Raw genomic sequence first — 57671 nt, 5'->3', positions numbered from 1 at the left:
GGTAGGTGCCCTGCATTTGCTGCTGGTAACCGGCCCGCAACCGCAGCGCGTGGTGTTTGCCCAGTCCGGGCAGAAACAAACTACCCTGAAGGCCCCAGACTTCGCCCTGCAAACGCCCCCCAAACGGCGTCGTCCGCCAGACAGCCGAAACCGTTTGCCCCCAGCGCGGCCACACATCCCGTTTGCTTTGCTTCAGGGTTCGGGAATACGAAAGGCCGTAGGACATACTGTTGAGCGTTCGTCCAAAGCCGACTTCGGTGATTGGCCGAAGCGGCAAATCATACCCATTTACCTGCAAAAAACCGTAGTAAGCCGACAGCAGGGCGCTTTGTACGTATTTCGAGGTGGTAAGCTGCAACGGAATCCGAACACCGGCCGTCAACTGGTTGTAGTTCCAGGAATCGGTGCGCAGCGAATCGAGCGGAGCAAACCGGTCGACATACACCGAAGTGGATCGGCGACCGTGCTGAAAACCGACATCCAGAATTGGAAACAAGCCCTGGTAACTTAGGTTACCGTAATAATTGACGGTGCGTTCGGTCTGGTCGTAGCCGATACCCAGGTCAATTTGCGTCGTGCTCAGCAAATCCTGCGACCGGATGCCGAGTGTTCCGCCCTGCCCGTCCGAATTTACGACGGGCCCCCAGCTATAAATATTAAACGCATGGGCCAAACGACGAAACCGGCTTTTGGGATAGTCCGGCGCGGTCGGCAGCGAATCGGTCAGGGCCGTCCGAATGGTGGCACTGCCAGGTTCCTGATCGATGAGCGGCCCAAAATACCGAACCGACGCATCCCGAACCGGCCCAACGGGTGTCCAGTTCGCCGGATCGAGTGGTATTTCGGCGATTCGATGCCCACTCGACCGAAAATCATGGAAACTCAGCCGGGTTCCATCCGGCGACACAGCCGCGTGGTAAGCCCCCAGTGGCCGGGAAGTTACCTGATAGTGCTGCCCCGCTTGTGTATCAAAAGCGTATAGATTGTCGATGCCGGATTGGGGGGAATTGTAGAATACATACTGTTTCCAGGCGAAGGGGTGGCTGATGTTCTGGTTGGAAACCGGGAAAAGATCCCGGCTGACACCCACTTCAGTATCAATCAACTGAAGGGTTTTCCCTCCTTTTTTACGGACCACGGTCACAAGAGTACGATTGTCATCCTGCCAGCGGGGATGAACATAAAAATCATTTTCGGGATTGTCCAGCACGCGCAGCTCCCGACCCGTGGCGGCATTGAGCACAACCAGCCGGGTTTGGTAGGAGTCATCGTTCCGGACGGCTACTACCTTCGAGCCATCCGGTGAAAGAGCCGCCACGGCGTACCGGCTCTGGCTGGAGAGCCGGGTCAATTTCCGGGTTTTCAGAGCAAAAATCTTGATTTCGGACCAGATTTTCTGCCCAAACCGTACATCGTACCGAAATTCCGTCCAGCTAATTTTCCCGGCCGCCACCGAAAGCATTTCGGGGTTATTGTAAAGTCCGGGTACAAAAACCGTCGTTTCTTTGCCGTTTCGATCCAGCCGGACAAACTGCACAATGTCTCCCAAACCGGTTTTTACCGCAATGACCTCCTGATCGGAAACATACTGTGGATATTGGTAATTGGTAAAAACCTGCTCCGATGCACTGACCGGGTAGGTTACCACTTCCGTCAATTGCAAACCTTCCTGTTCTTTTTTCCAAATTTCCCAAATATCCTCCATCGAACGCCGGTACAATTCCTCAATCCGGTAGTTGGTGGTTCGTTTAACACTGTTGGAGAACGAAAAAGGGTAAAGCGGAAACCGATAATAGCGATTTAGAACCTGACTCCAGGCGTCCGCTCCATAGGTTCGTTTTAAATAGGTTGACAGGAAGTAGCCCAGGACGTAATGATTGGGGACATTGTCACGGTACGAACCGGCCACCGCTTTGGGGTAGCTAAAACGCCGACCAGCGAGCAGATTAGCCCGCATGCCCAGGTCAAAATTGGGAATTCGGCCCCGCCCCCCGAACGTCAGCGCCGACTCGGTGCCAACGGCATCGCCCTCCCAAAACCAGTCCGGAACACCCAGCGTCAAGGCCGAAAGAGCGGTATTGCCAAACAACGTATACGCGGCTCCCGACAAACCTTGCAAGGCTTTATCGTACTGTACGACATGACGAAATTCGTGGACGGCCAGCAAATCCAGCCATTCGAGTGTTCCGGCCAGAAACGGATCCTGAGGAGGAGCCGCAAAAAACTCCGACCGTCGGGGCATCAGGGTCACAAAGCCATTGCTAATCATCGTCTGGTTCTGCAACACCACCGACAACCGTCGGGGCTGCTTTTTCAGCGACGCGCTCACGGGTTCATAGACCTGTTCCAACCGTCGGGCCGTCTTTCGGGCGGGCTGATCGAAGCCCGTTGGATAGATAATCCGGAAGTGGGGAGTCTGCAATTGATACCAGTGTAAACCGGGCGGATTTTGATCTAAAACCGGGAGTGACTGAGCCGAAGCCCATCCGGAAGCAAGCCCGAAAAGGAGCAACCAACAACGCATAAGCAGGTAAATACAAGCAAAAAATAGGGTTTTGCTAAGGTATGAAAAAGCGCGAAACGATCCATTTTACCTTACAATATAGTCGGGCAAGTTGGCATTAAACCGGAAAACCGCTACCTTCATTCGCTCAATGCCGTTCTCTGATCTAATACCTAGTTAATTTGATATGTTGCCTAACCGACCGTTCACGATCTTAGTTGCTGAAGACGACGAGGAAGATCGCCTGTTGCTGGATGAAGCCTTTATGCAAAACGGACTGTTCGATTGCGGTCGATTTGTGGAAGATGGTGAACAGGTGATGGAATATTTACTGAATTGCCTTGGTGCAGATGCTGTGCATCCTCTGCCTTCACTCATCATCATGGACATTAACATGCCGCTCCGCAACGGCCTGGAGACTTTGCATGCAATTCGGGCCAACCGACACTTAAAAAATATTCCGGTTTTGATCTTGACGTCGTCCCGACAGGAAGTCGAAAAAGCGTACCGAATGGGGGCCAATTCCTATCTGGTAAAACCCATCCAGTTTACGGAACTGATTCGGATGATTGGCGAAGTCGCAACGTATTGGCGCGATACGGTCAATCTGCCTTATAACGAATGAAATAGGTATCCAACCCGGTTATTTCACCATGTGATACAGCACCGACGCCTTGAACCGCATTTCCCTGAACAACTTATTTCCCAGTAATCCTTTTCCAGTATAGTACCGGTGAACAATGTTTTTGCTGTTGCCCTGAAAATGAAGGGTATGCAAAATAATTTCCTGTTTCAAAATGACGTTGTAGGCGATCGGGCGACCCTGTTTCATCACAATCTTTTTACGGCCCAATCCAAACTCGTATTCATCGAGGTTAAAGTTTGTTGCCATACAGATGTTATGGTCGAAGGCCCCCCCATTGACCGATTCCGATAAATTCCGAATGCGACCGGTTTCTTCTTCGTAAAAGACGTATAAAGCCGTCATATCGGAAATACCCGCCCGATCGTTTTTGATGATCTTTTCGGCTCGAATTTGGTCCATAAATGCCATCAGCCGTGGCTCCGTGTACAGATCAATCGCCAAGTCGCAAAACCGGTTGATTCCCTCCCACGTCCAGTACGACGAATGTCCCGATGACGACCTAACCCACTGATAGTCAACACCAACATTAAAGGCCGCAATATAATTTTGCAAACCGGCTTCCCGGACATACGTCGAAAGGTTGGCATAAATCATCACATCCGAATCAGCCACAAATACTTCTGTGTACCCCTCACGTCGCATCAATTCTTTGACCAAATACCAGCGGACAAAACAGAATAACTCGTAGTCGTAACTGTTGGGGGAATTATGAATATAAACCTGCTTGAACCGGTCGGCATCTGAGCTTCTATAATCAGCGATCAGGTGATGTTTAATGAACGGAAACCGGTTATTTTCTTCATCACCCAACAGGTGAATCGGGCTGTCGGGATTGGAATAGGCCGCCTGTCGAAGCGTAAACTCCAGGTAATAACTATAACGCTGATGAACGAAAACAATCGGAATCCCAGAACGTCTGCTCGCTTTATTCGTTGAGTTTTCGGTAACTTGAGTACTCTTAAAAATGGATTCAGGCTCAGTGTGTGACATCTCGATCATGACAATCGGTTGAGTAGTATTAACCAGGAACTTGGTGCGGTCAACGAAATTGACCCTAAAAGTATTAAAAACGTTTAAAGGTATTTCAAAATTAATTGAATTATGCGCATTACTTGTTCCGAATAAGGTGGATAAATGTATTTTAAAGTATCAATCTGCCGTCTGACAATTCCCCGGGCATTGGAAAATTCCTGAAAACCATAGCAGCCATTGGCTTTACCAATTCCGCTCTGGTTGACACCCCCAACCGGCAGTTCGGTATGCGCAAAATGTGCCATCATGTCATTGATGACCGTGTTCCCGGCCGTCGTCCGATCCAGCCAGAATTGAATGGCGGATTCTTTCCGGCTATGGATCCACTTTCCCCACGCCACCCGGCGGGCCGCAGTTTCCAGGTCGGCGGTTTCATCGATCAAAAAGTGCCTTGGTCAACCCGTCCTGGTTGCCTGATAAATGAGTGCGGATTCTTTTCAGTTTATCAATCCGCTCCATAGCCGTTGTCCCCGCGATAAGCCGGGCCTGACGGCGTTGCCTTTCAAACAATTCCCGAAATTCTACGGCTCCGGAGGAGTTAGGGGTCGGCAAATTCATTGCATGATTTCATTTTCATGAAAAAACAAGTAATAATACAGAAATACTAATATTTTTGTCAAAACAGGACTCTATGAGTATTGTCAGTAACAACATCAAATACCTGCGCCGACTGAACGGGCTTACCCAGGAACAGTTTGCCCGCCGGATCGGCATCAAACGATCGCTACTCGGTGCTTACGAAGAAGCCCGCGCCAACCCGAATCTGGACAATTTGATGTCCATTGCCCGAGCCTTCAATACGACGGTGGATAATCTGCTGAAGAGCGATTTGCGAAAAATCCGGGAAACGCCCGAACTTTCGCTGCCGCTCGACCGCCCTCACAATGCGTCTGCGTTTCCGGCTTCTCCCCTGCCGAAAGATATTTCGGACGCCGAACCCATTCCGAATGCGCCCAAGGCGCTGTCGAGCGTCCTCGAAAAATACTACCAACAACCGATCACACAGTCACCGGCGGTCTTTCAAAAACCGGTCGATCCGCAACCGCAGATCAAGTGGGTTGCGCAACGAATTGTGCCCCGGCCTGTTTCCCGTCGAGAAGGCTTTTCTCCGTTTTCACTACCCGCCAGTCCGCCGACGCCCGCGCCCCTTTCGTTCAACAATACGTATGAAAACACCCGCGCGTCGGCCCACCCGGTAGTGGAACGCCGTCCGCCCAATCCGCCGGAATCACTCAACAGCGTTCAATGGGTGCGAAAACGGCAGTTTACCGATTACCTCCAACGGTACCAGGACACGGACTTTTTGAACCGGCTGACGGTTTTTCAGCTACCACTGCTCCCCCCCGACCACTACCGGGCTTTCGACGCGGGCGAGGAGTTTGTTTATCCGGGCGCTTTACTGATCGGGAAGTTTATTCGAAACTGGTACGACATTGCCGATAACAAATTGTACGTACTACTGATTCAGAACCAGGGAATTGTTTGCCGGCGTATTTTTAATCAGGTTAAACTGAAGGGAACCTTGCTTTTGTCCGCCGATCACGCGTCGATCAGCCACCGGGAAGTTCCGATCCGGGAGGTGCTGGAGGTCTGGGAAATTGCTGCCTTCATCAGTCAGCAGATGCCCGAAGTGCCGCCCTCGCTCGATGGCATCCGGACGTTGGTTGAAGATTTACGGTACGAACTGGATCGTATTCAGAACAAATAATAATTATCTTAACAGCCGTAAATTTTTGCGAACCACCCACACTATTTTGGTAACATTGTGTTACCTACAGAACCTTGAATACTTTAACCAATAACCCGCCGACGGTCATGAAACGACCGGTTCGCCCGGTCCTTTTCTGGTTTTCGGGCATCGTATGCAGTTTTGTTATTCTGTTTTTCAGCTATTATGTAACCGTCTATTCCGTCAACTTCCCCTTTCAGGACGACAACAGTCTTCTTCTTGCCCTTTTTGAGTTGAAGAAAAACCTGGGCTGGCGGCATGATCTGCACACCTTTTTCCGGGCCGAAAACGATCACCGGATTTTTTTGCCCCGCCTGGTCGGCTACCTGGATTATACCTTGAACGGTTATTTGAATTTCAAAACGTATATCCTGATTGGCGTTGTCAACCTGGTTCTGATTACAGGGTTTGTGTACCGCCTTTTTCGGCAGACCAACCTCCCGTTTTATTATTTTCTACCCATTCCGCTGTTTATTTTTCAACCGCAATACCACGAAGTCACTATCTGGGCTTTAACGGGGTTGCAGCATCTTTCCCTGCTGTTGATGCTGTGTTTCTGCTTAACCTTGCTTCAAAAACCGTCCTCTGCATTCCGGTTTGGCGTGGCGCTGTTGCTGGCCGGACTGGCGACGTTTACCCACGGCAATGGTATTCTGGTTTTTGCAACCGGCGGCTTTCTGCTGCTGGTCGATCGGCACTACAAATCATTGGGAATCTGGATTGCCGCCATGCTGATCGCACTGGCCTGCTATCTATATGGATACAGGCCGGGCAGTGGTGTTGAACGTACCCTCAACTTCCTGACAATTCCCGGCACGTTTCTGGCCAAAATTGGGGCAATTTTTTCCGCCTGGCCAGCGGTTGCTATTCCGGGTTCCGTACTGTGGGGTTCGCTGATTGCGGTGCTGGTAATTCCGGTGATGGTCGGGCGAGTTTGGCTCTCTTTTCAACCTCGCAAAGCCCAGCCAGCCGTTTCAAACCAGCTCCTGGCTTATTTCTGCTTTATATTCCTGACAATCAGTCTCATTACGATATTTCGCTCCAGCGACCAGATTGAAATGGAAAATCGATTCAAGATCTACGCGGCTTTCAGTGCGGTCTTTTTTTACCTGTTCCTGCTCAACCAGTTTCCCGGTTTCCGAAAGGCGGTAATTCTGTTCAATACGGTTTTTGCAAGCCTGTTTGCCATTCAGTCCTATTATCAGTATACCCCGGAAGTAGCCAGTAAATACAGTCGTCTGATGGCTGATACCTACAACTGGCCAGCCCATCAGACGGAATTGTGTAACACCAGTTCCATCGAAAGCAGCCTGAATTTTCTGGTTCCGGCCTACCAGCAAGGCTATTGGAAAGTCGAAAATGCCTTTGGCGGATTCAACCAACAGCTACAGGCGGCTCTCCTGTCCAGCAACTTCAGACCGTATCCTTTTCTGGTGCAACACTTTTTACAACCAGGCGAAGGAACACCCCAGTTATTCATCGAAATCAATGATTTCCCGCTCTATCGGCAACATCTGCGCGATAATCTCGTGATGGTGTTACACGACGAAAGCCAGCAGTTGACCTATCTGGCCGGTACGTTACCCAAAGTAGCAGGCTGGCGTCGGCTGCTCACAAGCGGCACCTATTTTGGCAAAGGTTTTTCAACAACGATCCCGCTGAAAGCCGTTCGATCAGGCCGATACCGACTGGGCTGTCTGCTTCAGAGTGAAGATAATTCTCCGGAACTGGTAATGACCAGCCAGACGGTTTCGATCCAGCAATAGGGTTAGTGCGGCAGAACCAGTCGGGTCAGTACCTGATGCAACTTTCGGACCGCGCCCTCGTCGCCCAACACGGCCGTCGAGAGATCGAACCACTCCGGCGTGCCCAGGTTCAGGTACCGCCCCGGTTTGCGGGGCGGATTGACCAGCGCTCCTTCGGGATTGTAATCGACGCCGTAGATCGTTTCCATGATCGACCTTACTTCTTTCCAGGGAAGCGTAACCGAATGGGTTTGCTGATTTTGACGGGTGTCCAACCGAACCTCCCGCCGACCGAATGAGGCTCGCAGGCTGGCTTCGGTACGATTTCCGGACGCAATGTCGAGGTATGTGGCTTCAAACGGTTTCTCTTTCCCCGACACTTCGTAAACCGCCTGGATCAATTCCTGACTCAAAAACTGCCACTCGGCGCGGTGCAACGGACTGCCCGCCTGTTTGCCTGCCCCTTTTTTGTCGATCTCTACCTGAAAATAATCCTGATTTTCGGGCAATTCTTCTTCCTTAAACGGTTTGAGCTGGGTTTTCTGAATCAGATTTTCAATCGGTTGCTGCCAAGCTGCCGGCAAATATCCTGACCACTCGTAATCATCGTCGCCCGTGAAGCCTTCGCCCACAATTTCATCTTCTTCGAGTTCTTCCCGGTCGGTATAGGTCATCGTCAGGTCGACGGGCAGCCCTTTTTCGCTCCGGGTCCGCAATGTAATCGTAAAAAAGTGGGCATAGGGCGGTGGTACGACCAAAGCCGTTTGGTAACGAATTTCCACTAGATTAAATATAGACTCAGCCATTCGGTGCATCGAAAAGAAATGACAAAGAAACGGAAAAAGCGCAATTAGGTACCATTACCACCAAATTCCCGAGCAAAACTCCGGCATTATTTACCGTATTGCAGCCTACCGGCCGGTGGGCCACCAAACTCTTCGCAACTTTTTTCCAGCGTCGAAAAAGATTCGCCTTACCGGTTTTCAGGATAGTCAGATTATCGGATATGACCCTCCACAACGCGCTTCTTATCGATCTTGCCGGTTGGTGTTTTGGGAAAGGAAGACATGAAAAATATACTTCTGGGAACCGCATAGGGGCCAATCTCGGCCCGAACCCGATTTTTGATTGCCTGAGCGACCGTTTCGGGCCAGTCGTTTTCGGCTTCAATAAACAAGGCCACCTGCTGGCCCAACCGCTCGTCGGGCAGGCCATAGACGAAAAACCGCTGCGGCCCAGCCAGCAGCTTTGCAATGACTTCCTCGACCCGCTCGGGCTGAATTTTGACGCCCCCCGAATTGATGATGAAATCGGCCCGGCCCAGCAGCCGGAAATGCTGCGAATCAAGAAGCTCGACCACATCATTGGTCTGGACGGTTTCAAAATCGGTCGCAGCCGCCTTGATGTTCAGGCAATGCCGCTCATCAACCCCCAATTCAACGCCGTCCAGCGCCCGGAATACTTCCGAATGTTCCGGACCATTCAGCCGACGGATGGCAATGTGTGAAACCGTCTCGGTCATTCCGTAGGTGCTGAAAACCGGCGATTCAATAATTTGCAGCCGATTTGCTAAACCTCGATCCACAGCAGCCCCGCCCACGAGGATGGCTTTCATCCTGTTCAACACCGGTAGCGACTGCTTCGGCGTGTCGAGCAGGGTCTGCAACTGCAACGGCACAAAAGCCGCAAACTCAAACGCCGGAATATCCGGATTAAGGGTTTGAAACGGATTGGATGCCGGTTCGACCACGGTCAGCGTCAATCCAAGTTCGAGCCCCCGTACCAGCATCATCACCCCGGCAATGTAGCCGACATTCAGGCAAACCAGTGCCCGGTCGCCCGGCTGCAAGCCAAACGTTTGCCCGGTTAATCGGGCACTGGCCGCCATTTGCCGTCGGCTCAGTCGGATCAGTTTGGGAGTTCCGGTCGAACCGGAAGTTTGGAGAGTGAACGTAGCCTGGCCCGAGAGCCAGTCCCGGCAAAATTCAACGGCTTTCGCTTCGTATTCGGTTTGGGGGTCGGGTAAATATCCGGGGCTGATTCGCATACGGTTTCAGAATGAATCGCAAAAATACGCTACTTTTGCCCCGTTTTCGTTGTGCCCAGCAAGTTGTCAGTTCGTGACATTTTATGGGTAACGGAGTTTAAGTTTATGGTATTCAGTATTCGGCATTCGGTTTACGGTTTTTCGTCCCTACCGTACTAACAGCTTGTTCCAGTAACCAAAACCTTAGACCGAATGCCGTAAACCGTACATTCAACCACTTGAACCTATGGCGAATGAATCGTTTGACAATCCGATTTCGTCGGATAAAGTGACCGACAAACCGGGGCTGCTTGAGTATGCACACTCGGTGGGCGGAGCGATCGTCAAGCCGGAAGACAAAGGCAAAATCAAAGGCCGGGCCGTGACGGCCATGCGCGAACAAACCGACCTGCAACTGTCTCAATTGTACCGCCAGATGCAACTCCTGGCTGAGCAGGCCAAAGCCATCCGAAACCGGGTGGAAGTTTCGGAGCGGATTTACGGCGCCCAGATGGGTTTTGAACCTATTGTCGGGCATACTTATTATTTCTATGAAAAGAAAGACGGAACCGATGTACTGTCGCTCGTTGCCCCCAACGAATGGGGCCGTACCAACCCGTTCCAGCGCTGTGTCGCTACGGTCAAAATGATGGCCGACCACACCTGGGACGTAACATACCATGACAGTGACTATTCGGAGGAAGAATAACTTTGGATGCTGGATGTTTCTGGATGCTGGATAGTCAAAGGTCTTGGCATCATTTACCGACCCCGTATCAAACATCCAGTATCCAGAAACATCCAGTATCAACCATCCAGAAACCAACTATTACATCAATGCAAAGCAACTATTCCTGGGAAACCATCAAAGAATACCGCGAGATTCTATTTCAATACTATGAGGGCGTTGCCAAAATCAGCATCAATCGGCCCGAGAAACACAATGCTTTTACGCCATTGACAGTCAAGGAGATGAGCGAAGCAATGGAACTGGCCCGGCAGGATGAGCGCGTCGGTGTTGTTATTCTGACGGGTGAAGGCGGCAAGGCGTTTTGCAGCGGGGGCGATCAGTCGGTGCGCGGTCATGGCGGATATGTGGGCGAAGACAGCGTGCCGCGCCTGAATGTGCTGGATTTGCAGATGCAGATTCGCCGAATTCCCAAACCGGTGGTCGCGATGGTGGCCGGTTGGGCCATCGGGGGCGGTCACGTGCTGCACGTCGTCTGTGACTTGACCATCGCGGCTGAAAACGCCCGGTTCGGCCAAACTGGTCCGAAAGTCGGAAGCTTCGACGGCGGTTTTGGGGCTTCCTACCTGGCCCGGATTGTCGGACAGAAAAAGGCCCGCGAAATCTGGTACCTCTGCGACCAGTACGACGCCCAGGAAGCCCTGCAAATGGGACTGGTCAACAAAGTGGTGCCGCTGGACCAACTGGAAGACACCACCCTGGACTGGTGTCGCAAGATGCTGGAGAAAAGCCCGATTGCCCTCCGGATGCTGAAAGCGGCTTTCAATGCCGAACTCGACGGTCAGGCGGGTATTCAGCAGTTGGCGGGCGATGCCACGCTGCTCTATTACTTGTCGGACGAAGCCAAAGAGGGGAAGAACGCGTTTCTGGAAAAACGCAAGCCCGATTTCAGCAAGTTTCCCAAATTTCCTTAACGTTCCTTATGATTGATCTGAACATTGAATCGCAGTCGAGTGTACCCAAATACCGTCAGATTGTCAATGCGGTGATCCACGGCATCGAGATTGGTAGCCTGAAGAAGGACCAGCAACTGCCGTCGATCAACGAATTGAGCGAGGAGTATTACCTGGCCCGTGATACAGTCGAAAAGGCCTACAACTACCTGAAAAAGGAAGGCATTATTCAGTCGGTCCAGGGAAAAGGCTATTTTATCCGGCGCGAGGGTCCGGGCCAATTGCGGGTTCTGCTGCTGATCAACAAGTTCAGTGCTTACAAAAAAATTATTTATTATTCACTGGTGAATGCGCTGGGGCCCAACGCCGTGGTTGATCTGCGCATTCACCACCACAGTGCCCAGCGGTTTAAGAAACTCCTGGAAGAAAATCTGGGGCAGTATCATTATTACGTAGTTATGCCGCATTTCTACGAAGAAACCAAGCAGGTAAACGTGGTGGAACTCCTGGAACAGATTCCGGCTAACGAATTGATTATTTTGGACCGGGATATTCCGGAATTGAAAGGTTTGCACTCGGCGGTTTACCAGCAGTTCGACCGGGACATTTACGAAGCCCTGGAATCGGGCCTGGATTTACTGGCAAAATACCAGCGGCTGAGCCTGGTGTTCCCAAAAGAGGTTTATTACCCCCGCGAAATCGTGCGTGGTTTTCGCAATTTCTGCGTCCATTACCAGAAAGAATTCGAACTGCTCGACACGCTGACGGGTCGCCAATTGCAATCCGGCACAGCTTACATCGTGTTGGAAGACGGGGATTTGGTCGAACTGGTTCGGCAGGTTAAACAGCGGGGGTTGCAACTTGGCCGCGACATCGGCGTGCTGGCCTTCAACGAAACGCCCCTGAAAGAAGTGCTGGCCGACGGTATTGCCGTCATCTCGACCGATCACGAAAAAATGGGCGAAATGGCCGCCGAGTTGATCCTGGAAAAGCGGCACGCCAAAGTCAAAAACCCATTTCAGTTGATTCGCCGGGCATCTCTGTAAGCCAGGTTTTGCAGCGCGCCCTCTTTCAGCCGGGCCACCCGAATGCCCGAAAACTGGCGGTTCCATTGCACGTATTCGGCCAGCGGTTCGTCCGAAATCACGACCTGCCCGTACTGTGAAGACGCATGGAGTAAGTGAGCACGGGGAACGCCGTTGGCATCGGTTTGCCAGACCACAAAACCGACGTGTTTCATGTCCAGACCCGGCCGCGAAGCCGTCAGCATGATGATATCGCCTTCTTTCAGGCTACACTCGATCTCTTTGATCTGTTTTTTGGGAATCAACCAGAAACTCTGTTGGCTGATAGCCGACTCCACCAGCGCGATTTGCTGGCGGGTTGGCGGATCGGCCAGTTGGGGGTATTTCCAGGTACTTTTGGTCATGTACGAAACCGGCTTCGAGACCTGCATACCACCGATTTTCCGGGTCACGTCCTGCAAGACCCCCTTCTGTTCGTTATCAACCAGCCATTCTGAAAAATAATGAAGCCGACTGGCGAAACCGTCAATCCGACCGTTCCGATACCGGATGCGAGTCAGATTTTTCCGAAAAAGCGGCTCGAATTGCAGCGAATCCCGCTCGTTGGTCAGTTGGTGCCTCGTTAAGGCCAGGGCCAGCGCGGTTTCCAGAAACGTGGTACAGTCGAACACCCGGAAGTTGACCACCAATTGCTCCGTTTCGTTGCCTTCAAGCGTGTGCGCGACGTAAGGACGGCCCAGAAACGACTTGCCGATGCTGACAGCGGTTTCGGCGGGCGAGGCTGCGGGCACCTTTTTCACAAACCGGAACGCCGGTTCGCGTTGGGGCTCCTGGGCAAAGGAAGTAAAAACAGTCAGAAAGGCTACCAGCGAGGTAAACAGTCTCATCATGCAGTCACGGCGGTTAAGAAAAGCAAAACGGTTTTACCCGAAAACTAGCAAAAAATCGACCAAAAACCTATAGGAAACACATTTCCAGTTGGAATCTGCGTTTAAAATAACGTAATTTTTAGTCTCGTCAGGGGTTGGATTCGTTTAAAATCAGAGCGATTAAACGTATATAATTCTTCACAATGACTTTCGGCAATTGCCGTGTGCAGGCAATCATTGATGTTCTGGAACCCAACGGTTTTGGCAAGTTCGATGGCCCGGACCATTTCCATCATGCCATAACCGACGGGATTAAAGGGAAGAAATGCCTGCAACATAGCTTCAATGTCGGCGGGTGTTCGACCGAGCCGGTGTAACACGAAAGCGGTTTCCTGAAGTGACAAAAAAGAAATCAGAAACTGATCGTTGGAAGTAGCCCGTTCGTAAAGTTCACGGGCCAGTTGGTGTTTAGCCGAATCCTGAGGCACCAGGAGGTTGATCAGAACATCGGTATCATAATAAATCATAAATTAACTTCATTCGCCAAATCAGAAAGATTCAATGCCGGATCGACACGCATATTGTTGAATCGTTCAAGCAGCGGTAATGACTTTTTATACAACTCCTTCTGATTAATCGGTTGACTGTTAGTTACTTCTTCAACGGTGATACTGATTTCCTTACCCGCAAAGCTGGCTTTAATCATATCCAGAAAACCGCTGTTTAACGCTTCTACGGGAACTCTGTACGTCACCTGCATAACCAATTGTTTCTTTTTTTACTAAGTTAACATTTTTTCAGATAACCCCGTTCAGCCGGTTTTTCCCAGCCATTGATCGACCGGTTGTTACTTTATCTCCAGCACCAGCACCCCCAATGGTGGCAACTCGACCGGCACCCCGGCCAGAGCTGTGGCTTTCAGCTTTGTTTTTGTCCGAAAAATGTCGGTGAACGAATAGCTTTTTCCGGCATCGAGTTTCAGGGCTTTCCAGGCTTCGGCCGGAATCCGAACCGTGGTCCGGGCGGTTTTCTCTCGGTCGAAATTACAGACAATCAATAACTTCTGTTTGGCCGAATGCCGGAGGTAACTAAACAGCCGGTGTGGGTCGTAGCCCGCACTCTGGCCGTTATTATTGACGTACTGCAAGTCGTAAAAACCGCCCGTCCGGATGGCATCGCTGGTATTGACCAGTTGATTCAGCTGCTGGTAGAATTTCCGTAGATTCTTCTGGTCGTCGGTCAGTTTACCGCCGTCGAACCGGCCGCCGTTGGTCCAGGCCTGGTATTCCGGAATACCCCAGTAATCAAAAATGGTCGTACGGCCGTCTTCGCCCTGAAAGCCCTCGGCCTGCGTCGGGTTGACGCCCACCTCCTGCCCAAAGTAAATCATCAGCGGACCGGTGTGCAACGTAGCCGAGAGCGTCATGGCCGGAACCGCCGTCCACGGATCGCTGGCAAAAAACCGGGAGGCAATGCGCTGTTCGTCGTGGTTTTCCAGAAACCGCAGCATGTGGTTGGCATAATCGCCCGACTCCTGCTGCCACATCCGCGTGATGTCTTCGGCGGTTCCTTTGCCTTCCATCAACCGCCGAACGGCATCGTACAGGCCCACTTTGTCGTACAGGTAATCGAATTTACCGGTAAAAATGTAGTTGCGGTATTGCTGCGGATTGTAGATTTCGGCGATGAAAATGATGCCCGGTTTGGCGGCTTTCACCTGCGGAATGGCCCAACCCCAGAATTCGACCGGCACCATCTCGGCCATGTCGCACCGAAAACCGTCGACGCCCTTGCCCGCCCAATAGAGCAAAATGTCCCGCATCTTGAGCCAGGTAAACGGCACCGGGTCGAAGTTCGGTTGGCGGTTATTCAGGTAATCGACGCCATAGTTCAGTTTGGTCGTTTCAAACCAGTCGTTGATGTCGGGCTGGGCTTTGAACACGTCGTTTCCCGTCGCTTTGGCCGGATTTTCCACGTAGGGCGCGTTGGCCGGTTCAGGCGTAAACACGTTCGGCGGCACCTGAAAGGCCTGTCCGGGCAGGTAATAAAAGTTGTTTTGCGGATCAAAGGCCTTGCCGGTATCATCATCCTCGCCCAAATCCAGCACCCCCGGCGGTTTGGCATCCGAATAATACTGCCGGGCCACGTGGTTCGGAATGAAATCGATGATCACCTTTAGTTCGTTGGCGTGCGAGCGTTTCAGCAAGTCCTCAAACTCCCGCATCCGGTTGTTGACATCCACGGCCAGATCGGGGTTCACATCGTAATAATCCTTGATGGCATACGGCGACCCTGCCCGCCCTTTCACCACCGCCGGATGGTCTTTCCGGATGCCGAACACTGAATAATCAGTCATCAGGGCGTGTTCGATCACGCCGGTATACCAGACGTATGACACGCCGAATTTCTTCAGTTCCTGAAGGGCTATGGCCGTAATGTCGTTGAATTTCCCGACACCGTTTTCATCGCGGCTGCCCCAGGGTTTGTTGGTGGTTTGCTGATTCCCGAACAGCCGGGTGAAAATCTGGTAAATGACAAGTTTGTCGGACTTCGTTTCGTGCGGAGCAGAGGTATCCATGAGTGCCTGTAAGGGTTCCAATGTCCGGTGCCCGGCGGTGGTTAGACCGCCTGCCAGCAGCAAACCGGCGAAGGTTCGTCGGTTTATTAGTGGGGTTTCGGAAGCAGCGGATTTAGTCTTCATGTCCAAGGTACAAATTTATCAATGTCAGCAAAGTCTGTTGAATCGGTTTCGCCAACAAAATTGGAAAGTACTCGTAAAATGTAAACTTTTCCTTTATTTAGGTCTATTTTTAGGTAATATGCTTCCTGCTAACCAGATGAAACGACTGATTTACCCCTTTTCTCTTCTTTTCCTGCTGATCTGGCACCCATCCCTGGCCCAGACGCCCGCCATCCGGCGCATCGACCCGACGAACTGGTGGGTCGGGATGAAAAATCCGAATCTGCAATTGCTGGTGTACGGCCCCAAAGCCGGTTCATTGACCTACTCCATCAATTATCCGGGCGTTAAACTGGTGAAATTCCACCGGGCCGAAAATCCGGATTTTGCCTTTCTCGACCTGACTATTTCCCCTACCGCCAAACCCGGCACCGTGCCGATTGTCGGACAAAGCGGTTCGCAAACCGTTCGGTATGCCTACGAACTAAAAGCCCGCACGACCGGCCCCAAAGCCCAGGGCGTTTCGTCGGCTGATTTCATCTACTTGATCATGCCCGACCGCTTCGCCAACGGCGATCCGTCGAACGATGCGTTTCCGGATTTACTCGATACGAAAGCCGACCGTTCGAGTCCGTACCTCCGGCATGGCGGTGATTTACAAGGGGTTACCAGCCACCTCGATTATTTGCAGGAACTCGGCGTCACGGCCCTTTGGATGACGCCGGTTTTGGCCAACGACGAAGCACTGAAACAGGAAGCCCCTGACCGGATGCAGGCCGGTTACCACGGCTACCATTTTACCGATCATTACCAGATCGACAAGCGGTTTGGCGGCAATGATGCCTACCGGAAACTGGCCGATGCGCTGCACCAGCGCGGCATGAAACTCGTGCAGGATGCCGTCTACAACCACGTCAGCGACGACCACTGGCTGTACAAAAACCAGCCGTTCAAGGACTGGTTCAACCAGTGGCCGACCTACACCAGCAGTTCACACAAAGAACAATCGCTGTACGATCCGTACGCGTCGGAATCCGACCGGAAGCGACTGCTCGACGGCTGGTTTACGCCCTTTTTGCCCGACTTAAACCTTCGCAACCCATTCCTGGCAACCTATCTGACTCAGCATGCCATCTGGTGTACCGAAGCCTTTTTGCTGGACGCCTGGCGCGTCGATACCTACAAATACAACGACCTGAACTTCCTGAACCGCTGCAACCAGGCCCTGATGACGGAGTTTCCGAAAATTCATATTTTCGGGGAAGCCTGGGTCGGGACGCCGGTGGCACAGGCGTTTTTTGTCAAAAACCGGATTGATCAGCCGTTCAAATCGAATCAGCCGGGTGGGTTGGATTTTGTGCTTTACGATGCCACCAACGCGGCCCTGCGCGAGGACTTCGGTTGGGATTCGGGCGTCAACCGGTTTTACCAGGCGCTGACGGCCGACGGTTTGTATGCCGATCCGCAGAAATTGGTAACATTTCTGGAAAACCACGACACCGACCGGTATTTATCCGTCATTGGGGAAAATCTGGCGAAATACAAAATGGGCGTGACCTGGCTCCTGACGACGCGCGGCATTCCATCCTGGTATTACGGCACGGAAGTGTTGATGAAGAACACCAAAAATCCCTCGGATGCCGAAGTACGCCGAGATTTCCCGGGTGGTTTTCCGGGCGACCGTGAGAACAAGTTTACCGCAGCCGGACGCAACGAGAAGGAAAACGATGCCTTCAATTTTGTTAGAAAACTGGCGAATTACCGGAAAAACAACCCGGTTTTGCAGAACGGCAAGGTGATGCAATACGTACCGCAGGACGGATTGTATGTGTATTTTCGGTACGACAATACCAAAACCGTGATGGTTGTCACCAACTCGCTCGACAAGGAAACCACGCTCGAAACCGCCCGGTTTGCCGAACGCATGAGCGGGTTTACGAAAGCCCAAAACGTGCTGACCGACGAAATCCTCAACGGCTTTTCCAACCTGAAAATTCCGGCCAAAACCGCCTGGGTGCTGGAACTGCTTCGGTAAAACCGACCCGTTTTTCGCTGTGATAAGTGCTTTTTTATCGCTTTCTTGCAATGTACAACCTGGCCAATTTTGCACAAAATGCCCGTAAAAGCCTTACTATTTGACCTCGATGGGGTCATTGTCGATACTGCCATCTTTCATTACCAGGCCTGGCGACGCATGGCCAACGCCCTGGGGTTCGACATCACCGAAGAATTCAATGAACAACTGAAAGGTATCAGCCGCACCGAGTCACTCGACCGGATTCTGGACCACGGTGGCCTGTTGCTCTCCGATGAGCGAAAAGCCGAACTGGCGACGCAGAAAAATGAATGGTACCTCGAATTGGTGTCGCAGATGACGCCCGCCAACATTCTTCCTGGTGTTGCGGTTTTCTTTGAACAAGTGAAAGCAGCCGGGCTGAAAACCGCCCTCGGGTCGGTCAGTAAAAACGCGCGGCTGATTCTGGAGCGGATCGGAATGCTGAACGATTTCGACGCGATCATCGACGGCACCAAAATTGTTCGGGGAAAACCGGACCCGGAGGTGTTTCTGAAAGGAGCCGTTGAACTGGGTGCCGAACCGGCCAATTGCGTGGTGTTTGAGGACGCTGTGGCGGGTATCGAAGCAGCCAAACGGGGTGGTATGCGGGCGGTTGGCATCGGCTCACCAGCCGTATTGGCCCAGGCGGATCTGGTTGTGCCGTCGCTGGCGGACCTGACGCTAGCGGAGGTGCTGTCGCTTCCAGGCCTTCACTGATTACCTACAATTATGCAAAAACTCGAAACGGCACAACAGCTTCAGCAACGCATCCGGACGGTTTTGGAAACCGTGGAACGGGAGTTTCGCCCACTGACCGACGAGCAACTGAACTGGAAACCGGACACCCGGCGCTGGAGCATCACCCAATGCCTGCAACACCTGAACCTGGCCGAACGGTTTTATATTCGCAACCTCCAGAAAAAGGTGGATGACCTCGGGCTGATTCAAACCACCCCGCCTGACGAAACGCTAAAAAGCTCGCTGGTGGGTCGGACGTTGCGGTACATCATTGACCCCAATACGAAGATGAAAATCCCGACGGTTTCGTTTCTCAAACCCCGCAACGACCTCGATGCACGGGATGTGATGCGTCAGTTTCTGGAATTGCAACAACTCCTGCACGTGTTGCTCGACAAGGGCGTTTACCTCGACTGGAACCACACGCAGATGATGACGCTGTTCGGAAACTGGCTCAAAATGAACGTCGGCGACGCTTTCCAAATGCTGGTAGCCCATACCGAACGGCACATCAACCAAGCCCTGCGCGTCAAACACGAAGCCGACCGGTTTTTAGCGAAATGAAGCATTTATGGTTTATAGTTCATAGTCTATAGTTCATGGTTTCAGACAAGACAAACTCTTGATTATAATCTACTTATTAAAGTAATTATAAACTCTAAACCATAAAACTGTACCCCGTAACCCTGTCTCACTTTTTAACGTAGCACTAAACCGCCTTCTTTGCACAACCTTCAGATGAAACAGTATTTGAAACACGACCCCTGGCTGATTATTGAAGACAACTTCCACCGCCCTTACAACGAAATTACTGAAAGCGTGATGAGCCTGGGCAACGGCCGAATGGGCCAACGTGGCAACTTTGAAGAAACTTTTACGGGCAAAAGTTTGCAGGGTAATTACGTGGCCGGGGTGTATTATCCCGACAAAACCCGCGTCGGCTGGTGGAAAAACGGCTACCCGGAGTACTTCGCCAAGGTGCTGAACGCGGCCAACTGGATCGGCATTACGATCAACATCGACTACGAAACGCTCGACCTGAACACCTGCGAAGTCCGCGAGTTCCGGCGGGTGCTCAACATGCAGGAAGGCTACCTGGAGCGTTCCTTTATCGCTACGCTGAAAAGCGGCCGGGAACTGGAAGTATACACGAAGCGGTTTTGTTCGATTGTCGACGACGAAGCCGGGGCCATCCGCTACAGCCTGAAACCGCTGAATTTCGACGCCAAAATTACCATCGAACCCTATATCGACGGCTCGATTCGGAACCGGGACTCGAACTATGACGAAACATTCTGGGACGAGGTTCGGAAGGAAACCGGCTACGGCGAGGCTTTTATCGAGTTGCGGACCCGCAAAACCGGTTTCCACGTTTGTACGGGCATGTGTGTGGAAATCGAGCAGGACGGCGGCCGGGTCGATTTTCAGTCGCAACCGATCCGGCAGGAGAAATACGTCGCCAACCGCCTGACGCTCGACTGTCGGCAGGGGCAGGAAACCGTCATTTACAAATACGCCGTCAACCTTTCGTCGCTCAATTACGACACCGACCGGATTGTGGCCGAAACGCGAAAATACCTCCAGCGGATCACGGCCAAAGGCTTCGACCGAATGCTCATTGAGCAGCGGCAGGCCTGGGCCGACAAGTGGAAAGTGAACGACATCACCATTGAGGGCGACGCAGCCGCACAGCAGGGCATCCGGTTTTGTATTTTTCAACTGAACCAGACCTATACCGGTGAAGACGAGCGACTAAACATCGGCCCGAAAGGCTTTACCGGCGAAAAATACGGCGGCTCGACCTACTGGGACACCGAAGCCTATTGCCTGCCGTTTTACCTGGCGACGGCCGATCAGAAAGTGAGCCGAAATCTGCTGTTGTACCGCTACAAACACCTCGAAAAAGCCATCGAAAACGCCAAGAAGTTGGGTTTTAAGGCTGGAGCCGCGCTGTATCCGATGGTGACGATGAACGGCGAGGAATGCCACAACGAGTGGGAAATCACTTTCGAAGAAATCCACCGGAACGGCGCGATTGCCTACGCCATTTACGATTACGTGCGGTACACGGGCGACGAAATGTATCTGGTCGATTACGGTCTGGAAGTACTCATTGCCATCAGTCGGTTCTGGAGCCAGCGCGTCAACTGGTCGGAGGCCAAACAACAGTACGTGATGCTAGGCGTAACGGGGCCAAATGAGTACGAAAACAACGTCAACAACAACTGGTATACCAACTACCTGGCCGCCTGGACGCTGCGTTACACCGTCGAAACCGTCAACCGCGTGAAGGAGCTTAACCTGGCGAAATTCAATGAGTTGTGCGACCGGATTCATTTCCGGGAGGAAAAGGAAATCGCCACGGCGAAACACATCGTAGAGAACATTCACCTCCCCTACGACGAAAACCGGCGGGTGTTTTTGCAGCAGGAATCGTTTCTGGACAAGGAGTTGATGCCGGTTTCCGAGATTCCGAAAGGCCAGCGACCGCTCAACCAGCACTGGTCGTGGGACCGGATTCTGCGGTCGTGCTTCATCAAACAGGCCGACGTGTTGCAGGGGATTTACTTCTTTGAAGATGAGTTCGATCGGGAAACGCTTCAGCGGAACTTCGACTTTTATGAACCGATGACCGTTCACGAGTCGTCGTTGTCGCCCTGCGTGCATTCGGTGCTGGCGTCGTCGCTCGGGCTGACCGAAAAAGCCTACGAAATGTACCTGCGCACGGCCCGGCTGGACCTCGACGACTACAACAACGACACCGAAGACGGCTGCCATATTACTTCGATGGCCGGGAGCTGGCTGGCAGTAGTGAAGGGCTTCGGCGGTTTCCGCATCCGGGATAATCAGGTGGTGTTGAACCCTTACTGCCCCGCAAACTGGCAATCGCTGGCCTTCAAGCTCCGGTTCCGGGGGGCGCTGCTGGAAGTAAAGGTTACACAAACCGATGTGACGGTAGAGAACTTTTCGGACAAAACCGCCGACATTGAGTTATTTGGCGAGTCGTTCGGGCTGGAAGGGAAAAGCCGGAAGTCCGTGCCCCGACCAACGGTTAATGACCTGACTGAAAGCGAGTAAAAAACCAACCGGCTGGTTTGTGGTCAAACCAGCCGGCCATTCGCCCTCGATCACGCTTCCGTTTGCTGAAGCGCCAGGTTATCCAAGGCCCTGAACGACAGGCTTTCCGCCCCTTCGCCAGTGGGTTCAAGCCCCGTGGTCAGCTTAAAATTCGTGATGTAATAGATCAACGGATTGGCTTCGTTGTAGTCAAACTGGAAGTAAACCGGAGTTTCGTTTCGCAACATATCGTAATAGTACTGAAACTCCGAAACCGGTAACCAGATGGCAACCTGCTGATTGAACGACGTAGCCCCACCGTAATAGCCAACCACGGCGGTGGTGAACGAGTTGAACGAGGTGGCAAACGCCAGCGTGACAGTGATCGTCAGGCCGTGGTACTCCGGCGCGGTTTTCAGGATGATCACCCGTTCGTAAAACGTAGAAACCGGCGTACCCGAGCGCCGGATGGCGGTGCTGACTTCGTACTGCGTGATTTGCTTGCGAATCGTTGCCATAAGGATGTGGAGTTTAGAGCATTGACTACGAGCAAGATAGGCAAGATTTCCGCAGCTTTGTTCTGCTTCTGAGCCAAAGGGCTTTCCGAAAACCGCTCCGGCATCCTGTAACTTGATTTCGCTTATTTTCCGGTCATCACTTGTTCAGTGTCATGTGCTCACTTGTTCTTCTGCTCTTTTTTTCCCAGCCAGATGTCCAAGGTTGCCTGAATGGTCGGCGACCAGCCCCGGCGGTAATTGATCACCGAATTGCGTTTATCTTCCCAGGTCTGGTTATCGTTCGTCCAGTAAAAATCGTTCCAATACGACACATTCCGGGTTGTGTTCTGGGCTGAAAAAAGTTTAAACAGATGCTGATAGCCAATGGCACCAGACAGGGAAACGTGGCGCGTCAGGGTGATTTTGCCACCAAATGAAAACTCCGGTGCCACCGTAAATCCACGGATGCGGAGGGAGTCGCTCGAAATCGAGAGGGTTGCTGGTTTGGTCAGTCGCAGAATGGAGTAGTCAACTAGTACCCGTGATGATACAAACAGGTTGATCCAGCCATTTTGCAAGTCGATGTATCGCCGGTAGCCGAGGCCCAGTTTCACGACCGTGATGTTTTTCGTTCGGGCTGGGGTAAAGAAGGAAAACCGTTGCCCAGCGTTTGTAAATGAGCCTGAAAGTAGTACGCTATTCAACGGACTCACATACCACTCATACTGAACCATCTGGTATTTGGGATAAACGACCCCAAGGGGTGAAAAGGAGAATTGTTGCCGCTGTGCATTCAGCATGCCGGTCAGTCCTGCGAAAAAGAAAAGAAAGAGGTACAGCTTTTTCATTGGTTTGGCCGTAAAGATCGATTGCGTGGGATAGAATGTAGGCAAGTTAAGGAGTCATTTTTTTGGAATGCGCAATCGTATGAACATTATTTTAAAGTTACTGACTTGTGTGTAATGCAGCGAACTGGCTGTCTGCTAATCGATGTTGCCTCACCTGTTGTACGTCAATCCAAACTGAACGACTTACTTTGCATTCGGATGATCCTAAAAGCCACGTTGGATACCGTTTTGTTGCGCATCAATGCCATTAGCCGGGTACTTGCGGCTATGCTGTTGTGTGTTTCCTGCGAAAAACCGCAGCCGAAACAACTCACTCCCGCTTTTTATTTTTGGCAAACCACCTTCCGACTGGCTCCTAACGAACGAAAATTGCTCCATCGGCTTGCGGTTCAAAAGCTGTACATCCGGTTTTTCGATGTCGACTGGGACCCGGCCACGCAAGGGCCCCAGCCCAAAGCCGTCATCCGGTTTGCCGAGATGCCAAACGGCTTGTCGCTCGTGCCGGTCGTGTTCATCACTAACCAGACATTGATCCGCTGCCCGGCATCGGCTATTCCAACATTGGCCGAAAATATCGAACGGAAGATTAGACTGCTCAGGCGGGAAAACCGTATATCGATTAACGAAATTCAACTGGACTGCGACTGGAGTGCATCGAGCCGGTCGAATTATTTTCGGTTGTTGCGTGAAATAAAAAAACGGTTTTCAGGCACATTGTCGGCCACCATTCGGCTGCACCAGATCAAGTACCCTGACCAAACCGGCATCCCGCCCGTCGACCGGGGCATGCTGATGGTGTACAACATGGCGGACTGGAAACGCCCCGCCACCCGCAATTCGATTTACGATCTGGAGGTAGCCGGGCGGTATCTCGGTTCGCTGAATGCCTACAAACTGCCCCTGGATGTGGTATTGCCCCTGTTCCGGTGGACGGTCGTGTACCGCAGCAACCGGTTTTTGACGTTTCTGAACAACGTGGACGCTTCGAAGCTCCGGGTGATTCCGGCCCTGAAACCGGTGGCCGAAAACCGCTTCGAAGCCCAACGTGACACGACGGTTTTTGGCTTTTCCGTCCGGCGGGGCGACCTCTTCCGCGCCGAATCCGTTCAGCCCGCCGACCTGGAACAAGGACGAGCGGTTTTGTTATCAAAAATTCCCAATCAAAAACTTACATTTGCCCTCTATCACCTTGATTCGACTGTAACATCGCCGTATTCCGATGCGTTTCTCCACTCTCTTTTCCGGCCGGGTCCGTAGTGTGCTGTTGTCGCTGGCCATTCTGATCGGCTTCGCCTGTGGTCCCAGCACCTCCGACCTGAACGAGTTTATGAGCTTTTTCATGCCCGAAAGCAGCCGGGCCTCCGCGCAGGATCAGATTTATCATTTTACCCCACAATTGTACCGCTACGACGATAATTACGATACCGACGAAGACACTATGCAGACTGACCAGAACATCCTGGCCTGGGATGCGTATGCCAAAGGGAAAGTCGCTCAAACTGACATCGGTGCCGCGCTTTACAACCGCGACATGGGAGCCTCGAACGGCCTGGTTCGGTGGGCATCGGCTTCGAATCCGGCGGCTCTGGAATACCTGAATCTAGCCTGGCGGGTAGAAGAAGCCACGCCCCAGCCGGTCAACCGCTGGGAAGTCGACTCGGCGCGACTGGATACCTCGACGGCTCCGCTCCGGGCTTTGCTCGACGAAGCCAAAGCGGGCTACACGGCAACGTCCGACGGTTTTCTGAAGGAACGCTACGCTTTTCAGGCCGTGAAGCTGGCCGCCATGACGAAGCAATACACTCAAAGCCTCACGCTGTACGATCAACTAATTAAACCGCTGCCCCGGAAGACGTTCCTGAGCGACTGGGCTCTGTGCCGGCACGCCGGGGCCACAATGGCGCTGGGCGACACGGCGAAGGCCATCTACGAGTTTGCGCAGGTGTTCGATCGTTGTCCGTCACGTCGGCGCGAAGCTGAGGCAAGCCTGCGGATCTATGGCATCCGGTTTCGGGAGAAATCGCTAGAATACAGCCAGAACGATCGCGAAAAAGCCGCCGTATACGCCCTGTGCGCCATTCAGCCGAAGCAGGACGCCCTGCCATTTTTGAAAGAAATGGTTCGACTAAATCCGAAAAATCCGCTCATCGAACTGGTGATGGCGCGGGAAATCAACCGCAACGAATATTTCTTTTTCCAGGAAACCGCCCCCATTTACGCCTACGACGACGCAAGCCGGGCCGACTCGCTGCGGTTTCTGGAGCGTAAAACCGAAGCCCCGACTTATTTCCAGCAACTACGCGATTTTGCGCTCGAATCGGCCGAAAACAAGGCGCTGGGCAACCCGGCGTTCTGGTATACGGCCACAGCGTACCTGGACTACTTGACCAAAAATTACGCAGATGCCCAGAAACACCTCGACCTGGCCGGTCAGCAACCGACCGACAACCCGGTTTTGAAGAAACAGATCGTGCTCGAAAAGATGCTGCTGCTAACAGCTCAAACCGACAAGGTGACGCCCGAAGCGGAGAATCAGTTCATCGGCTACCTGGAGCAGTTTGGCAATTCGGCCAATTTTTACCTGACCAACGCCTTTGTCGAAACCTGCAAACAATGGGCCACGAAATACGGCTACGGCAAACCTACTCCGGCCGAATCAGGCGGTTTTCTGAGCGGTTGTTTCCGGTCGAAAGGCTCACCCGCCGACGGAGCCAATACCGCCAAAGGCTTTCTGCTTACGGCCCTGACATCCTACCAGCTAAACCGGGGCGACGGGTATTTCGACAGCCAGTCGGATTTGTACGACATTGAGGACACCACCTCAGCCGCTACAGTGCAGCAAGTCGTAAAGTTTGCGACCAACCCGAATTTGAACGACTTTGACCAGCGATTGCTGAAACTGACCGGTTTTTCGACCGACGCGCTACACCTGCTGCTCGGTCGGCGGTTGCTGGCCGAAAACCGGTACGCCGAAGCTGCCGACGCTTACGCCAAAGTCAGTCCGAAAACTTGGAAAGCCGAACCGTTCAGCCAGTACTTTACCATCGACCCGTTCGCGGTCAAGCTCACGGCCAAAAATGAGGGCGACTATGCACCGAATCCGTACACACCGGATGCGTTTCTGAAAAAAATGGTCGAGTTAGAAACGCAGGCAAAAACCGCATCGGGCGATCAGGCGGCCGAACGATACTATCAATTGGGATGCGGGGCCTACAACCTGAGCTGGTTCGGGAATGCCTGGATTCTGGTACGGGCCCGCTGGAGCAGTGGTGAACCGGTTTTTAGCCATTACACCTACCGGCAGGTGGCAAAAGGCGACCGCAATCAGGCGCTGGATGCCGTGGCGCAACTGGATTATTACAGCAACCGCTCGGCCAAAGCGTACTTCGAAAGAGCCATCACGGTCGCCAAAAATCCCGAACTGGCCGCTAAAGCCTGTTTCATGGCCGCCCGCTGCGACGAAAACGCCTTCCGAACCCGGCACGAACTGGAGTGGGCCAAACGCAACTATTCGGCGGATATGGAGCCGTTCGAAGCCGAAATGAAGCAGCTCCGGCGCGAGCAATACTCTGGTTTTCTGGCAAAACTCTCCCAAAATTACCGGCAGACCCGATTTCACAACGAAATGATCCGGGAGTGCGCTACGTACGCGGATTTTGTAGCCGGAAAATGAGACACACCGTGGCAGCGGTTACCCAACTCTATGAGGGTGTTAGAAACTGTCTAAAAATTGGACTTTGAACGCTTAAATCATCCCCCAACCCCTAAAGGGGGCTGAAACATCCGGATTTCAAAAGCCCCTTTAGGAGGTTGGAGCAAAGCGAAACAAGGAAAATTATAAAATTTACACAGTCTCTTGGTCATTCACTTTTTCTTAAACCGCTCACCAAAGTAGAAATTCAGGCCACCCGCTATATAGCCCCATTTGTCGTGGCTATTGGTTCCGTAGTGGTTCCCTTCCGTAAAGGCCGGTCCGGTAGCCTGCATAACCCCGTTGTTATTATCCAGCGTGGCATCCAGTTTATCAGTCCGCACGATGTTGAACCGCACATCGCAAAAGATACTCACCCGCCGAGCCAGGGCCGTCGATCCGCGCAACCCGAGGACGTAAACCAGTTCGTGGGTGCGTTTGACGCCCGCCTTACCGCGTGCCTCAATGCCGTCGCGCGACCGGTGACTGCCCTGGTTGTTCGTCACCCGCTGCACCCGCCCGGTCGTCAGGTCCCGCGCTTCGGCCCGAAAAAAAAGCAGCCCGGCCCCGACATAGGGCCGGATTTCGTGCAGGCTTCGTTCCTCCTTAAACCAGTCGAGGACGTCCACCGAAGCTGTCAAAGCCGCCTGAATAAACCGGGTTTTGGCGCTGGAATTGTAGTATTCTTTCTGTTGGGCCAGCAACGTCCCGGTTTCCACCGGTGTTTCGATCGAGACGGTTTTATACACAGGCAGAATCAACAGTGCCCCCCCAAAGCCGCCCGTCAGCGGTTCGTTCAGATCTCCGAAAAGTTTGGTAAAACCGCCCCGAATCGCAAAACTGGCCGGATGTGAATCGGATTGGGACTTCGGGATTCTGGTTTGTGAAAACACAGGAAAGGCATTAATTCCGCACAAAACCATGATAATAAATAACAATAAACATTTTTTCATAATAGATATATTTTTCTTTTATCATAAGACGGTCATACCCTTAAAAAGTTATCTCTAACGGCAACATTTCTGCTTGTTTTCTCCTAAACATTTTGTCTAACCGTTGGCTATCCAGTACATTGCAGGTGATTATTCCTTCATTAGATGGCATGAAACACCTTTTTACTTTTCTATTAGCCAACTCTCCTATTTCTTATCCGGGCAATTTGCACACTGCGCTCATTGAATTTATCAAAGCCATTCCGTCTGTCCAAAAAGTCAATCTGACTGTTAAACTTTCGCTTATTATTTGGTTATTCTGGCTACTCCAAAAATCAAATTATAAACCTTCATTGCGAAACCTATTTCTACTTACTTGTGCTCTTATTATTTTAATTTTTCGGTTACCCTATACCCTATTACCAGAGCAAAATCTGGATGAAAGCGTATATATTGCAGGCACTGGTGTTCTTTTAAATGATCCCAGAATATGGCAATCGTTTGACTGTTTAACTGTTGGTCCACTAAACTCCTACTTCCTCTCCCTTTCTTATTGGCTGTTCGGATCGGTTAACTACACCACTATACGTATCGTTGGTATTTTATTTTGTTATATCCCCAGTCTCATCTGCCTTTTTTTTTCAGTTAAATATCTATACAATGTCCGTCTAGCCTACTCTATAACAGCCTTATATGCTCTTTTTTGTGCTTCGCTTACGCTCTTTGACTTTACCGGTTATAGCTCCGAGCTAATACCTCACCTGCTGTTATCGATCGAGTTACTTTGCTTCTCGGCGGTCCTTTCCGGTCGTAGTTTTCGTTATGCCTATGGGCTATGTCTAGTAGCCGGGTTGATGCCCTATGCTAAACTTCAGGGCGTTCTTATGGCCGGAATAATTGTGTTATTTTTGTTTATAGAAGTTCGAAAACAACTCAGTGTTCAGAAGGCCGTTGCTTTGATCACCTGTGGTCTAGCGCCAACGGCGCTCCTTTCTATTTACCTAGCGGTCCATTCATTATTCATTGATTTTATTTACTCGTATTTACTATTTAATGCCGAATACAGTGGCTCTCTAAGTGACATGAAGTGGTGGTTGGTTCCTAATCTTATTGTGGATTCACCGGACATTTCGCCCTTCTGCCTTAGTATCGTTTTGATCCTTGCTATAGGCTTAGCTAGTCTACTAATCAAGGGAGTACCTTTTCAACGAAAACTTATTGTTTATTGCACTTTGTTATTGGCAGTAATTTGGTATTCGGTGATTAAACCAGGACAGTCTTTCAACCACTATTTAGTTTTTTTCTTTTTCCCATTTTTCTGGAGTTTAAGCATAGTTCTGGGCGAATTTTTAAACCAGACTCCTCAACGTTATTCCCTGCTACTGATCACTATTTTCAGTTTATTTGCAGCCTTCACCGTATGGCCTTTACGCACGAAAAATACCGGAATCGAGTATGCCTTGCATTTCAGTTATCAACCCGACCCGCTGGTGGCAACCGTTCAGAAGCTGGCCCGTCCCACGGACCGGATGAGCATTTGGGGTCACGGGAACCTGGCTCATTTGTATTGTTACACGTCCCTGCTACCGGGAACCCGGGATGTATTTGCATCCCGGCAAATCAATCCCTCCTCGCTGCAGTCGTATTTTATTTTGCGGTATGCTGCCGATCTTCACCAGAATCACCCGCGGTTTATTCTGGAAGATGATCGTTACGAACCGTACCAGATCCGGTTGGAAACGGTTTTTCCGGATTTGAATCGGACGTATCATCTCCAGGCTCGCAACGGATCAATTAATATTTATATCCGGAACGATTAGACCCTTTCTGCGGCAGTTCCGTTATTAGGGTAAAATCAAAAAACCGTCTGGCCCATGACCCAACTCCGGGCTACCGATTCCGGCTTCGATGGGATTGCCTCGTTCTACGACTTCCTTTCCCGGCTCGTCTTCGGGAACGCTCTACTAAAAGCGCAGTCCCGCTGGCTGGACTTGCTTCCGGCCCGATCAACAATCCTGATTTTCGGAGGAGGAACGGGTTGGCTGCTGGCCCGACTACTGGCAACCTGCGATCCCCGGAAAATCATTTACCTTGATGCCTCACCCAAGATGATTTCAATGTCACGGAAGCGGGTGAAGGACGATCCCCGCGTGGATTTCCGAATCGGAACCGAAACTTCTGTTCGCTCGAACGATCGGGTCGATGTGGTGATCACCCCATTTATCCTGGACCTTTTTTCGGAGAACCGGCTGAAAAACCGGATTTTGCCGCCCTTGCTCACGGCCTTGCGCCCGAACGGTTGGTGGCTGTGCAGCGATTTTCTACCCCCGCGTCGCGGGTGGCAACGGCTGTTGCTGTGGAGTCAATACCGGTTTTTTCGGACAGTTAGCCGGATCGAAGCCCGTAACCTGCCCAACTGGGTTGGTATGTTAAATGACTCGTTGACACCGGGAGATATACAACCTTTTTTTGGAGGGATGATCGGAAGCGGCTATTGGCAGAAAATCGGGTAGGCACAAAAAAAGCCAGCGTGCAAAACACGCTGGCTTTCGATTGTAGTTGAATTGATTACTTCACTTCTTCGAACGGGACATCCGAGACGTTGTCACCGGCGGTCTGACCGGTTTGTCCGTTGGCTGAACCGTTGCCGTTCGCGAAACCGTCGGCCGGGTTCGGTCCCTGCGCACCGGCGGTGGCGTTATACATCTCCTGCGAAGCGGCTGCCCAGGCGGCATTCAATTTCTCAACACCGGCATCGATGGCGGCTGCGTTCCGGCTGCTGTGAGCCGACCGTAATTCGCTCAGCGCCCCTTCGATGGCGGATTTATTCCCTTCCGACAGTTTATCACCGTATTCTTTCAACTGTTTCTCCGTTTGGAAAATCAGCGAGTCAGCCTGATTGACCTTGTCGATCAGTTCACGCTCGGCTTTATCAGCGGCTTCGTTGGCCTTGGCTTCTTCGCGCATCCGGGTGATTTCGTCATCACTCAGACCGCTTGACGCTTCGATGCGGATTTTCTGTTCTTTACCAGTTCCCTTGTCGCGGGCGGTTACGTTCAGAATCCCGTTGGCATCGATGTCGAACGTCACCTCAATTTGCGGAATCCCACGCGGTGCGGGCGGAATACCGTCGAGGTGGAAGCGACCGAGGGAGCGGTTTTGGCTCGCCAGGGGCCGTTCGCCTTGCAGGATGTGAATTTCCACGCTCGGCTGGTTGTCGGATGCCGTCGAGAACGTTTCTGATTTTTTCGTCGGAATCGTCGTGTTGGCGTCGATCAAACGGGTCAGAACGCCACCCATCGTTTCGATCCCCAGCGACAGCGGAATCACGTCGAGTAGCAGGACGTCTTTCACCTCACCCGTCAGGACACCACCCTGAATAGCAGCACCCACGGCCACAGCTTCATCCGGGTTGACGCTTTTCGATGGTTTTTTGCCGAACAGTTTTTCCACCTCGTCCTGTACTTTCGGAATCCGGGTTGAGCCACCGACCAGAATCACCTCGTCGATCTGGCTGGCCGACAGACCCGAGTTTTTCAAGGCCCGGCGGCAGGGTTCGAGGCTCCGCTGAATCAGCGAATCGGCGAGTTGCTCGAATTTCGCGCGGCTCAATGTCCGCACCAGGTGTTTCGGAATCCCGTTCACCGGCATGATATACGGCAGGTTGATTTCCGTCGAGCTGGAGCTTGACAATTCAACCTTCGCTTTTTCGGCGGCTTCTTTCAATCGTTGCAGGGCCATCGGGTCCTGCCGCAGGTCGATATTTTCGTCGTTTTTGAATTCCTGCGCCAGCCAGTCGATGATGACCTGGTCGAAGTCGTCACCTCCGAGGTGCGTATCGCCATCGGTTGATTTTACTTCAAACACGCCGTCGCCCAATTCCAGAATCGAAATATCGAACGTGCCGCCCCCGAGGTCGAATACGGCGATTTTCATGTCCTGGTGTTTCTTGTCCAGACCGTAAGCCAGGGCGGCTGCCGTCGGTTCGTTGATGATCCGTTTCACGTCCAGCCCGGCAATCTGACCGGCTTCTTTAGTAGCCTGCCGTTCGGCGTCGTTAAAATAAGCCGGAACCGTGATAACGGCTTCCGTTACGGTTTGTCCCAGGTAATCCTCGGCGGTCTGCTTCATTTTTTGCAGAATCAGCGCCGAAATTTCCTGCGGAGTATATTGACGATCGCCAATCCGGACGCGCGGGGTGTCATTGGGTCCCCGTTCTACGGAATAAGCGACTGAGCTAATTTCTTTTTGAACTTCGTTATAGCGTTTTCCCATGAACCGTTTGATCGAGGAGATCGTGTTCTTGGGGTTCGTGATGGCTTGCCGCTTGGCCGGATCACCCACCTTGCGTTCGCCATTGCCGTTGTCCATGAAGGCCACAACCGACGGGGTGGTCCGACGGCCCTCGCTGTTAGCGATCACCACCGGCTCGTTGCCTTCCATAACCGCGACACACGAGTTGGTTGTTCCTAAGTCAATTCCTATAATCTTTCCCATGATACGTTTAGTATGTCCTGCTTTTAGTCGTTTGACAAACTTCAGTAGCCTATTGAACAAGACCTATGCCAGCCCCGCTACGGAGGCCAAAATGTGACAGATTGACAGCCAAAGCTGACTGAGTGGCTTCATTTTCCGCCCTGGAATTGCCGGTTTCTGCCATTGTGGTGATCTTTGCTTTGTCCAAAAACCGAAAGTGGCAGAACTACCGTCCTGAAAAGCAGAAGGCGGATCGTAACCCGCCTTCCCGTTTACTTTCCGAACAGCCCGCCGAGCATACCGCCCAATCCACCACTGCCCTGCTGTTGGTTGCTGCCTCCGCCCATGAAGCCACCGGCAACGCGCATCAGGTCGTTCATATCCAACTTCCCGTCGGCCATCGCCGAGCTGGCCGCGCCCATCCAGTCGACGCCCTGCTGGCCCGTTGCCGAACCCAGAATCTGGTTGCCGTCGACACTGTTATCATTCGGGTCCTGCGCCTTGTTCATCAGTTTACTCAGCACCATCGGCACGACCATGGTGGCGATTGACATCGCCATCTGGGGAGAAATGCCCAGCCGCTCCATAAGACTCTGCTGCACATTTTGCTGAACACCCTGCGTAACCGGACTCTGCTGCACGTTGGCGCCACTGCCCTGTCCCATGACCATGCCAATCAGGTTAGTCAGGTTGCCGCCCTGGGCCTGTTGCTGCAAACCGCCGAGAATACCGCTCGAAATGGCCTGCATGGCGTCTTCATTCTGGTGATTGGGAATGGCCGGGTTGTTGATGACCGCTTCGCCGGACTGCTGGCGAATCAGGTTCATAAGGGTTTCCATCATGATTGAAAATGAGTTTGAGTGGGATGAAAGATGCAGAATTACTGAAACAAACCTTTTCTTTGTACTAAACTGCCCGTTCGCGAATCAGTTTATATTATGACGTACTAATTTATGGTTTGTAACGCATGACGCCCAAAGAATCTGCTCCTGAATCGCCCCTGCCCGAATGGCTGGATGAACTCTACTACCCCAGCGAATCCGACGAACCTGTTGATTACGTGGATTTTACTGTTGAGTTTGAACCGCCGTTGACGAGTACTCAGATAAAGGATTTGTTACTGATCACGCCAGAAATTTATATTGAGGAAATACCGGAAACCGCCTTTTGGGAACCCGTTGTGACCGATCAGGACTGGTATGGGGAGGAAGAAAAGCATCGCACGGCCCGGTTTATTGAACTTCGGGACCGGATTGAAGCCCTATTGAGCAATCGGCAAGCTTTCCGGGTTGGTGAGGGCGAAGTGGGGCTGTATTTGCTGGGAAAAAAAACCGACGGTACCTGGGCCGGTCTGAAAACGCTATTGGTAGAGACGTAAAAAAGCGGGCCGTCTGTCAGACGGCCCGCTCGGACTTATTTCACAGTTTCAACAACGGCTTTGAAAGCCTCGGGGTGATTCATGGCCAGGTCGGCCAGAACCTTTCTGTTTAACTCAATACCGGATGCGTTGATTTTTCCCATCAGCGCTGAGTAAGACACGCCGTGCAGACGCGCCCCGGCGTTGATCCGCTGAATCCAGAGCGCCCGGAAATCCCGTTTCTTCTGGCGACGGTCGCGGAACGAATACACGAGGCCTTTTTCGACCGCGTTTTTCGCTACCGTCCAAACATTTTTACGACGACCAAAGTACCCTTTGGCCAATTTCATTACTTTTTTGCGACGCGCCCGGGAGGCAACGTGGTTCACTGAACGTGGCATTTTTTAGTCTTTTTTGTTTTTGACGACAGGCGACAGAAATCAATTAAAAATTAATAATTAAAAGTTAAAAATAGATCGAGACACCACTGCGCCCCGAAACCGATTTACTTTTAATTTTTAACTTTTAATTTTTAACTATTCTTTTGGGGCCTGTAATCGGGTTGAACATGAAACCGTGCGGAAAATCCGCGAGTTGGCTGGCGATTAGGCCAGACCGAGCATGACCTGAATCCGGCGTTCGTCGCCTTTGAACACCAGCGCATCGTGTACGAGGTTACGCTTGCGTTTGGTCGACTTTTTGGTCAGGATGTGGCTGTGGAAGGCATGCTTCCGTTTGATCTTGCCGGTGCCGGTGAGCTTGAACCGCTTCTTGGCGCCCGAGTTGGTTTTGACTTTTGGCATTGTGATAAACAGACTTGTTGCTGATTGTGAAACAGGCCGCAAAGATAGTAAAAAAAGTTTAAGGTTTACCGTTTAAGGTCTAACGATTACGGAGTTCGTTAAACCTCAAACATTAAACCTTAAATGAAAAGGAATCTATTTCTTCGGCACAAGCGCCTTGGGAGCCAGAAACATGGTCATCCGCTTGCCTTCCAGCTTGGGTTCGGCTTCTACTTTACCAATATCTTCCAGTCCTTTGGCAAACCGCTGAAGCAGTTCGACACCGCGTTCCTTGAAGACAATGGAACGGCCCACGAACTGGACGTATGCTTTTACCTTGGAACCTTCTTTCAGGAAGTTGATGGCGTGTTTGAGTTTGAACTCAAAATCGTGATCGTCGGTGTTCGGCCCGAACCGGATTTCCTTGATAACGACTTTCTGCGCCTTCGCCTTGATTTCTTTTTGCTTCTTCTTCTGTTCGTACTTGAACTTCGAGTAATCGACAATGCGGCAAACCGGCGGGACAGCATTCGGCGAAATTTCGACGAGGTCTAGATTTTGAGCCTGGGCCATCGCCAAAGCCTGCTGAATGTCGTAAATGCCCTGTTCCACATTTTCACCAACTACCCGAACCTGGCGGGCTTGAATTCGGCCGTTGATCCGGTAGGGTTCTTCGACCACACGCGGGGGGCGCATGGGTCTGCGCTGTAATGCCATAGAGTGTGTTTAGAGTTGAAAATAATCCGCTGTTGCGGGTGATTACGTGCTAATAACGTAATGAATTTTATAAAGTTTCCGGTAAAATAAAGATTTTGACAATTCGGCACAAGAAAAAACAAGGAAGTATTGATAATGATGAATTATGAATGATGGATTATGAATTAACTGCGCTGCGGTAGCCCATTCATAACTCATCATTCATAATTCATCATTCTTTCACGCCGGTTGGGCCAGCGCCGGTTTAATCTCGTTCTGGAAGAACTCGACAAATTCGGCAATGGACATCGAACCAACGTCGCCCTCGCCTTTCCGGCGCACCGAAACCCGGCCTTCCGACTGCTCTTTTTCGCCCAAAATCAGCATGAACGGTACTTTGCTGATCTCTGAATCCCGAATCTTCCGGCCGATTTTCTCATCCCGGTGATCGACGTAGCCCCGGATATCGTGCTCCTGCAAGGTCAGAAATACCTCGTTGGCGTAGTCCTCGTATTTCTCCGAAATCGGCAACACCGCAATCTGATCGGGCGAGAGCCAGAGTGGGAAATTTCCGGCAGTATTTTCAATCAGGATGGCAATAAACCGCTCCATCGAGCCAAACGGCGCCCGGTGAATCATCACCGGGCGGTATTTCTGGTTGTCCGAACCGGTGTATTCGAGTTCAAACCGCTCGGGCAAGTTGTAATCGACCTGGACAGTGCCCAATTGCCATTTCCGGCCTAAGGCGTCTTTCACCATAAAGTCGAGCTTTGGTCCATAAAAAGCGGCTTCACCCAGTTCGGTGACCGTCCGCAGGCCTTTTTCGGCAGCGGCTTCCACAATGGCGGCTTCGGCTTTTTCCCACACCTCGTCGGAGCCGATGTACTTGTGCTTGTTTTCTGGATCACGCAGCGAAATCTGCGCCATGTAATCGTCGAAACCGAGCGAGCGAAACACGTACAGCACCAGGTCGATCACCTTCATAAACTCGGTTTTTACCTGATCCGGACGGCAGAAAATATGGGCGTCATCCTGCGTAAAACCGCGTACCCGCGTCAGTCCGTGCAACTCGCCACTCTGCTCGTAGCGGTACACCGTGCCGAACTCAGCCAGCCTCAGCGGCAAATCGCGGTACGAACGCGGTTTGGTTTTATAAATCTCGCAGTGGTGCGGGCAGTTCATCGGTTTCAGTAAAAACTCCTCGCCTGCTTCGGGCGTCAGAATCGGTTTAAACGAATCTTCGCCGTATTTCTCCCAGTGGCCCGAGGTCACGTACAACTGCTTGGCACCAATGTGGGGCGTTACAACCGGCGAGTAACCCGCCCGGACCTGGGCTTTCCGCAGGAAGTTTTCCAGCCGTTCGCGCAGCATGGTCCCTTTGGGCAACCACAGCGGCAAACCGGCCCCGACTTTCTCCGAAAACGCAAACAGTTCGAGTTCTTTGCCCAGTTTGCGGTGGTCGCGCTTTTTGGCTTCCTCCAGCAGGTGCAGGTATTCGTCGAGTTCCTTTTGTTTCGGAAACGTCACGGCGTAAACCCGGGTCAGCATTTTATTTTTCTCGTCACCCCGCCAGTAGGCTCCGGCCACATTCATAATTTTCGCGGCTTTGATAAAACCGGTGTTCGGAATGTGCGGCCCCCGGCAAAGGTCGGTGAAGTTGCCCTGCGAATAGAACGTGATCGTACCGTCGTCGAGCCCTTCCAGCAAATCCAGTTTGTACGGATCGCCTTTCTGCTCGAAATACGCAACAGCCTCGGCTTTGCTGATCGGCTGGCGGACAAATTCCTGTTTCTGGCGGGCCAGTTCGAGCATTTTATCCTCCACTTTCTTGAAGTCCTCCTGGGAAAAATGCTGGCCGTTCAGATCAACATCGTAGTAAAATCCTTTTTCAATCGGGGGACCAATCCCGAACTTGATCCCGGGATATAGTTCCTCCAGGGCTTCGGCCAGCAAGTGAGCCGAAGAGTGCCAGAATGTCGATTTGCCCTCGGGATCGTTCCACGTCAACAGCGTAACCGTCGCGTCCGTCGTGATCGGGCGCGTCGCATCCTGGACGGTACCGTTTACTTTGGCCGCCAGTACATTCCGCGCCAGTCCTTCGCTGATACTCGCAGCGATCTCCAGGCTGGTTACTCCGTTGGGGTACTCCCTGACACTACCGTCAGGCAAGGTAATTCGAATTTGGTCACTCATTTTTGTGTTAAGTTAGTCATTCGTCTTCAGGCGGCAATTTTTCACAAAAGAACACTGAAAGCAAAGAATTGCCCTTAATTTCTCGTTGAATCGCGGGAAAACCGGGTGCGCGGCTGAATCATCCGAATCCGGACCCGGGTAGTGTCGAGGACAGAACCGGGGTGTGTTAGTGGACTGGGCCGATTTTCTGACGATAGAACGGTTTCGGTACCGTACTCTTTTCGCTTTTGCACCCGCCAATACCCGTAGTAGGCTTGCTGATCGGCCGGATTCTCCTGCATGGCTAACGCATAAAGCTGGACGGCTTGTTCCCACTGGCGAAGTTGTTCGTAGGCCATCGCCCGGTAAAACTGAATGCGGGGAAACTTCGGGTCCAGTTTCAATACCTGGTCGAAGTGGCGCAACGCCTGCTCCAGATTCCGGACTTTCATCATCACAAGCCCAGATTGAAAATGCGCCGAAACCATTGTTGGAGACAACCGCAACGCTTTCTGGTAATACAGGTAAGCGCTGTCTTCTACGGATGTCTGCTGGTAAATATGCCCCAGAGCATAGAGCAATCCCGGATCATTCGGAAAATAGGTAGTTCCGCGCTTGTTGTAGGTAATGGCGGTTGGATAATTCCCCCGCACCGAGTGAATGATCGACAACTGGACATAAGGCTCCAGAAACCGGGGTTTCAGGCTCAAAGCCCGGTTGTAATAGAGTAATGCCCGGGTGGTGTCACCCGCTTTAGCGGCCACCAATCCGTTAAAATAAAAGGCTTCTCCTTCGTACGGAGCCATTTGCAGCGCCCTGACCAGGTAATAGCGGGCGCGGTCGAGTTGCTTTTGTTGCTGGAGCAAATCCCCGATGACGATGTAAAGTTCCGGCGTATTGACACCTAAGCCTTCAGCCCGCAGGGCACTTTCCAGCCCATCTTCGTACGACTGACGCCGACGCAGGATCTGGGCTTTAATAAGATGATACCGGCCTTCGTTGTTTTCGCGCTCCAACGCATCATTGATGTCGGTCAGTGCTTCGTCGGTTTTTCCCAGGCTCATGTAAATAGCCGCCCGTTTGGCGTAAGCCGAGGCTGCATCGCTCTGGCTGATCGCCCGCGTCAGGGCTTCGAGAGCCGCCTGATTCCGCGTATCCGCCGAATTCTGCGGAACCGCCGGAATGCGGGTCTGCCGACGATCGTCGTCGGAACAGGCCAGCAGCAAACTACAACAGATCAACCCCCAAAGGCTCCAGACTTTACCCATGCTTTTTTGAAAAACCGCCCTTCGTGCCGCTTCTTCCTCTGACTGCCGGGCCGGTTACTACCACAAATATAGCGGTTTTAGACGGAAGAAAACCGGTAAAAAACGCCCAGCGGCAAGCGTTTGGCGAAGCTGTCGGTCAGGTAGAGTTCACCAAATTCGGCGTTCGGTCGTTTGGCAAAATAGGCCCGCATGAGGTTTTCGAGGATCAGGGCCGAAAAACCGAGGGAGTACAGGTTGATGATCAGGAAGAAGTGTTCCCGGTCGAGCAGGTCCGCGCAGGCCCTGAGCAGGTCGGCGAGGTGTTCTTCCAGCAGCCATTTTTCGCCTTCCGGCCCGCGTCCATAGGCGGGCGGGTCCAGAATAAGGCCGTGGTAGGTGTTGCCGCGACGAACCTCGCGCCGGACGAATTTCAGCGCATCTTCAACCACCCAGCGGATGTTGTCGAGCCGACTGGCCTCCATGTTTTCCCTCGACCAGGTAATGACCTGCCGAACCGCATCGACGTGGGTCACCTCGGCCCCGGCCTGTCGGGCCGCCAGCGAAGCCGCGCCCGTGTAGGCAAACAGGTTCAGCACGCGCGGTTTTTCGACCGGCAGGGCCGATACTTTCTGGTAAATATAGGGCCAGTTGACCGCCTGTTCGGGGAAGATTCCGACGTGTTTAAACGACGAGAGCGATAACTTAAAACTCAGGTCCAGGCCATGCTGCCGGTACGGGATGAACCATTTTTCGTCCATTTTTGGACCCACGGCCCATTCCCCTTTTTCCTGCGAACCTTTGTCCCGTTTAAAAACCGCATGTGCCTGCTGCTGCCAGTCCGTTTCAGGTAAGGATTTGGGCCAGATGGCCTGCGGTTCGGGGCGGCTCAGGACAAAGGACCCAAACCGTTCGAGTTTTTCAAAACCGCCGGTATCGATCAGTTCGTAGGAAGGCCAGTTTTCGGGCGTGAGCAGGTCCAGACGGTTACTGTGCATGCGCTAAAGCTAAAATACACTCAAATTCATTCGGGCTGACGGGCACGACCGAGAGCCGGGATTGGCGAATCAGTGCCAGGTTTTGCAACAGCGGTTCAGTTTTGATTTGTTGAAGCGTGACCGGTTTAGGAAAGCGGGTAACAGGCTCGAGTTCGACCACCACCCAGCGAGGATCGTCCGGGCTGGTTGGGTCCGGGTAGGATTCGCGACTGACTTTTGCCAGACCCACCACTTCTTTGCCCGTCACACTGTGGTAAAACAACACCTGATCGCCCAACCGCATGGAAGCCAGGTTATTGCGGGCCTGGTAGTTTCGGACACCATCCCAAACCGCTTTTCCCTGTTCAATAAATCGATCCCATGAATAGGCGTCCGGTTCGGACTTAACGAGCCAGTAATTCACGTACGGTGGAGAGTTAAAATTGCAGATAGATTCAGTGGCTATTAATAGTCATCGAAATCATCACCATAGGAAGGTCCGAACTCATCGCGGGTGTGATCCGAGTCAAGGCCTTTGAACTTCAGCGCTTTTTTAATGATGGCAATTTGACCGGAATGGTACGTGTCGTGATTAACGATTCCGTGCAGCATATCGTAATATGTATAGTCCCGACCGGGCACGATGTCTTCCAGGAACTCATCGTCATCGCGCTTGTCCAGTTCATTGATTAGTTCTTCCTGGCTCAGGCTCAGTTCCATTTGTAGCGCTTCCCATTCAAAATCGTCGATGACCTGAAACGAACCGAAGTTTTTTTCCGGGGTTTTGATGTCGAACTCCTTGTCGCCCTGCATTTTCTTGACACAGAAAATTCGCCAGCTCGTGATGTGAAAGACCAGTTCAGCAATCGAGTGGGTGTTGGGCGTTATCCGGTGCCCCGCCATTTCGGGCGAAACCCCACTCAGGGCCTCAACCAGCGAAGGGCCGTGCCAGGCTTCTTCTCCTTCATAGGTCGTATTGAGCAGGTCAATGATTCGTATCAATTCGTCGTTCTGTACCATTCGTAAAGCAAATTCGGTTTTCGGCCAGGGTCAGTAAACCCTTTTCATCTTTTTGGCAAAGGTAACAGGCTTTGTCGGTTTTTCATCGCGTAACTTTTTTGACTGATCTCTGCTTATGGCCATAAAACGAAATGAAGAATTTTTCCTAACCACTCCTTAACCGAAAGCTTCCCAAAATTCAACTCATTACCAATACATCGGTATAATTACGGGTTTCAATCCAAAAAATTGCCCATATAACCCTTACATCTGATTTAGGAAAAATTGAATAAGTAGTAAGAAATTGCTTGACATTTGCATGAACAATCAATAGTTTTGAACCACTGAGCGACCGCTCAGTACTATTACTCAAAGGGTCAGCCTCCTCTTTGTGTTCAATAGAATAGTTATTGTTCTCTGTAGCTATCAACTTTATGAACACCAATCGTCACACCGACGAGGAGCTGGTACGGTATTACCTTGCTACCCAAAAAAGCGATTATTTTGGTCAACTCTATCAACGGTATTCCAACAAAGTGTATCGCCGTTGCCTAACCATCACCAAAGACCCCACCGACGCCGAGGATTATACCCAGGACATATTTGTACGGGTGTTATCGGGTCTGCACAACTTCAAGGAAAAATCGACCTTTTCGACCTGGCTCTATACGGTTTCGACCAATTATTGTATGGATCGTCTGAAAATGAGCCGTCGGCGGAGTGAATGTGTCGAACTGGACCTTGAGATGACTAAATCTCTGGCCGAAACCAACGATTATGCCGGCTTGGAGGAGCGCTACCAGATGATCGATCTGATTCTGGAAAAGATTGCTCCCAGCGAATCGATGTACCTGCGTATGAAATACGAGCACAATATGAACATCCGGGAGATGGCCGTTTTACTACAGGTGAAAGACAGCGCCGTTAAAATGCGGCTTAAACGGGTACGGGACAAGGTGAAGGACATTTTGGTGTTTTACCAACTCTACTGATCGATGAGCGAATGATACTTTTATAGCTTTTCAAAAAAAAGAGCCTGATCCGTCAGCAAAAACGGTCGGTTTTTGACACTTTTTAAAATTCGGTGTAATTTTGCACCATGAAGCGAATTCACATCCGTACGGTGTCCCTGGCCACCATCGTTTTACTAACGGCGTTTAGCCGGGTACTTCCTCACCCGTACAATTTTACACCGATTGCTGCCCTGGCCCTGTTCGGAGCCGCTACGTTTGAACGCAAATGGATTGGGCTGGTGATTCCGCTGGCCGCTATGCTAGTGAGTGACCTGCTGATCGGTTTTCATAGTGGCATGGGCGCGGTGTACGGCTCCTTCGCCCTCATCTGGGGCCTGGGGGTTGTCATGCTCCGTCGAATTACAGTCAGCCGGGTGCTCGTGGCGTCGTTGCTGTCCTCCACGCTTTTCTATCTGGTGACCAATTTTGTCGTCTGGTACGGCAGTTCTTTTTATCCGCAAACTGCGCAGGGTCTGTTGGCCTGTTACGCGGCTGGGCTGGCATTCTTCAACGGACAGTCTTTCTTTTTAAACGGTGTTCTGGGCGATTTAACCTTTTCCACGGTTCTTTTCGGTAGCTATTACCTCCTGCAACGCCAGTTCCCGGTTTTGAAGTTTTCCCGATAAATCATGAACGTATACCTTACTTCTTCCGAACCTGTAAGTGATCACTTACAGGTTTTTTTATATCTAAACCGTTCTGAATCAAGCTGTCTGTTCGTAGAATTTTAACCGCCTACAATAAACCGGTTTGGATTTCTGTTTTATCGTCGAAGTGTCGATGATCTATGTGCTGCCGATTCCTGCCTACCGTACTTGTTTTACTCATTTGCCTCGGCCTTAGACCCGCAACCGTCAATCCGGTTACGGACAACTACAGCCAGATTGACTACTATGCCCGCCATGCGCCGGATTCATACACCCGCAGCATTGCCAGCCTGTCCGATTATCTGACGGCTCCGGCCCGCACCGATATGGACAAAGTGCGGGTCATTTATGCCTGGATGGTTTCGCACATCCGCTATGATTTGGCGGCCGTCAACAACCGTGGCTCTCAGAAATATTATTCTGAACTTGAATATGCCAACCGGGTGCTTCGGCAACGCAAAGGCCTGTGCACGGGCTACGCCTTGCTGTTTAAATACCTCCTTAAACGTGCCGGGGTTCAGTCGGTTACGATCCGGGGATATGCACGAACCGACGATAAAGAAGCCGGACAGCCCATTCGCCAGGTTGATCATGAGTGGAACGCCGTCCGGATTGAAGACGACTGGTATCTGCTCGACCTGGCCTGGGCCGTAACAACTGCATCGAATGAAGCAGGAAGTAACGATTTCTACTTCCTGACACCACCCGAACTGTTTGTTTCCCAACACTTTCCAACCGACCCACGTTGGCAGTTGCTCAATCAGCCGCTCAGCAAAAGTGAATTCGACCGGTTTCCCAAACTTTATGATCCGTATTTTCAGTTGGGTTTTGGGCCGGATTTTCCGCGCGAGGGACAGTTACGGGTTCAGGGGCGGGCGACCATTACGCTCGAAAACGAGCAAAATCTGGAATATCTCTGCACCGTCAGTCGGTTTGGCCAATCCAAAGGAACTGAGGTTCCCGTGACGGTTTCCCGTTCCGGCAATATACAACAACTTCAGTTTAGCGTGCCGGTTCGGGGATGGTCGACGCTCCATCTTTTTGCTAGAAACCGCAACCCGTCCCGCATCCGGAAGTTCGATTGCATCGCGTCATTCTCCGTGTATAATTCCTAACGTACCCACTCGTACCCACGGACTTTAGTCCGTGTGAGCTTCAATGATCCAGTGTTGGTATCAACTTGACGATTTACTATCTCATACGGACTCTAGTCCGTGGGTACGGTTACCGCAGGTTAATTCTTAAATTTCGGAACGAGTCCATGCGGGCGAAGCTTTTTTCGTGCATCACCACGGTGGTTTCCGGCCCCTCGATGATGGCTGGCCCTGAGAGCGTGTCGTCGGCACGAATACCGGCGCGGTCATAAATCGGGCACCCACAAGGTGTCAGATCCTTCTCGTAATACACCGACCGGTATCCCTTCAAGGCATGAAAATCCCCCGATCGTTGGGTCGGATTGTAATACCCGGCCCGGTGTAAGGTCGGCGGGATTTCCCAATCCGGATCATTTTCAGCAAGTACCAATAAATACCCCAACGCCGACGATACCCCGGCACCCACCGGTACGACCACCTGGGTAATTCCGAGCTGACGGGCAATTTCGCCGGCATGGACGGGACCGCCCCCACCAAAGGCCAATAAGCTGTACGACGCTGATTTTGCTGAATGGGTACCGATCAGTTCCCGAATTTGATTGGCAATCGTAGTCTCAACTCCGTTCGAGACACGCATGGCAGCTTCTACTACACTGATATGCAGTGGGGTAGCAAGGTATTTTAAAATGGCTTTTCGAGCCAGATCAATTTTTAGCGGAATAGACCCGTACAGAAAGTAATCCTTGTTCAGATACCCCATCACCAGATCGGCATCGGTCAGCGTCGGGTACTCACCCCCGCGATCGAAACAAGCTGGGCCGGGGCCGGGTGTTGCATGTTCGGGCAGAAGGATGGGGTCGCCGGATTCGTTCAGGCCAATGTAGCTGTTCCCTCCCAAATTCAAACTTATTCCATGCTTTTCGAGTGATTGATCGAGCGTATCCATCGACCGACCCGACAGTTCGGTTTGCAGCGACACAAAAGCCGAAGAACCACCGATTCGCAGAACCACCAGGTTTTTCTGCCCGATTTGCTCGCCAAAGTACCGTCCGGTCATGAGTCCACCGATGCGTGGACTCATGATCGATTGCGGATCCAGAGCGGCTTCTTCAATGGGCAAAATCCGACCATGGGCCGACACCAGGAGAATTGAGGAGCGCCAACCGGCCCCAACTAGTTTCGCTTCCAGATCACGGGCGCAATCGACTGCCAGGTGAGGAGGCATCTGAACGCTGAGTCCCACAACCAGTTTTCCAACATCCGGCGGGATAATGTTGCACTCCTGTAAAAAGAAACTCAGTTCCTCAACCAGCGTACGGGTTGAATCATGGATCGTTGTAGGAATCTTCTTGATCGACAGCCGCCCGGCATCGTCGATCATGACAAAATCAGTAAACGTTTCCCCTAAATCGATGCTAAACCGATAACGACTCATACGGATAGATTGGATAAACTGGTTATTTGGTCGTTACACGCATTTCGGTGATGCGCCACCGCCCTTCAGTATCTTTCCGAAGTTGGCTGGTAGCCGTCGCCTGTTGAGGGCTTACTGTCGAATTCCGGACTGGTAACAGTGAAAAAGTTTCGGTTGCCCGGGCGGTCTTTTCATTGATTTCTAGCTTCCGAACCCGGTAATTGACGTAGGCTGTTTTTCCACGAACCGCCTGGTATTCGGCGGGACTTTTCTGGCTACCATCCGAATCCGTGATGCGGGCTTCGTCGGTAAACCAGGTGGAAGGTGAAGTTCCAACTGACGTTCCGGGATGTAAAACCGCCATCCGGGTCTTGAGCAATGCCAGAATCGTATCCCGTTCGGGGTAAAGTTTCGCGGTGGTCGTGCGGGTTTCCGTCCGACGCAGCCGCCGTTGGATTTCTTCGGTTGAAGACGAAGGCGTTGGCTGTTGGGCCAGCGACGAAACCGACAGGGTCAACCCGAGTGAGAAAGTTAAATACGCTATTTTCATGGTTGTATTCCTAACATCTGTCTGAATCTCAACCCAGTTGAGAATTCGGTTTACCACATTTCCGTTCAAAAGTACATTTTTTCAGCCAACCGAAACGTATTGCAGTGAGCTTCTACAATGTCGGCAATCCGGGGTGAGTACCCTCCTCCCATCGAGACCACAATCGGTAACCCGGCGTTGCGGGCCTGTTCAAAAACAAATTCGTCGCGCCGTTTGCACCCTTCACGCGACACACTGAGCCGACCCAGCCGATCGGACGTCAGAATATCGACGCCGGAAATATAAAACAGAAAATCCGGCTTTTGTTCTTTTAACAGGGTTGGAATAAGTTCATACACACGGTTCAGGTAGTCTTCATCACCCGTGCCCGAGGGTAGTTCAACATCCAGATCCGAGACCTCTTTCCGAAGCGGGTAATTGTCTTTGCCGTGCATGCTGAAGGTAAACACCCGCGGTTCCTGCTGAAAAATGACGGCGGTTCCGTTTCCCTGATGCACGTCGAGATCGATGATAAGAATCTTTTTTGCAAGCTGATTATCCAACAAGTACCGGGCCGCAACGGCCACATCGTTCAGCAAACAAAATCCTTCTCCGCGGTCCGGAAAGGCGTGATGAGTGCCCCCGGCCACATTCATGGCAATTCCGTCTTGGAGGGCAATCCGGCAACAGTCGATCGTGCCCTGCGTAATCGTCCACTCCCGCTTGATGAGTCCTTCCGTGAGCGGAAATCCGATTCGACGCATCATCACCGCCGGAACACTCAGTGTTTTTAACTGCCGGACGTACGCTGCCGTGTGTACTTTCAGCACCCATTGATCGTCGACCAGACCTGGTGAAAAAAAGTTATCCGGTGAGCAAGTGCCTTCGTACAGGAGCTGATCGTGAATCAACTCATATTTCGCCATTGGGAAACGATGTCCCTCGGGTAGAGAGTGTCGGTAAATAGAATTATAGGCAATTTTCAACATCCATCGGTAAGTTAGGGGCATTGTCAGGACCGGAAAGCCCTGGCGGGTTCGTTTTTTCAGCTTGCCAGTGGCCTCTGATAACCACTCATCATCCACTCAACAGCTTATGCAAACCGTAATTGTGACCGGAGGAGCGCAAGGGATTGGCCGCGTAACAACGCAGTATTTACTCACCCACGGCTACCGCGTTGCCGTTTGGGAAAATGACCCCGAGGCCGTCGAGGAATTGGCCGACGCCATGAAATCTGCCAATTCCAAGGCCCTGGTACTCAACTGCGACGTTTCGTCCGAAACCGCCGTCAAGAATGCTGTCCGGGCAACCCTTGACCGGTTTGGCCAGATTAACCACCTCGTCAACAATGCCGCCATCATGATTAATAAGCCACTCGACCGGTTTTCGCTCGAAGACTGGAATAAAGTAATCGGAATCAACCTGACGGGGGCTTTTCTGTGCGCCAAATATACCGCACCACACCTGGCCGAGCAACAGGGCAGCATCGTCAACCTGTGTTCGACCCGCGCGTTCCAGTCAGAACCCGATACGTTTGCCTACTCGGCTTCGAAGGGTGGCATTTATGCCCTAACTCACTCGCTGGCCATCAGTTTAGGACCGAACGTACGGGTCAATTGCATTAGTCCGGGATGGATAGATGTTTCGGCGTTGAAGAAAAAAGGGAAAGCACGGGCAGAACAACTGAGGCCGGAAGACCACAGCCAGCATCCCAGCGGACGCGTGGGGCAAGCCGATGATATTGCCCGTATGATCCTTTTTCTGATCGACGATGTCAATTCATTTATAACCGGGCAGAACTTCACAGTCGACGGTGGTATGACTCGTAAAATGATTTACGCATAATTAATACAACTATCTATAAATCAATCATATAAAAACTATTTTTAAAAAAGTTTAATAAATTACTTTTCTGTGTAGTTATACTCATGTATTTTTACACAGAATTTTGAAGTTAGAGCCCGTCAATTAGCTGTGTTTGTATCAATGTTACCGCATCAGGACCGAAATTTACCTCATCAGGTAGCGATTGAAACGCGCTGGCTGAAAATGGTGAATGAAATCCAGCAGAAACACAATGTATTGATCAATATGATTGAGAAACTGGAACAAAATCCGGCCACCAATCAAAAAATCGTTTTCCAGCTCACCCACCTGCAACAACGTGTGCTGGACACGCTGAACAGCTTCCTGGCAGAGTCATGCCTGGACCATGACGCCTTTATGCCTGCTCAGCTTTCCGAACGGTTGCAGAAAAAGAAAGCTCATAGTCAGGTATTGATCCGGTTGACCCAGGAAATTGATACCGCATTGAATGATATCGGTCTTTGATCGGTATCCTGATTCCAATACGATCTCTGACCTGTTTTTAACTTTTCAGTTATCATTATTCTCTGCCTTACCGAAAACATGAACCCCGGCCATTGTCGGGGTTTCGCATTATTTATGCATCCGTTTGCTGGTTCAGCCCGATTCCTAACCAGAAGTTGAACAGGCTGGCCAGCGTTGACTCAACGATCGGCTTCGTAAGAAAATCATCCATTCCTACCGACAGGCATTTTTCTTTTTCTCCTTTCACCGTGCCGGCAGTCAGTGCAATGATCGGGGTGCGCCCCACCGGCTCCAGTTGCCGAATTTTTTCCGTAGCCTCGTATCCATTCATCACGGGCATCTGTATATCCATCAGGATAATTTGCGGATGTTCGCGCCGGTAACCGTCAACCGCTTCCTGTCCATTTGTTGCTTCGATCACCCGGGCATTCGGCAAAAGGCGATTTACGATCACTTTGGCCAGCAGCAGATTAATCTTGTTATCCTCAGCAATTAATACCTTTACGGCTGGTGACGCAACCCGGCTTTCCGGTATCGGTCTGTCCCGAGCCGGTACTTCTTCCTGTCGAACGAGTTGCCCCAGCGCCTGTAACAGCTCGTATTTGCGGGCGGGCTTGAGCAAGCGCTGGGTGTTACCCAATGCTTCGCAGGTTTTCACCATCTTTTCGTCATCCGGCGAATGATGCAACAGAATAACGGGCAAACCACTGAATTGACCGGTAAAATTGGAGCGCACTTTACGAACCGTCTCCAGACCATCCATGTAGGGCATGTGGTAATCAATAATCAGGGCATCAAAATCCTGTTTCCGGGCCAGAATTTGTAGGGCTTCAAAACCGTTGCTAGCTTCCACCACCTGAATTTGCCGGGATCGCAGCAACTCCCGGAGAATGTGCCGACTGCGCTCATTGTCATCAACCATCAGCACCGTTCGGATCGATCGGTGACTGGGCCAAACCAGTTCGGTTTTTTCCTCCGCCCGAAGCTGGATTTCAAAATAAAAACAGCTACCCAACCCCGGTGTACTCGTTAGCTGCAGTCGACTCCCCATGAGTTCCAGGAGTTTGTTGGAGATGGTCAGGCCTAGGCCGGTTCCACCGTATTTTTTAGTTGTCGAAGGGTCTTCCTGAGAAAACGCATCAAAAATCTTCCCCTGCATCTCCGGTTTAATGCCAATCCCGGTATCTCTTACTTCAAACCGGCAGGTGACCTTTCCTTCCGACAACCGATTTACCAGACTGATGCGCAGCTCGATTTCGCCCCGTTCGGTAAACTTTACGGCATTTCCTAACAGGTTTACCAAAACCTGCTTTATTCGGATTGCATCGGTATACACAAATTGCGGCAGGTCGGCAGCTACGTCCATCAACACTTCCAGTTCTTTATTCCGGGCCTGGTATGAAACCATATCGATCGCCTGGTTGCTTATTTCGTAGAGATCGGTTTTTTCAATCACCAATTCCACTTTACCAGCCTCTATTTTCGAGAAATCCAGTATGTCGTTGATGATTCCCAAGAGCGAATTAGCGGATTGGCTGACAATCGACAGGTACTGTTGTTGGGTTGGATTCAGTTCAGACTTCAGCACAAGATCCGTAAAACCGATTACGCCGTTGAGCGGTGTGCGAATTTCATGGCTCATGTTTGCCAGGAATTCTGATTTGGCGCGACTGGCCTGCTCAGCCAGTTGTTTGGCTTTTTTCAATTCATCCCGCTGCTGGCACATCTCCGTAATATCCTGCGTAAACATCATGATTCCTCCGATAGAACCATCAAACTGATACCAGGGCCGGACCTCCCAGCGAAGGTGCTGGTCGTAATCCCAACCCGCCGGTCGCCAGATGTCCTCATCACTTTTCTCGACAGCCCCCTGTACACAACGAGTATGAATTGCCCGCCATTCGTCGGAAATATTCGGGAAAACTTCGTAATGGGACCGCCCAATCACGCTTTCTGTCAACTGGTATTCTTCCATCCAGCGATGGCTGACGGCCACGTAGCGAATGTCTCGGTCAAACATGGCTACAGCAGCAGGAGCGTGTTCGACAAAGGCAGCCAGGCGTAACTTTTCGTTAAGTAGCTCCTGTTCCGCCCGTTTTTTTTCATCGATATCCTGGATAATACCGTACAGGCGTTTACAAACGCCCTCTTCCCAGTCAGACGTCCCCTGAACCCGAACCCAAATGGGTTTCCCCACATAGGTAACAATCTGTAATTCAAGGTCATAAGGTACACCTTCCTGGATGGCCCGTTCGATCGCCGATGTAATTTTCAGGTAGTTTTCTTCCTTAAAAAACGAAACGGCCGATTCGTAATCCGGAACGAAATCGTCGCTAACCCCGTGAATCGCTTTGGTTACGCTGGACCAGTAGATAGTCTGCTTCGGCACATTTATTTCCCAGGTACCGATCCGGGCCACTTCGTTGGTCTGCTCCAGCATTTCCTTGGTTCGGTTCAGGTCCGTTTCCAGTTGGTACCGAAGGGTAATGTCGATGGCATTGCCGATCACAAAGGTTTGACCATTCAAATCATTTTCGAGGACGTTGTTAAACAGCCAGATCAAGATCGAACCGTCCCGATGCCGGGTGTACATCAGGCCGGTGGCCCGCCCGGTTTGCCGAATGTTTTCGAGATATGCGGTAAGTTCCCCATTCCATAGGGTAGGTATTAGTTCGCTTAAATTCATGCCCACGAGTTCTTCAGGCTCATAACCCAGAGCATGGGCACCTGCGGTATTTACGGTCAATAACCTGCCTTCCAGATCATGGATGCACATAAGTCCCTGCGAATTTTCAAAAAAGGACCGAAACTTATTCTCCGATTGGTACAACTGAAACTCTTTCTGTTTCGCTTCGGTAATGTCGCGGGCGATGGCAAACAAAAAACCTGTCATTGGTTCGGGAGTAGCTACCCATTGAAGAAGCCGGTACGTGCCCGTGTTGCAGCGAAAACGGTTGGAGAAATTGATGACCCGATTGCCCGCCTTCAGTTCTTCCACCATCCGGTAGGTTTCGGCAAGGTCATCGGGATGAATCAAGTCAAAGAATGGGGTTTTTAGCAAATAGGATTCCTCCCAGCCCAACACCTGCTGAAACGCCGGATTGATCTTTTTAAAGTATCCATCGGTTCCGGCAATACAGAGCAAATCATTGGAAAATACGAATAAACTCTCCAGTTGCTCGACCTCCTGCTTCTGCCGGTTTTTAACGATTAAATCGGTAGCGGTTTGCGCCAGAAGCTGCAACGATCGGCGCTGATCCTCGGTTAGTTTTCTCGGTTTACGATCCATAACGCACAGGGTGCCCAGAGCAAACCCGTGGGGATCAGTCAGCGGATAACCGGCATAAAATCGAATGTGCGGGTCGGCTGTAACCAGTGGATTTTCGTAAAACCGCTCATCCCGGGTTGCATCTTCGACTTCCAGCAGTGCCTGATCCATAATGGCATACCGACAGAAAGCAATATCGCGGCTCGTTTCACTTATTTCCAACCCCATGCGGGCCTTAAACCATTGCCGATGTTCGTCCAGTAGCGAAACCAACGAAATGGGTGTCTGACAAATAAGGGAAGCCAGTTCAGTCAGCCGGTTGAACTCCGCTTCGGGCAGGGTGTCCAGAATCTGATACCGACGCAGGGCCGCCAGGCGTCCTGCTTCGTTGGCGGGAAGTGGCATGACGTACACGTTTTAGGATCTACTATGCCAATATCACAGCATTTATCAGACCAACTTTTGACGTTCTACACCGGCGGCTTCAAAATTCCGGTTTCCGTTCGATCAGAAGGTTACAGCAAAACGAAGTGTTGAATCCCTGCCGTAGCGTAGCTGCAAACGGCTGTCAGCGGTTAAGAAAATATCCGCATTATCAGACTTTTAAAACAAATATTACCAGACATTTTTCAATCTAATTAGAATGGATTTGCAGTCAGACGTAATCAGGATGGGGAACTCGATAAATTTCTTGGAACATAGTCGCAGTGCAGCTTTAGGATTACCCCGAAGTCTTGAGTAGGTTGTCTCCTGCTGAACACTTTTTCAAACATAGAACCGGAAGCAATTCGCAGCCTATTTTCAGCGCGAATCGGCAGCATGGAGCACGGGGAACGCCAAAGCCGGAAAACAAAAAAGCGTTGCAAGTGCTTGACTTACAACGCTTTTAGCAAATTTTCGGCGTGACCGATACGGGAATCGAACCCGTGTTTCAGCCGTGAAAGGGCCGCGTCCTAACCGCTAGACGAATCGGCCAAATTCAGATTAGTTGGTTTGTCGTTTGATTTCGATGACCCCGTCTCTGAAATTGTGGTGCAAAGATACGGCGAAGAATGATCCATGCAAATCTTTGACTAAAAAAAATTGATTTTTCTTGAATTTGGTGGGGTTTGAAGCTTTCAGGTTAAATTTGGGAATTGCCGGATTTTTTTCATCAATTCCTTTACATGAAACACCTCTTTTTGTTTGGTCTGAGCCTAGTATTTACCCTGACTTCGCTCGCTCAGAATCAGTTACAACACCCCGACCAATTCCTGGGCTATACCGTCGGGCAACGGTTTACGCCCCAACACCGCGTTCTGGCCTATGCTGAGTATGTGGCCCGGCAAAATCCGGGACGCGTCAAATTAGTGCCCTACGGAACTACCTTCGAAGGCCGTCAACTGATGGCAGTAGTGGTTGCTTCCGAAAAAAATCTGGCCCGGCTTGAGGAAATCCGGACTGCTCACCTTCGCCGAATCGGTCTGGGTACAGCCAGTTCGACGGCCCCAGCGACAAGCCAGGAGCCCCAACCACCCATTGCCTGGCTCAGCTACAATGTTCACGGCAACGAGGCCATCAGTTCGGAAGCGTTCATGCTGGTGCTGCACGACCTCCTGAACACGGCCAATCCGGTTTCGCAGAAAATTCTGTCGAATACCGTTGTCATTCTGGACCCCTGCCTGAATCCCGACGGCCACGATCGCTACGTCAACTGGTACAACCAGGTCAGCGGCACGACCCCCGACCCCACGCCTTTTGCCCGCGAACACAGCGAACCCTGGCCCGGTGGCCGGTATACCCATTACCTATTTGACCCCAACCGCGACTGGGCCTGGCAGACGCAGGAAATTACGCAGCAGCGGATGGCGCTTTACCAGCAATGGATGCCGCATCTGCACGGCGATTTTCACGAAATGGGTCCGGAAAGTCCGTATTACTTCGCCCCTTCGGCTAAACCGTACCACGAAGATATTACGCCCTGGCAACGGAATTTTCAACAAATCATCGGACAATACAACAGCCGGTATTTCGACAAAAACGGGTGGCTGTATTTTACCCGCGAGAATTTCGACCTGTTCTACCCCAGCTATGGGGATACCTGGCCGACCTACAACGGAGCCATCGGTATGACGTTCGAACAGGGCGGTGGGGGCCGGGCCGGACTGGCTTATCAGAAAAACGACGGTGACACCCTCACGCTCCGCGAACGGATCGATCACCATTACACGGCCAGCTTCGCCACCCTGGAATCGGTCGCCGACCGACCCGACGAAGTGGTTAAAAACTTCACCGGTTTTTTCGAAAAATCGATCAACAATCCGATTGGTGACTTCAAAAGCTATTTGATCAAAACCGCCAACGACCCGGGCCGGATCAAGGCGCTTCGGAAACTGCTGGATAATAACCTGATTCGGTACGGTCTGGCCGGGAAAGCCCAGAAACTGACGGGATTCAATTACCAAACCCAAAAAAACGAAGCGGTTTCAATCGACAACAACGATTTGGTTATCAGCGCCTATCAACCCAAATCGACCCTGCTAAAAATCCTGTTCGAACCCAAATCAACCCTCGAAGATTCGGTGACCTACGACATCACGGCCTGGAGTATTCCGTATGCCTATGGCCTGAAAGCCTACGGTTTGAAAGACAAACTGACTCCGGTGGTTTACCCTTCCGGTAATTCTGCCGCTTCCGGTCAGGCCCTCAACCCGGCCACAAAACCGTATGCCTACCTCGTCCGCTGGCAATCTGCGGAAGATGTACAGTTTCTGGCCGGTTTGCTGAAAAATAAGGTACGGGTCCGGGTGGCCGAGCGCACGTTCAAACAGGACAACCAAACCTTCGAAGCCGGTACCCTGATCATCACCCGCGCCGGGAACGAGCGGCTGGGCGACCGCTTGCACCAGATTGTGCAGCAGCAGGCCGACCAGTACGGTGTCAAGTTGCTGTCGGCCACGACGGGCTTTGTGGCGGAGGGGGCCGACTTTGGTTCAGGGAGCGTTTTCTCCCTCAAAAACCCGCATGTTGCGGTCCTGACTGGCGATGTTACGACCCCCACTTCGATGGGCGAGGTCTGGCATTATTTCGACCAGGAACTTCGGTATCCGCTGACCTTGATCGATGGAAATGCCCTGGCAAACACCTCGCTGAATGGTCTCGATGTGCTGATTCTTCCGCAAGGCTACGGTTACGGCCGAATCCTGAACGACCGAACACTAAGCAAGTTGAAAGACTGGGTGCAGGCCGGAGGGAAACTAATCGTCATGGAACGGGCGACCCAGTTTTTTGTCGACAAACCGGACTGGGGCCTGAAAAAGAAAGAGGAGAAACCCGAAACCCGGAAAGATAAAGCCGAGAAAAAACCGGAACCGGATGAAACGCTGCGCCTGTACGGTGAGCGGGAACGCGAAGCCGTTTCGGAAGAAACGCCCGGCAGTGTGTACCGCGTCGATCTAGACCGCTCGCACCCGCTGGCGTATGGCTACGCGAACGGTTACTTTTCGCTGGTTCAGAATGTGTACGACTATGATTTTCTGCGCGATGGCTGGAATGTCGGGTACCTGAAAAAAGACAACTACGTGGCCGGTTTCGTGGGAAAAAATGCGAAGACAAAGCTGAATAACACGTTGTTGTACGGGGTGCAGGACCTGGGCCGTGGCAGCGTAGTCTACATCATGGATGATCCGCTGTTCCGGGGCTTCTGGTACAACGGAAAGCTGCTGTTCGGAAACGCGGTTTTTATGGTGGGCAATTAGTGCAAAAGATAAAAGAGGAAAGACAAGAGACATGAGAAACGAGTCGAAATAACCGTTCTCTTGTCTTTTGTCTCTCCTCTTTTGTCTATCTTACGGTTTTACCAGCTTCAGTGTCTGGCTCTGGCTGGCAGTACCTGCTTTCAGGAACAGCAAACCGGCCGGTTGACGCAGTACCTCAAATTGCTGACGCTCAACAGCTCCCGCTTTTTCGATCAGACGCTCACCGATCACCCACCCCTGTGCATCCGACAGAGTAATCCGCAGCATTTGCCCTTCAACGCCCCGCACTTCGACCGTCACCCGATCCCGAACGGGATTTCCGAGCACCATAACCTGAAGCGAACCGGCGTTTTCGGCTGACAGTCGGCCCGGCGAAGCGCAGGTAAGTGACTTGCCGGACCATTTCAGGTCGTAGGTTGAACCTTGTACCCGCGCCGAAATCAGTCGCGGTGTGCCGTCTTTCAAAATAGCCGGCACTTCAAAGCTATACGCGTGCGCGCCGTTTCCTTTTCCGGCATCTTTCAGATCCTGCCGGAAAATATTCGCAACCGTACTTCCCCAGACCGTTCCACCGGTATAAAATTCGACGGTTACCGGCGTATTGGGCTTGTTACGGTCCCAGACCCAGCCGCGAATGCTGCCGCACTCCACTTTGTCCAGATAGCCTTCAAAACTACCCGTTACCGGGCCGGAGGGCGCCGGAAGCACCGTCAGCGGGAAGCTCACACTGTTGCTGGCTCCGCCTTCGTCCGTGGCCTGATACGTCAAAACAAACACACCATCCTGGCTCGGCATCCCGCTAATGACGCGGCTGCTGCTATTGATCGACAACCCGTTGGGTAAACCGGTCAGGTTGTAGGTCAAGTTGGTGCCTTCGGGATCGGTAAAAGCCACCAGTGTAGCCGAGAAAGGCACGCCCACCTGAGCCGCTATCGGCGCAATCAAGACCGTGGGCGTCGGCGGTTTGGGCAATTGGTTACCGGGCGTAGCGTTGCTACCCTGACAGATCAAAACTTTTGGAGAATCTTTCAGAATGAAGTTACTACTGGTCACGCGGGCTGAAAGGCGGTGTGGTAAGTTGTCTTTCAACGCTTCCGGTATAGCAAACAGAAAGGCATGATTGCCGTTTCCTTTCCCGGCATCTTTCAGATCCTGGCGGTAGACACTGGCCTGGAGCGTTGCAATAACATCTGGACCATCCAAAATTTCGACCGAAACCGGCGTGTTTGGCTTGTTCCGGTCCCAGGCCCATCCCCGGAACGTGCTGCAATCGGCTCCGTAAATAAAGCCATCGAAGCTGCCGGTTGCCGTTCCGGTGGTAACATTCACCGTGGCCATTCCGGCCGGACTCGCGCAGCTTCCCACCGTGCAGGTTGCAGAATACGTCAGGGTGGTTACGGCCGAAGTCGGTACGGAAATGCTGGTACCCGACCCGCTGCTGCCGTTCGAACCCGACCAGGAAACGGTACCGGACTCGCAACCGGTGATGCTCAACACAACAAACGGCGTGTTCTGAATTACGTTTACGGTGCTCTGTCCACCCATCGCAATAATCGGGGCCGAAGGTAAGGCACTTACGGTCAATGAGAAACCTTCCGACCAGACAACTCCCCCATCACCGCTCACCCGACAATAGTAGGTATCGGAATCCTCCGGCTGAGCCGATCCCAGCGACAACGTAGCCGATGTTTGATCGGTCACCTGCGTGGCTGAGGTATTGGGTGCTCCTTTGTACCACTGATACGTCAAATTATCGCCCAGCGCTTTGATCGAGGTGCTCACCGGGCTACCCTGACAAACCGTTGAAGACGAGAGATTCGGTTGTTCCTCGATAGCCGTTGCTGTAAATATATCCACTGTCAGCGTCGATCCTCCGTCGAACAGACCGACAAAACCGCCCGCAAAAAGGGCTTTGTTCCCCACGCTGGCCGACGCCAGGTCTTTCCGTTTTTTCGTCAGTTCCGCCGTCGACCAGCTCTGCGTGGTCAGATCGTAGATGTCCACCGTCGTCTGACTGCCATTCGTATTTTCACCACCGGCAAAAAATACCTTATCGCCAACGGTAGTGGCAGTCAGGTTCGCCCGTTTGCTCGATAAGGTGGCTTGCGACCAGGTGCTGCTGCTCAGGTCATAGATGTCGACCCGGTCGGAAAAACCGCCACTCAGCAGCCCCTGAAAACCGCCTGCGAAAAAGACTTTCCCGCCAGCCGCCACGGCAGCCAGCCCACTACGCGCCTGCGACAGGTCCGTTGTCGACCAGGTTCCGGTAGCCTCGTCGTAAATATCAACGCGATTGGAGTACGAGCCCAAACTTCGGTAGCCCCCGGCGAAAAAGATTTTTCCGCCAGCGGCCACACCCGCCAGGCTGGAGCGGGCCTGCGACAATTCGGCCGTCGACCAAGTTTTGTCGATCAGGTCATACACATCGACGGTTTTCTTGGTCGTGAGTACCGGGATGAACGAACCCTCCAGCCGAATTCCCCCAGCAAACAGGACTTTCCGGCCGGTTTGGGCCGATGCCAGTGACGAACGGCTTTGGGATAAACTAGCCTGCGACCAGGCATTATTGACAACATCGTAAATATCGACCCGGCTGGAAAAACCGCTATTTTCAAGGCTGCTTCCCCCGGCGAAAAATACCAGGTCTTCGGAAGCGGTGGCGGTCAGGTCGCCCCGGCTTTCGCTCAGCGTAGCGGTCGACCACGAATCGGTTGACCGGGTGTAAACATCGACCGTTTTGGAGGCAGTAACTCCCTCGAATCCTCCACCGAAAAAGGCTTTCCCACCGGCGCTGGCTCCGGCAAGTTTGTTGCGGGACTGGCTCAGGCTTGCCGTCGACCATTGCGCGACGGCGTCGGATATCAACAGAAAACTGCAGAGTAAAAAACCTGCAAAATGAGGCAATAGGATAGTTCTTTTCATAAAGCAGAAGTTTGGCGGATAAGAAAAACACGTAGAATAATTGAAAGTAAACGATCAACAATGAGTGGCTCGATGGCGTGCGGTCAGGGGCCGGACGTTGACAACATGCCAACACCATTCCGGCAACCGGAGGAGCCAGTAGTGCTACTGGTCGAAAACATACGTACAGATTTTATGTATTCTTAACTTTCTTGCTTGACAAAGTTAGTATTTTTAACTTTGAATAAAACCAAGAAAATGAATGCTAATCAAAAACTCGCTCAGCACCGTCTCAGTGTGCTGGAACTAGCCCAAGCCC

The 57671-nt window shown here is 51.8% G+C and carries 48 protein-coding genes and 1 tRNA gene (1 of these 49 running past the window's edge); 21 read left to right on the top strand and 28 right to left on the bottom strand.

Features of this window, described 5'->3' with window-relative positions; translation table 11 throughout:
• Window positions 1-2524 carry the 5' portion of a hypothetical protein gene (locus ACO2Q8_RS18145; protein WP_423346266.1) on the bottom strand. It extends 365 nt beyond the left edge of the window, so 2524 of the gene's 2889 nt are visible here — the first part of the coding sequence; it begins with the start codon at window positions 2522-2524; its stop codon lies beyond the left edge, outside the window.
• Between the two features lie 166 nt (window positions 2525-2690).
• Here ACO2Q8_RS18145 and ACO2Q8_RS18140 point away from each other — a divergent pair, with 166 nt between their 5' ends.
• The gene (locus tag ACO2Q8_RS18140) at window positions 2691-3128 is read left to right on the top strand and encodes a response regulator (protein WP_423346265.1); all 438 of its coding nucleotides are present in this window, start codon (window positions 2691-2693) and stop codon (window positions 3126-3128) included.
• A gap of 18 nt (window positions 3129-3146) precedes the next feature.
• Here the strand turns inward: ACO2Q8_RS18140 and ACO2Q8_RS18135 are convergent, their stop codons facing one another.
• On the bottom strand, window positions 3147-4148 hold the full coding sequence (locus tag ACO2Q8_RS18135) for a hypothetical protein (protein WP_423346264.1): 1002 nt from the start codon (window positions 4146-4148) through the stop codon (window positions 3147-3149).
• Window positions 4149-4222: 74 nt separating this feature from the next.
• Window positions 4223-4564 (bottom strand): aldehyde dehydrogenase family protein, encoded by a 342-nt coding sequence (locus tag ACO2Q8_RS18130; RefSeq protein ID WP_423346263.1) that lies wholly within the window; start codon window positions 4562-4564, stop codon window positions 4223-4225.
• Between the two features lie 248 nt (window positions 4565-4812).
• Here ACO2Q8_RS18130 and ACO2Q8_RS18125 point away from each other — a divergent pair, with 248 nt between their 5' ends.
• A complete protein-coding gene (locus ACO2Q8_RS18125; protein ID WP_423346262.1) occupies window positions 4813-5889 on the top strand; it encodes a helix-turn-helix domain-containing protein in 1077 nt (358 codons plus the stop codon).
• Between the two features lie 107 nt (window positions 5890-5996).
• Window positions 5997-7676, top strand: a complete 1680-nt coding sequence (locus ACO2Q8_RS18120; protein WP_423346261.1) for a hypothetical protein — start codon at window positions 5997-5999, stop codon at window positions 7674-7676.
• Between the two features lie 2 nt (window positions 7677-7678).
• Here the strand turns inward: ACO2Q8_RS18120 and ACO2Q8_RS18115 are convergent, their stop codons facing one another.
• The gene (locus tag ACO2Q8_RS18115; protein ID WP_423346260.1) at window positions 7679-8437 is read right to left on the bottom strand and encodes a hypothetical protein; all 759 of its coding nucleotides are present in this window, start codon (window positions 8435-8437) and stop codon (window positions 7679-7681) included.
• Between the two features lie 215 nt (window positions 8438-8652).
• The gene (locus ACO2Q8_RS18110; protein WP_423346259.1) at window positions 8653-9702 is read right to left on the bottom strand and encodes an AMP-binding protein; all 1050 of its coding nucleotides are present in this window, start codon (window positions 9700-9702) and stop codon (window positions 8653-8655) included.
• 226 nt (window positions 9703-9928) lie between these two features.
• Here ACO2Q8_RS18110 and ACO2Q8_RS18105 point away from each other — a divergent pair, with 226 nt between their 5' ends.
• From ACO2Q8_RS18105 to ACO2Q8_RS18095, 3 genes are all read left to right on the top strand, one after another.
• Window positions 9929-10390, top strand: a complete 462-nt coding sequence (locus ACO2Q8_RS18105) for a DUF2452 domain-containing protein (RefSeq protein WP_423346258.1) — start codon at window positions 9929-9931, stop codon at window positions 10388-10390.
• A gap of 128 nt (window positions 10391-10518) precedes the next feature.
• Window positions 10519-11343, top strand: a complete 825-nt coding sequence (menB, locus tag ACO2Q8_RS18100) for a 1,4-dihydroxy-2-naphthoyl-CoA synthase (protein ID WP_423346257.1) — start codon at window positions 10519-10521, stop codon at window positions 11341-11343.
• A gap of 8 nt (window positions 11344-11351) precedes the next feature.
• Window positions 11352-12368, top strand: a complete 1017-nt coding sequence (locus tag ACO2Q8_RS18095) for a GntR family transcriptional regulator (RefSeq protein ID WP_423346256.1) — start codon at window positions 11352-11354, stop codon at window positions 12366-12368.
• Here the strand turns inward: ACO2Q8_RS18095 and ACO2Q8_RS18090 are convergent.
• The 4 genes from ACO2Q8_RS18090 to ACO2Q8_RS18075 all read right to left on the bottom strand — a co-directional run bounded on the left by ACO2Q8_RS18090 (window position 12341) and on the right by ACO2Q8_RS18075 (window position 15794).
• Complete coding sequence (locus ACO2Q8_RS18090) at window positions 12341-13237, bottom strand: N-acetylmuramoyl-L-alanine amidase-like domain-containing protein (protein ID WP_423346255.1); 897 nt, start codon at window positions 13235-13237, stop codon at window positions 12341-12343. The two genes, ACO2Q8_RS18095 and ACO2Q8_RS18090, sit on opposite strands and share 28 nt — an antisense overlap.
• A 101-nt stretch (window positions 13238-13338) precedes the next feature.
• On the bottom strand, window positions 13339-13743 hold the full coding sequence (locus ACO2Q8_RS18085; RefSeq protein WP_423346254.1) for a type II toxin-antitoxin system VapC family toxin: 405 nt from the start codon (window positions 13741-13743) through the stop codon (window positions 13339-13341).
• Window positions 13740-13976 (bottom strand): hypothetical protein, encoded by a 237-nt coding sequence (locus ACO2Q8_RS18080; RefSeq protein WP_423346253.1) that lies wholly within the window; start codon window positions 13974-13976, stop codon window positions 13740-13742. The genes ACO2Q8_RS18085 and ACO2Q8_RS18080 overlap by 4 nt, the downstream gene beginning before the upstream one ends.
• 87 nt (window positions 13977-14063) lie before the next feature.
• The gene (locus ACO2Q8_RS18075; RefSeq protein WP_423346475.1) at window positions 14064-15794 is read right to left on the bottom strand and encodes an alpha-amylase family protein; all 1731 of its coding nucleotides are present in this window, start codon (window positions 15792-15794) and stop codon (window positions 14064-14066) included.
• A 259-nt stretch (window positions 15795-16053) separates the two neighbouring features.
• Here ACO2Q8_RS18075 and ACO2Q8_RS18070 point away from each other — a divergent pair, with 259 nt between their 5' ends.
• From ACO2Q8_RS18070 to ACO2Q8_RS18055, 4 genes are all read left to right on the top strand, one after another.
• Window positions 16054-17931, top strand: coding sequence for a glycoside hydrolase family 13 protein (locus tag ACO2Q8_RS18070; protein WP_423346252.1), 1878 nt, complete (start codon window positions 16054-16056; stop codon window positions 17929-17931).
• Window positions 17932-18009: 78 nt separating this feature from the next.
• Window positions 18010-18669: a beta-phosphoglucomutase gene (pgmB, locus tag ACO2Q8_RS18065; RefSeq protein WP_423346251.1), complete on the top strand. Its 660-nt coding sequence runs from the start codon at window positions 18010-18012 to the stop codon at window positions 18667-18669.
• Between the two features lie 12 nt (window positions 18670-18681).
• On the top strand, window positions 18682-19254 hold the full coding sequence (locus ACO2Q8_RS18060) for a DinB family protein (protein WP_423346250.1): 573 nt from the start codon (window positions 18682-18684) through the stop codon (window positions 19252-19254).
• A 174-nt stretch (window positions 19255-19428) separates the two neighbouring features.
• Window positions 19429-21768, top strand: a complete 2340-nt coding sequence (locus ACO2Q8_RS18055) for a glycoside hydrolase family 65 protein (protein WP_423346249.1) — start codon at window positions 19429-19431, stop codon at window positions 21766-21768.
• A gap of 50 nt (window positions 21769-21818) precedes the next feature.
• Here the strand turns inward: ACO2Q8_RS18055 and ACO2Q8_RS18050 are convergent, their stop codons facing one another.
• Together ACO2Q8_RS18050 and ACO2Q8_RS18045 are read right to left on the bottom strand one after the other, a co-directional pair.
• On the bottom strand, window positions 21819-22265 hold the full coding sequence (locus ACO2Q8_RS18050; protein ID WP_423346248.1) for a hypothetical protein: 447 nt from the start codon (window positions 22263-22265) through the stop codon (window positions 21819-21821).
• A gap of 158 nt (window positions 22266-22423) precedes the next feature.
• The gene (locus tag ACO2Q8_RS18045) at window positions 22424-23092 is read right to left on the bottom strand and encodes a hypothetical protein (RefSeq protein ID WP_423346247.1); all 669 of its coding nucleotides are present in this window, start codon (window positions 23090-23092) and stop codon (window positions 22424-22426) included.
• A gap of 114 nt (window positions 23093-23206) precedes the next feature.
• Between ACO2Q8_RS18045 and ACO2Q8_RS18040 the strand changes: the two genes are divergently transcribed.
• Both ACO2Q8_RS18040 and ACO2Q8_RS18035 read left to right on the top strand, forming a co-directional pair.
• The gene (locus tag ACO2Q8_RS18040; RefSeq protein WP_423346246.1) at window positions 23207-24349 is read left to right on the top strand and encodes a hypothetical protein; all 1143 of its coding nucleotides are present in this window, start codon (window positions 23207-23209) and stop codon (window positions 24347-24349) included.
• Window positions 24312-26765 (top strand): hypothetical protein, encoded by a 2454-nt coding sequence (locus ACO2Q8_RS18035; protein ID WP_423346245.1) that lies wholly within the window; start codon window positions 24312-24314, stop codon window positions 26763-26765. The genes ACO2Q8_RS18040 and ACO2Q8_RS18035 overlap by 38 nt, the downstream gene beginning before the upstream one ends.
• Before the next feature lie 191 nt (window positions 26766-26956).
• Here ACO2Q8_RS18035 and ACO2Q8_RS18030 read toward each other — a convergent pair whose 3' ends face one another.
• Window positions 26957-27676 carry a hypothetical protein gene (locus ACO2Q8_RS18030; RefSeq protein WP_423346244.1) on the bottom strand — a complete coding sequence of 240 codons (720 nt, stop codon included), beginning with the start codon at window positions 27674-27676 and terminating at the stop codon, window positions 26957-26959.
• Between the two features lie 209 nt (window positions 27677-27885).
• On the opposite strand from ACO2Q8_RS18030, the gene ACO2Q8_RS18025 reads away from it, so the two are divergent.
• Entirely contained in the window at window positions 27886-29535 is a 1650-nt protein-coding gene (locus ACO2Q8_RS18025; RefSeq protein WP_423346243.1) for a hypothetical protein, read from the top strand.
• Between the two features lie 54 nt (window positions 29536-29589).
• The gene (locus tag ACO2Q8_RS18020; protein WP_423346242.1) at window positions 29590-30228 is read left to right on the top strand and encodes a class I SAM-dependent methyltransferase; all 639 of its coding nucleotides are present in this window, start codon (window positions 29590-29592) and stop codon (window positions 30226-30228) included.
• A 55-nt stretch (window positions 30229-30283) separates the two neighbouring features.
• Here the strand turns inward: ACO2Q8_RS18020 and dnaK are convergent, their stop codons facing one another.
• Both dnaK and ACO2Q8_RS18010 read right to left on the bottom strand, forming a co-directional pair.
• Window positions 30284-32212, bottom strand: a complete 1929-nt coding sequence (gene dnaK / locus ACO2Q8_RS18015) for a molecular chaperone DnaK (protein WP_423346241.1) — start codon at window positions 32210-32212, stop codon at window positions 30284-30286.
• A 251-nt stretch (window positions 32213-32463) separates the two neighbouring features.
• Window positions 32464-33033, bottom strand: coding sequence for a hypothetical protein (locus ACO2Q8_RS18010; protein WP_423346240.1), 570 nt, complete (start codon window positions 33031-33033; stop codon window positions 32464-32466).
• Window positions 33034-33158: 125 nt separating this feature from the next.
• Between ACO2Q8_RS18010 and ACO2Q8_RS18005 the strand changes: the two genes are divergently transcribed.
• Window positions 33159-33569 (top strand): nuclease A inhibitor family protein, encoded by a 411-nt coding sequence (locus ACO2Q8_RS18005; protein WP_423346239.1) that lies wholly within the window; start codon window positions 33159-33161, stop codon window positions 33567-33569.
• Between the two features lie 35 nt (window positions 33570-33604).
• Here ACO2Q8_RS18005 and rplT read toward each other — a convergent pair whose 3' ends face one another.
• From rplT to ACO2Q8_RS17965, 8 genes are all read right to left on the bottom strand, one after another.
• On the bottom strand, window positions 33605-33949 hold the full coding sequence (rplT, locus tag ACO2Q8_RS18000; RefSeq protein ID WP_423346238.1) for a 50S ribosomal protein L20: 345 nt from the start codon (window positions 33947-33949) through the stop codon (window positions 33605-33607).
• 204 nt (window positions 33950-34153) lie between these two features.
• Entirely contained in the window at window positions 34154-34351 is a 198-nt protein-coding gene (rpmI, locus tag ACO2Q8_RS17995) for a 50S ribosomal protein L35 (RefSeq protein WP_379841332.1), read from the bottom strand.
• Window positions 34352-34486: 135 nt separating this feature from the next.
• Window positions 34487-35047: a translation initiation factor IF-3 gene (gene infC, locus ACO2Q8_RS17990; RefSeq protein ID WP_423346237.1), complete on the bottom strand. Its 561-nt coding sequence runs from the start codon at window positions 35045-35047 to the stop codon at window positions 34487-34489.
• Between the two features lie 219 nt (window positions 35048-35266).
• A complete protein-coding gene (gene thrS / locus ACO2Q8_RS17985; protein WP_423346236.1) occupies window positions 35267-37219 on the bottom strand; it encodes a threonine--tRNA ligase in 1953 nt (650 codons plus the stop codon).
• A gap of 74 nt (window positions 37220-37293) precedes the next feature.
• Window positions 37294-38466, bottom strand: a complete 1173-nt coding sequence (locus ACO2Q8_RS17980) for a tetratricopeptide repeat protein (protein ID WP_423346235.1) — start codon at window positions 38464-38466, stop codon at window positions 37294-37296.
• Window positions 38467-38543: 77 nt separating this feature from the next.
• On the bottom strand, window positions 38544-39440 hold the full coding sequence (locus ACO2Q8_RS17975; RefSeq protein ID WP_423346234.1) for a class I SAM-dependent methyltransferase: 897 nt from the start codon (window positions 39438-39440) through the stop codon (window positions 38544-38546).
• Complete coding sequence (locus ACO2Q8_RS17970) at window positions 39430-39843, bottom strand: EVE domain-containing protein (protein ID WP_423346233.1); 414 nt, start codon at window positions 39841-39843, stop codon at window positions 39430-39432. Before ACO2Q8_RS17970 ends, ACO2Q8_RS17975 begins: the two co-directional genes overlap by 11 nt.
• Before the next feature lie 41 nt (window positions 39844-39884).
• Window positions 39885-40439, bottom strand: a complete 555-nt coding sequence (locus ACO2Q8_RS17965) for a DinB family protein (RefSeq protein WP_423346232.1) — start codon at window positions 40437-40439, stop codon at window positions 39885-39887.
• 413 nt (window positions 40440-40852) lie between these two features.
• Here ACO2Q8_RS17965 and ACO2Q8_RS17960 point away from each other — a divergent pair, with 413 nt between their 5' ends.
• The 3 genes from ACO2Q8_RS17960 to ACO2Q8_RS17950 all read left to right on the top strand — a co-directional run bounded on the left by ACO2Q8_RS17960 (window position 40853) and on the right by ACO2Q8_RS17950 (window position 43193).
• Window positions 40853-41410, top strand: a complete 558-nt coding sequence (locus ACO2Q8_RS17960; RefSeq protein WP_423346231.1) for an RNA polymerase sigma factor — start codon at window positions 40853-40855, stop codon at window positions 41408-41410.
• Between the two features lie 107 nt (window positions 41411-41517).
• Entirely contained in the window at window positions 41518-42057 is a 540-nt protein-coding gene (locus ACO2Q8_RS17955; protein WP_423346230.1) for a DUF6580 family putative transport protein, read from the top strand.
• Between the two features lie 161 nt (window positions 42058-42218).
• Complete coding sequence (locus tag ACO2Q8_RS17950) at window positions 42219-43193, top strand: transglutaminase domain-containing protein (RefSeq protein ID WP_423346229.1); 975 nt, start codon at window positions 42219-42221, stop codon at window positions 43191-43193.
• A gap of 109 nt (window positions 43194-43302) precedes the next feature.
• Here the strand turns inward: ACO2Q8_RS17950 and ACO2Q8_RS17945 are convergent, their stop codons facing one another.
• From ACO2Q8_RS17945 to ACO2Q8_RS17935, 3 genes are all read right to left on the bottom strand, one after another.
• Window positions 43303-44607: a hydantoinase/oxoprolinase family protein gene (locus ACO2Q8_RS17945; RefSeq protein WP_423346228.1), complete on the bottom strand. Its 1305-nt coding sequence runs from the start codon at window positions 44605-44607 to the stop codon at window positions 43303-43305.
• Between the two features lie 22 nt (window positions 44608-44629).
• The gene (locus tag ACO2Q8_RS17940; protein WP_423346227.1) at window positions 44630-45136 is read right to left on the bottom strand and encodes a hypothetical protein; all 507 of its coding nucleotides are present in this window, start codon (window positions 45134-45136) and stop codon (window positions 44630-44632) included.
• A 65-nt stretch (window positions 45137-45201) separates the two neighbouring features.
• Complete coding sequence (locus ACO2Q8_RS17935) at window positions 45202-46104, bottom strand: histone deacetylase (RefSeq protein ID WP_423346474.1); 903 nt, start codon at window positions 46102-46104, stop codon at window positions 45202-45204.
• Window positions 46105-46210: 106 nt separating this feature from the next.
• Here ACO2Q8_RS17935 and ACO2Q8_RS17930 point away from each other — a divergent pair, with 106 nt between their 5' ends.
• Together ACO2Q8_RS17930 and ACO2Q8_RS17925 are read left to right on the top strand one after the other, a co-directional pair.
• Window positions 46211-46960, top strand: coding sequence for an SDR family oxidoreductase (locus tag ACO2Q8_RS17930; RefSeq protein WP_423346226.1), 750 nt, complete (start codon window positions 46211-46213; stop codon window positions 46958-46960).
• A 141-nt stretch (window positions 46961-47101) separates the two neighbouring features.
• Entirely contained in the window at window positions 47102-47446 is a 345-nt protein-coding gene (locus ACO2Q8_RS17925) for a hypothetical protein (protein ID WP_423346225.1), read from the top strand.
• A 112-nt stretch (window positions 47447-47558) separates the two neighbouring features.
• Here ACO2Q8_RS17925 and ACO2Q8_RS17920 read toward each other — a convergent pair whose 3' ends face one another.
• Complete coding sequence (locus ACO2Q8_RS17920; protein WP_423346224.1) at window positions 47559-51119, bottom strand: PAS domain S-box protein; 3561 nt, start codon at window positions 51117-51119, stop codon at window positions 47559-47561.
• A gap of 498 nt (window positions 51120-51617) precedes the next feature.
• A tRNA-Glu gene (locus ACO2Q8_RS17915) sits at window positions 51618-51689 on the bottom strand.
• Window positions 51690-51880: 191 nt separating this feature from the next.
• Between ACO2Q8_RS17915 and ACO2Q8_RS17910 the strand changes: the two genes are divergently transcribed.
• Window positions 51881-54451: a M14 family metallopeptidase gene (locus ACO2Q8_RS17910; protein WP_423346223.1), complete on the top strand. Its 2571-nt coding sequence runs from the start codon at window positions 51881-51883 to the stop codon at window positions 54449-54451.
• A gap of 90 nt (window positions 54452-54541) precedes the next feature.
• Here the strand turns inward: ACO2Q8_RS17910 and ACO2Q8_RS17905 are convergent, their stop codons facing one another.
• Window positions 54542-57373 (bottom strand): Kelch repeat-containing protein, encoded by a 2832-nt coding sequence (locus tag ACO2Q8_RS17905; RefSeq protein WP_423346222.1) that lies wholly within the window; start codon window positions 57371-57373, stop codon window positions 54542-54544.
• Between the last annotated feature and the right edge of the window lie 298 nt (window positions 57374-57671).

This window comes from Larkinella sp. VNQ87 (assembly GCF_049445795.1).
Taxonomy (GTDB): Bacteria; Bacteroidota; Bacteroidia; order Cytophagales; family Spirosomataceae; genus Larkinella.
The sequence above is the reverse complement of the archived record's forward strand: the minus strand, read 5'-3'. Positions and strand labels throughout refer to the sequence as shown.

Bases quoted from the DNA above. Each gene is read 5' to 3' on its own strand.
- ACO2Q8_RS18140 (WP_423346265.1), top strand. From the start codon at position 2,691: ATGTTGCCTAACCGACCGTTCACGATCTTAGTTGCTGAAGACGACGAG.
- ACO2Q8_RS18135 (WP_423346264.1), bottom strand. From the start codon at position 4,148: ATGATCGAGATGTCACACACTGAGCCTGAATCCATTTTTAAGAGTACT.
- ACO2Q8_RS18125 (WP_423346262.1), top strand. From the start codon at position 4,813: ATGAGTATTGTCAGTAACAACATCAAATACCTGCGCCGACTGAACGGG.
- ACO2Q8_RS18120 (WP_423346261.1), top strand. From the start codon at position 5,997: ATGAAACGACCGGTTCGCCCGGTCCTTTTCTGGTTTTCGGGCATCGTA.
- ACO2Q8_RS18110 (WP_423346259.1), bottom strand. From the start codon at position 9,702: ATGCGAATCAGCCCCGGATATTTACCCGACCCCCAAACCGAATACGAA.
- ACO2Q8_RS18105 (WP_423346258.1), top strand. From the start codon at position 9,929: ATGGCGAATGAATCGTTTGACAATCCGATTTCGTCGGATAAAGTGACC.
- menB (WP_423346257.1), top strand. From the start codon at position 10,519: ATGCAAAGCAACTATTCCTGGGAAACCATCAAAGAATACCGCGAGATT.
- ACO2Q8_RS18095 (WP_423346256.1), top strand. From the start codon at position 11,352: ATGATTGATCTGAACATTGAATCGCAGTCGAGTGTACCCAAATACCGT.
- ACO2Q8_RS18090 (WP_423346255.1), bottom strand. From the start codon at position 13,237: ATGATGAGACTGTTTACCTCGCTGGTAGCCTTTCTGACTGTTTTTACT.
- ACO2Q8_RS18085 (WP_423346254.1), bottom strand. From the start codon at position 13,743: ATGATTTATTATGATACCGATGTTCTGATCAACCTCCTGGTGCCTCAG.
- ACO2Q8_RS18080 (WP_423346253.1), bottom strand. From the start codon at position 13,976: ATGCAGGTGACGTACAGAGTTCCCGTAGAAGCGTTAAACAGCGGTTTT.
- ACO2Q8_RS18075 (WP_423346475.1), bottom strand. From the start codon at position 15,794: ATGGATACCTCTGCTCCGCACGAAACGAAGTCCGACAAACTTGTCATT.
- ACO2Q8_RS18070 (WP_423346252.1), top strand. From the start codon at position 16,054: ATGAAACGACTGATTTACCCCTTTTCTCTTCTTTTCCTGCTGATCTGG.
- pgmB (WP_423346251.1), top strand. From the start codon at position 18,010: ATGCCCGTAAAAGCCTTACTATTTGACCTCGATGGGGTCATTGTCGAT.
- ACO2Q8_RS18060 (WP_423346250.1), top strand. From the start codon at position 18,682: ATGCAAAAACTCGAAACGGCACAACAGCTTCAGCAACGCATCCGGACG.
- ACO2Q8_RS18055 (WP_423346249.1), top strand. From the start codon at position 19,429: ATGAAACAGTATTTGAAACACGACCCCTGGCTGATTATTGAAGACAAC.
- ACO2Q8_RS18050 (WP_423346248.1), bottom strand. From the start codon at position 22,265: ATGGCAACGATTCGCAAGCAAATCACGCAGTACGAAGTCAGCACCGCC.
- ACO2Q8_RS18045 (WP_423346247.1), bottom strand. From the start codon at position 23,092: ATGAAAAAGCTGTACCTCTTTCTTTTCTTTTTCGCAGGACTGACCGGC.
- ACO2Q8_RS18040 (WP_423346246.1), top strand. From the start codon at position 23,207: ATGCAGCGAACTGGCTGTCTGCTAATCGATGTTGCCTCACCTGTTGTA.
- ACO2Q8_RS18035 (WP_423346245.1), top strand. From the start codon at position 24,312: ATGCGTTTCTCCACTCTCTTTTCCGGCCGGGTCCGTAGTGTGCTGTTG.
- ACO2Q8_RS18025 (WP_423346243.1), top strand. From the start codon at position 27,886: ATGAAACACCTTTTTACTTTTCTATTAGCCAACTCTCCTATTTCTTAT.
- ACO2Q8_RS18020 (WP_423346242.1), top strand. From the start codon at position 29,590: ATGACCCAACTCCGGGCTACCGATTCCGGCTTCGATGGGATTGCCTCG.
- dnaK (WP_423346241.1), bottom strand. From the start codon at position 32,212: ATGGGAAAGATTATAGGAATTGACTTAGGAACAACCAACTCGTGTGTC.
- ACO2Q8_RS18010 (WP_423346240.1), bottom strand. From the start codon at position 33,033: ATGATGGAAACCCTTATGAACCTGATTCGCCAGCAGTCCGGCGAAGCG.
- ACO2Q8_RS18005 (WP_423346239.1), top strand. From the start codon at position 33,159: ATGACGCCCAAAGAATCTGCTCCTGAATCGCCCCTGCCCGAATGGCTG.
- rplT (WP_423346238.1), bottom strand. From the start codon at position 33,949: ATGCCACGTTCAGTGAACCACGTTGCCTCCCGGGCGCGTCGCAAAAAA.
- rpmI (WP_379841332.1), bottom strand. From the start codon at position 34,351: ATGCCAAAAGTCAAAACCAACTCGGGCGCCAAGAAGCGGTTCAAGCTC.
- infC (WP_423346237.1), bottom strand. From the start codon at position 35,047: ATGGCATTACAGCGCAGACCCATGCGCCCCCCGCGTGTGGTCGAAGAA.
- thrS (WP_423346236.1), bottom strand. From the start codon at position 37,219: ATGAGTGACCAAATTCGAATTACCTTGCCTGACGGTAGTGTCAGGGAG.
- ACO2Q8_RS17980 (WP_423346235.1), bottom strand. From the start codon at position 38,466: ATGGGTAAAGTCTGGAGCCTTTGGGGGTTGATCTGTTGTAGTTTGCTG.
- ACO2Q8_RS17975 (WP_423346234.1), bottom strand. From the start codon at position 39,440: ATGCACAGTAACCGTCTGGACCTGCTCACGCCCGAAAACTGGCCTTCC.
- ACO2Q8_RS17965 (WP_423346232.1), bottom strand. From the start codon at position 40,439: ATGGTACAGAACGACGAATTGATACGAATCATTGACCTGCTCAATACG.
- ACO2Q8_RS17960 (WP_423346231.1), top strand. From the start codon at position 40,853: ATGAACACCAATCGTCACACCGACGAGGAGCTGGTACGGTATTACCTT.
- ACO2Q8_RS17955 (WP_423346230.1), top strand. From the start codon at position 41,518: ATGAAGCGAATTCACATCCGTACGGTGTCCCTGGCCACCATCGTTTTA.
- ACO2Q8_RS17950 (WP_423346229.1), top strand. From the start codon at position 42,219: ATGTGCTGCCGATTCCTGCCTACCGTACTTGTTTTACTCATTTGCCTC.
- ACO2Q8_RS17945 (WP_423346228.1), bottom strand. From the start codon at position 44,607: ATGAGTCGTTATCGGTTTAGCATCGATTTAGGGGAAACGTTTACTGAT.
- ACO2Q8_RS17940 (WP_423346227.1), bottom strand. From the start codon at position 45,136: ATGAAAATAGCGTATTTAACTTTCTCACTCGGGTTGACCCTGTCGGTT.
- ACO2Q8_RS17935 (WP_423346474.1), bottom strand. From the start codon at position 46,104: ATGTTGAAAATTGCCTATAATTCTATTTACCGACACTCTCTACCCGAG.
- ACO2Q8_RS17930 (WP_423346226.1), top strand. From the start codon at position 46,211: ATGCAAACCGTAATTGTGACCGGAGGAGCGCAAGGGATTGGCCGCGTA.
- ACO2Q8_RS17925 (WP_423346225.1), top strand. From the start codon at position 47,102: ATGTTACCGCATCAGGACCGAAATTTACCTCATCAGGTAGCGATTGAA.
- ACO2Q8_RS17920 (WP_423346224.1), bottom strand. From the start codon at position 51,119: ATGCCACTTCCCGCCAACGAAGCAGGACGCCTGGCGGCCCTGCGTCGG.
- ACO2Q8_RS17910 (WP_423346223.1), top strand. From the start codon at position 51,881: ATGAAACACCTCTTTTTGTTTGGTCTGAGCCTAGTATTTACCCTGACT.
- ACO2Q8_RS17905 (WP_423346222.1), bottom strand. From the start codon at position 57,373: ATGAAAAGAACTATCCTATTGCCTCATTTTGCAGGTTTTTTACTCTGC.